Genomic DNA, 57671 nt, shown 5'->3' with positions numbered 1-57671 from the left:
GGATCTGGAATCCACCGAAGGCAAGATGGTTATTCCCTCCAGCTTCAGGTCGGTCATCTGGGCCAGCCCGCCCGTTGCCCGCCAGTTCCTGAAGACCCCTAATGCATCCAAGGGCTACTACACTACCAGCTTCCCGGGTCCCAACGGCACAGGTGGCACCCTCTCCGACTTCATCTACGGCGGCCTGCACCGTTTCGTACGCAGCCTGGGCTACCAGAGCTGCTCCAACACCGGTCATCAGACCGAAATCTTCAATGTGAACGGCGCCGGCGTCATGGTTGGCGGTGAAGAATCATCCCGCCAGCAGAACTACGGCCTGACCCCGGAATTCGGCCCAGCTCAGTATCCGACCACCTTTGTTACTGATCTGGAGTTGGCGCCAACCAATCCGATCGACGCTGGCATGTGGAAATTCTGCCAGACCTGCGGCTTCTGCGCCATCAATTGCCCCGCCGGCTGTATCGAAACGGCCAAGGGCAGCAACGTCGCGACATACGAACCGCCAAACTTCGAGGGCAAAGCCCGCACCTTCCACAACCTCGGACCCAAGATGCTGTGGAACAACTATGTCCGCTGCCAGGAGTATCGCTCCGAGGCTTCCGGCTGCAGCCAGTGCTGGGGTTATTGCACCTTCTCCATCGATAGCGCCGCCATGGTCCACGCTCTGGTCAAGCAGACCATATCGCAGACCTCTCTTTTCAACAGTTTCTTTGCCACCATGGGCGAGAAATTTGGTTACGGCGCCATGGACAACCCGGAAGACTGGTGGGATATGAACCTCCCGGTCATGGGTATCGACACCGCCGGTACGGCGACAAAAGGCCGGTAATCAACACAAAAAACAGGAGAAATATAAATGACAATCTATCAGGCTCCTTACTGGTTTCTAATCGCTGCCATCCTTGTCGGATTGATGGCTGTCCTTGGGATTTTCCTGCGCTCCAAAGGTATGGTCACCAAGTGGTATGACTGGGCGATCATCAGCGTCGGCTTGCTGATGGGCATGTTCGCCCTTCAGAACTACTTCGGATCGATCTCGGAATTTGAGAATCAGGCTGCCACCATGTTCCTCACCTTCATGGGCATCCCGGCTCTTATTATTCTGGCTATTGCGGGCGCGCTGATCATGCGCCGCAAGGCAAAAGCTGCGGTTTAGTTTAAATGGTTGAGGTGGAGGGAACAATCCCTCCACCTCAACCCAGGTTCACGGCACCAGTCGCAAATGTCGAGGAATAAAATGAAATACTACGCCACCGGCAAACAGATAGTATATCCCGAGGACTACAATACCAAGGTCATGTTCCTGCGCAAAAGCGAGGAATGGATCAGGCAGAAGCAATCCGAAGGCATCCTGGAAAGCGCCTACAGCTTCGCTGCCGGCGGCGGTTTCTTGATCTTCAACGTGTCATCCCACGAAGAACTCATTAAAAACCTGATCGATTTCCCGATGTACTGCCTCTCCGAGTTCAAGGTAGAACCCCTGGTCACCTTCGAAGATAACGCGGAACTCATCATCGGTGAGTTCAAAAAGCTCGGGGTTTACCATGACGGATCGGCCCTGACCCGTGTTTACCACATCGCCTACACCCCGGAACTCAAGGAGATTTGCCTCTTCTTCTGGGGCTGCAACATCGAATGCCGCGGCTGTTACTGCAAGCGCCGCATCTACTCCCCGATGCTTCCCGACTTTTTAGGCGCTCACCGGGAAGATCCTACCGGTATCGCTCCGGTACCTGAGAAATTCCTGACTATCGATGAACTCATGGCAATCCTCGATAAATACGAATTCACCTCGGTCGTCTTGGAAGGGCAGGAAGCAGGCCTCGATCCTGAATTTGCCACCATCACCCGTTTGCTCCACGAACGGTATCATTCCAAGAATTTACTTCTCTCTAACGGACTGCAGCTGCCTGACCTGAGCCATGTGGACCGGGTGGAGATCGGCATCAAGGCTGTTTCCGATCATTTGAACATCGATTACACCGGGGTTTCCAACACCCTCATCCTTGAGAACCTGGATAAACTCGTGGCCGCTGGCAAAGACACCTTCGTCGAATCGGTCTATATTCCCGGCTACATCGATATCGACGAAATCGAGCGGATCGCCGAACATGTCGCTTCTGTCAAAAATGACATGCTCTTCGTCATCCTGCCTTACTTTAAGGCTGGTGATAACCCGTGGCGGCGTCCTACTACCGCCGAAATGGAATGCGCCGCTGAAGCCGCCAGGAAACACCTCAGCAGGGTCTTCTTCTTCAGGGGAGACGAGGAACTCAAATACAAAGTCACGAGTGCCTTCCCCGTCGGTCTTGGCGAGATCCAGGGGAATGTCTCCCCACCTGTCCTGGCCGCAAAGGAACCGGATAAAATCGCTGCCTAGATGGAGAAATTCTGAGATGTTTGTTATCGCATTGATTCTTTCGATCGCTTCCTTGATAGGTGCCGTTTTATTCTTGGTTATCGACCGGGCAGCCGAAAGGTGGTCAGTAGCTGTGCCCCCATGGACGGATGCCATCTCGAATACTGAACCCCGGTTCGAGGGTGGTTCACTTCGGAATGTCTGAACCAGTGACTCAAATGAAGACCAATATTTACCATATCACCTACACACCGGAGCAGAAAGACGTCTGTGTCCACTTCTGGGGCTGCAACTTCAAATGCAAAGGCTGCTATTGTACCCGCCAGGTATTCAGCCCCATGTTGGATTTCAGTAAAATACTCTCCACCGCTCCCGCCTCTTTCGCAAAACCGCCGACACGTTTTCTGACCCTTGAAGAAGTTGAGAAGGTGTTGGATGAGCTCGATTTCCATTCCGTTGTGATCGAAGGCCAGGAAGCAGGGCTCGATCCTGCCTACCCCGAATTTACGCGGTTATGTCATAACAAGTATGGCGCCCGGGTGACTCTGGTTACCAATGCCCGCGTTTTGCCCGACCTGTCTTTCACCGATACCCTTGAGGTCGGGCTCAAAGCGCTCGATGAAAAACTTCATCTCGATTACACGGGCGTATCGAACACAGAGACGCTTAGAAATTTCGAGCTTCTGGTAGCTTCAGGGAAAAGACTGGTGGTCGACTCGGTTCTTATCCCCGGGTACATCGGCGCCGCCGAGATCGGGCGCATCGCCAGCTATGTCGCTAGCCATGACCACAACATCCCCTTCATTCTCCTACCCTACTTCCCCTCTGGCGACAATCCATGGCACAGGCCTGCCCCGGAGGAAATGGATGAGGCAGCCTCGATAGCGAAAATCAGCCTCTCCCGGGTTTTCCATTTCCGTGGAGATGAGACCCTCAAGTACCCCATCTATAACGTGTTCCCTACGGAAGCCTGCCCCGGAAACGGCATTGATGCCGTTAAATGGCTTACCCGGGTTTCCGGTTTGAACCGTCGCCCGGATTCCGTTCTCGATGAAATTTTTTCTCAGGAGGTTTTGGTCTAATGAGAATCTTGCTGGTGACTGCCCCCAACCCCAATTATTCGGCTTACTACGCCAAGGCTTATACCAACTTGCCCAAAGGGCTTCTATATATCGCTTCATATCTGGAGCAGAACGGCCATGAGGTCAAGATCTACGACGGTTTCGTGGACGATCGGAAGCCCGAGGATTTCATAGATTGGAAACCTCAGCTTGTCGGCTTTTCCGTGATCACCGGCCCCAATCTCGAAGGAGCCATCCTGCAATCCAAGCGCTTCCGCGAACTTCTACCGGAGGTTCCCATCGCGTGGGGTAACGTGCACGTCAGCGTCCTGCCGAAACAGACCCTCTCTGAGCCCTATGTCGACTACGCGGTCATAGGCGCTGGTGAGCATACTATGCTGGAGCTTGCCAATCACCTTGAAAAAGGTGAACGCCGTCTCGAGGACATCAAAGGCCTTGCCTTTAAACGGAACGGTGAGATGATCATCAACGAGCCGCGTCCTTTCGTTCATGACCTGGAAGCCATGCCTGACCCGGCCTGGCATTTGGTGCCGGTTAAAAAATACTCCCTGATCGGTATCAACACTTCCCGCGGCTGCGCCCACCACTGTGCCTTCTGCTACAACAAGTCTTACAACAAAGGCTATTACGCTTTTCTTTCAGCTGAGCGTATTGTCTCCCAGATCGAATTCCTCAGGAAGACTTACGATGCGAAATATATCCGCTTCGACGAGGATAATTTCACCTTTAATCGCAAGCGCCTTCGGGATTTCTGCAATCTCCTCATAGAGCGGAAGATCAAGATTTCATGGAACTGCGACTCAAGGGCTGATCTATCCGAAGCCGACGTGGCCTTAATGGCTAAAGCAGGTTGCGTCGCAATCGGTTTGGGACTTGAAAGCGGCAGCCAGAGGGGTCTTGACTTCATGCAAAAAGACATCACCGTGCCAGAGATGGAACGCACTTTCTGGAGCCTGGTCAAGCACCATATCCGCACCTCGGTCTATATCATCTACGGCTATCCCACCGAGACCGTCGATGATTTCCAAGCCACCCACGAAATGCTGAAAAGGCTGGACAATCCCTATTACATGTACAACCGTTTTGTACCGTTCCCCGGCAGCGCCCTCTATGACTATTGTGTCAGGGAAGGTCTCATTACCCCTCCAGAGAGGTTGGAAGATTGGCCGGAGTACCTCATCGAGTATGCCAACAAGATCAACCTTTCCAGCGTTCCGACGGAAATGATGACCGAGGCCGCTGCTAACTGGCGGGCTACTTACGCCGCCCAACGCGTGAAGTTCACATTAAAACATAACCCCGCGTATTTCCTCACTGCCTTTAAAAACCCCGTCAAATTCGCGCGGGAGGTGGGTGAGCTGATCAAATTCCACGGTCAAGTCAACAAGTTTTACAAGACCGTTCAACAGAAACTCCTGGGATTTGCCGGATCTAAGGACTCTCACCTGCCTGTCGGCATCTCTCCCAAACCCAGGATCTCATAGGCGTAATGCACATCGGTAGAGGCGGCCACATGGGTCTCCCGCCACTTAGACGCCTTCACGATTTTGGCGCCCAAAAGGAAAGGGCGTCCCGGTTTATCGGGACGCCCTCGTTCGCCGGACGTTGGAACTAGTGTACAGAGCAGGAGATGCAGGGGTCGTAGGCGCGGACCAGCATCTCCAGGGTGTGCCGGATCTCGTCCACCGGCTTGTCGAGGATGGTCGGCGCCAGTTCGTCGAAGTCCTTCTGGATGGACAGGTGGTTCTGGCCGGTGGGGATGATGCAGTTGGCGGAGACGATCTCCCCGGCGTCGTTGTAGGTGTAGTCGTGGATCAGCATGCCGCGCGGCGCCTCCACAATGCCCACTCCCCGCCCCGCCCGGGGTTTGACCTTGACCTCCTCCTGGTGGAGACCGCGAGCCAGCAGTTTATCGATAATGTTGATGGCATCCTCGATGCAGTGTACCGTCTCGACCGTCTGGGCGACGGAAATGAAAAAGGGATTGTGGATCGGCGCTTTCATGCCCAGCGAGGCGGCGGCCTTTTTCGCCCGTGGCAGTAGCTGCTCCGAGTTCAGGTTGAATCGGGACAGCGCGCCAACCATGTAGGAATCGCGGGCGTGCTTGGTGTACTTGGCTGAAGACTGCGGCACGCAGAATTCATTGGTAATTTTCTGGTAATCTTCGAGCGGGTACACCCCGCCGTCGGAAGAAGCGATCTTGCCGGTGATGAAAGCGTATTCCTTGGAGTCCTTGAGAGCGATATATTCGGTGGGACGGTTAAAATTGGGGATCATCGGCGCCAGGGATTTGACCACCGCCACCATGGTCTCGGCGTCGTCGAGAGCCGAAACCAGGCGCTCACGGACAGCTTTCAAGGCGTCGACGTCTGGCAGCTTGCTCCACCCGCCGACGATGGGGGTAATGGGATGGGTCTTGCGGCCGGCGAGTATTTCAGCCAGATTGTATGCCAGCTTCTTCATCCGGACGGCCATCACAATGACATCGCCGTGAGTGGCTACCAGCGGAATAACCGAATCGGCGCCCAGAAAATCCGGGGCGATCAGGAAAAGCACGTGAAGTACATGGCTTTCCAGCAGTTCCGCGTCATAGAGCAGCTTGCGGAGGAGCCAGGCTTGTTCGGTCAACTTGATGCCGAAGGCGGCCTCGGTCGCCTGTAGGGACGCTGTGGTGTGAGCTATGGAACAGATACCGCAGATGCGGGAGGAAATGGTGGAAACATCGTCAAAATTGCGCCCTTTGAGCATCCACTCGAAGAACCGGGGCGATTCGGTGACCTCCCACAGGACCCTGTCGAGCTTGCCGTCGGTAGCCTCCAGATGGATGTTACCATGGCCCTCGACGCGGGTGAGCTGGTTGACCTTGATCTTTACTTCTGGCACTGTGATACCTCCGAATAGGAGTTGTAAATCTTGAACCGTTCCAAAATCTGGTCCAGCGTCAGGCCGTAACGAGCCAGGACGTCCTTAGCCGAATCGGTGTTGGGATTCTCCACCAGGCCCCGGCAGCCCCAGCAGAAACGTCCGGCGCCGACACACATGGCGTCGCAGCCGCCTCTGGTCACCGGGCCGATGCATGTGCCGCCGCGCTGAAAAACGCAGACATTGCCGGAGACGCGGCATTCGGTGCAGACAGGGTAGTTGGGCAGGTCCGGCCGCTTGCCCAGGAGGAGAGCTTTGACCACCTTGACGAACTCGGCAGTTGTTGGTGGGCAACCCCTGATGTAGTAGTCTACTGGCACAACAGCATTTACCGGCCGGGCCGGGATCGTGTTATAGAAAGAGGCGCACTCGCCGTAAACGCCCTTTAGCAGTTCATCGGAGGAATAAGCGTTCTTGAGGCAGTTGACGCCGCCGGTGCAGGCGCAGGCGCCCAGGGCGACAAGCACCTTGGCCTGGTTGCGGATAGCCTGGAGGCGGGGTATCTCGGACTCTTTTGTGATCGATCCTTCGATGAAGGCGATGTCGTAATCATCGGAGCGGTCGGTCTTGACCTCGCGGAAATTGACGATGTCGACGGCGCCGAGCAGGCCCAAAACCTCGCCGACATCCAGGTTCAGGGCGTCCAGCTGGCAGCCCTCGCAGGAGGTGAAGTCGAAAAATGCCACTTTTGGTTTCATCTAGATGGCCTCCCTTAGCGTGCGTAACCGGGTCAGGCTGAATACCGGCCCTTCCTGGCAGACGTAGACTCCATTGATCTGGCAGTTGCCGCACTTGCCGACGCCGCACTTCATCTTGCGCTCAAGCGACAGGATGATGTTGTCATCGGCCAGGTCGCGCTTCTTAAGTTCGTTGGTGACGAAGCGGTACATGATCGGCGGGCCGACCACCACGGCTACCGTCTTCCGGGGATCGAACTGTACCTTCGGGATCAGGGTGGTGATGACGCCGACGTTACCCGTCCAGGTATCGTCGCCCTTATCTACCGTCTCCATGAAGGTGACATCAGGGGCTTTCGCCCATTGAGCCATCTCCTCCGAGAAGACTCGCTCGGAAGGAGAGCGGGAACCGAACAGAAGGTTGATGTGGCCGTATGATTCGCGGCGGTCCAGAACATACTCGATAAGCGACCTAAGCGGGAAGACGCCGATACCGCCGGCAATGAGCAGCAGGTCTTTTCCTTCCATCTGCTCCAGCGGGAAACCGTTGCCGAACGGACCGCGGATACCTACCGGAGATCCTACCTCAAGATTATGCAGGGCGCCGGTGACATTACCGACATTCCTGACAGCGACTTCAAAGGTGTGGTCGCGGGTCGGCGATGAGGTGAGAGAGATTGGCGATTCGCCAATGCCGAAAACATAGACCTCGACGAATTGGCCAGGTCGGTGGCCAAGTTTGTGACCGTCTTTGAGCTTGAACTCGAAGAGTTTCTCACGTGCGCCGAGCTGGGTAATCCTGGTAATGCTGGCCATATGAGGCAGATACAGTTCAGGCTGAGGCCGGGTGTTGGTTATGGTACGCCGGGCCTTATCTTTGGCTTTTTCCGAGGCGGCAATAGCGTTATAAGCTTCGAGGGGCGAAGCGATCTCAGCCAGGCAGGTGACGGTGCAGCGGCCGCAGCCGACACAGCCGAACTTGCCGTAGCGGTCGAGCATGTACTTGCCCTTGTGGTACATCCGGTGACGGAACCGCGACAGTTTATCGCCGCGGAAGTTGGCGCCGGCAGCCACCTTGCTGAAGTCCACCAGCATGCAGCCGTCGGGCTTCCTGACGCGCTCGCCGTCGACCATGTTCAGGCTGACGTCGTCCTGTACGTCAAAGCAAAAGCAGGTGGGGCAGACCATGATGCAGGAACCGCAGTTGAGACAGGCCTCGCTCCGCGACTTCCAGTAAGGATTGTCGTAATTGGTATCCAGAAGATGCGGGATCTTTTCCCGCGGCATGTCCAGGAATAGACGGTACTTTGATAAGGCTTCCTCGCGGACTTGTTTTTGCCGGGCGGTCTCGGCAACTGTCGGTTCCCGGACCTGGGCATATCGGGCCAGGATTTGTGCTCCGGCTTCGGAACCTACGGTGATCATATAGGATGAATTGCCGATATCGGTCAGCAGCAGATCAAAGCCTGAGTCAGCCGTGTAAGTGCCCATGCTGGGGGCGAAGGACGTCGTCAGCGGTGTGAGCACGTCAACACCGATAATAAGGGTGTTCTGTCGGCGGGCGGTGTAATTGGGATCGGGGTTATTGCCCATGAAAACTTCGTCGAGTAGATTGATAGCGTTGATATCATCTGGGTGAACGCCGATCAGGACACGGGGTGTGCTATCGGTCACCGGGGTGATCTCCGGGTTGTCGCCGCGTTTGTAGCGCAGGATGGTTTCGCAGGCTGGGATGAAAAACGCCGTCGGTGGATTTACCGTAACATCGTAATCAAGGGCAAGCTCATCGAAGTTCTTGATCTTGTCAAAGGAAAACTTGCCCTGTTTGGCCTTGACGCCGATAGTCTCGCGCTCCCTGATCAAGTTGTTGACCAGGTTTTTCAGACTTTCGGTGGAGATCACAAAAGTCGCTTGTGAGGTGATCTTCGCCGGCGTCGTTTTTGCCTTTATCTGAACCGACACCGTCTTTTGCTTTGAACCGGACTTGATGGTGTCCTTGACCAGTTTTTCCAGTTCCTCCGGGGAAAAAGGCTTTACCAGGTAGTCGGCGGCTCCCTGTTTCAAAGCTTCGGTTGCTGATTCGACCGACGGATGGTCGGTGGTGACAATGGCCTGCATCCAGGGCCGCTTGACCTTGACCTCTTTCAGCACGCCAAGCCCGTGTTTGCCGGGCAGCCTCATGTCCAGGAGCATGATGCTGAAGTCCTGGTTATCGATGAGATTCAGGGCTTCTTCGCCTGTAGTCGCCGTAGTGACACGGAAACCGGCGCCCTTAAGCCAGGCCGCTGTGTCCCGGGATTTGGGGTCGCTGTCGACGATAAGTACTGAGTTTTCCGCCATGAACTACCCCCTATTTCGCCTATCCAATTTGAGTTGAACCGGATGGGTCGCCCGTTAAAAATCGACAAACTGGTTGAGTATATCATAAGTATTAGTACTTGGCTAGTACCGGCTCGGCTTTATTTATTGGGGTTAACTGATATATTTTCGAACGGAGCGGTCATTGGAGGTGACTTGAACGGCAGAGTTGCCTGTTCTTTGCCCCACCACAAACGCTGTGCTATATTCTATCATCATTTTATGATCTCCAAACCTGAAATCATTCCCCACGGAAGCATCACCTCGGCCGCTGGATTTTCCGCCGGGGCAGTGGCAGCCGGCATCAAAAAGGCCGCCGGGGCGCTTGACCTTGCGGTGATTGTGTCTGGCAAGCCATGTTCGGCCGCTGCTGTCTTCACTCAGAACCGTTTCAAAGCCGCGCCGGTGTTAGTCTCACAGATGCATCTTGCCGATACCGATAAAATTCAGGCGATAATCGTAAACGCCGGCTGCGCCAATGCCGGCACGGGGAAGACAGGCCTTGAAAATGCGCGAGCCATGACCGAGTTGGCGGGCTCAAGGTTAGGCATTGAATCAAAGAGTGTGCTTGTTGCCAGCACCGGCGTCATCGGGGTTCGATTACCTCTTGGTAAAATCGGGCCCGGTTTGAACCACCTCAAGCTAGACGCCGCTTATGGGCATGATTTTGCCCGCGCCATCATGACCACGGACACCGTGCCCAAAGAAATCGCGGTCAGGTCATTGGAACACGGATTCACTGTCGGCGGCTGCGCCAAAGGCGCAGGTATGATTCATCCGGACATGGCCACCCTGCTGGCTTTCATCACCACCGATGCCAGAATTGACTCCGCCCTTCTCGCCAGACTACTGAAACGTGTCGTGAACAAATCCTTCAACGTGATCTCGGTTGACGGCGATACTTCGACAAACGATTCTGTCTTCGTCCTGGCCAATGGCGCGGCGACTCAACAGATCATAGAAGGCACCGCCTCCTTCCGGGCTTTAGCCGAAGCGCTGGAATACGTTTGCATCCATCTTGCCAAATCGGTTGCTCGCGATGGCGAAGGCGCCACCAAGCTGATTGAACTGACAGTTACCGGCGCGGCGACCCCCTCGGATGCTCGAAAAGTTGCCAGAACAATCTTGTCTTCACCACTAGTTAAGACCGCCGTCCATGGCGCCGACCCCAACTGGGGCCGGATTGTTGCGGCTGCCGGGCGGAGCGGAGCCAAATTCGATCTTGATAAAGCAGATCTTTGGATCGGCGATGTCGAGGTTTTGAAACAAGGCACGCCACTGGAGATTGACAAGATACGTGCGTCAGACCAATTCAAAGAGAAAGAAGTATTTATACATCTCGATCTCGGGTTGGGCAAATCCCGGATCACCGGCTGGGGCTGTGACATGAGCGCCGAGTATGTCCACATTAACGCCGACTACACTACCTAACGGATAATTTATGAACAAGATCATCGTCATCAAACTTGGTGGATCGGTTTTAGGCAGCCGAGATACCTCCCTTGAGGACGTTGCCCGACTTAAAAACGAGGGCTATTTTCCGGTTGTCGTTCATGGCGGGGCTGCCACGGTCAATGCCTGGCTCAAACGGCTGAACATCGCGCCCTGCGTAGTCCAGGGTGAGCGGGTGACCGATAAAGAGACCCTTGAGGTAGTCGCCGCTGTCCTTGCCGGTCTGGTAAACAAGGAAACTACGGCGATGCTGTCGGACTTGGGGGTCAAAGCCATCGGTTTATCCGGCATTGACGCAGGACTCATCACCGGCTCTCCTCGCGGAGCTGAATGGGGCTTCATGGGTGACGTCAAAAAAGTGGATCCCTCGATCCTGACAACATTACTGGAAAACGGACTTGTTCCGGTGGTTTCCCCGGTTTCTCTAAATGGCTCAGGGGATCCGGTTCGCTTGCTCAATATCAATGGCGACCCTGTGGCCGGGGAACTGGCGGCTTCTCTCAAGGCTGACCGGTTGATATTCCTCACCGACGTCTCCGGCGTCAAGGGTGCAACAGGCAACTTCATTAAATCCGCGAACGTTCGAGACGCCGAGGAGTTCATCGCTTCGGGAGTCGCCACCGGCGGAATGGTCCCCAAGATCCGGGCTGCGGTACGCGCGGCGTCCGTTGGGACCCTGACCAGCATCATCGATGGTAGAGAGCCTCACATCATATATAATGAAGTCACCCGAGGTGGATTTGGCACCTCGATCGGCGCGTAGGCGAGAGGAATCTTATGGCTGACTGGATGGAACTCGAGAAGGAATATTTCATGCGGACGGTGGAACGCGCCCCGCTGACGATCGTTAAGGGCCAGGGCAGTTACGTCTGGGATGAATCCGGTAAAAGGTACCTTGATTTCGTGGCTGGTTGGGCAGTCAATTCACTCGGCCACTGTCATCCTGCTGTGGTCGAGGCGGTTCGTCATCAAGCCGGTGAACTCATACAGACCTCCAACCACTACTACACCATCCCCCAGCTTCAATTGGCTGAACTTCTCGTTAAAAATAGCTCTCTAGATAAAATCTTCCTCTGCAACTCCGGCGCTGAGGCCACCGAAGGCGCGGTCAAGCTAGCCAGAAGATATGGGAAGCTGCATTTGAACGGCGCCTATGAGGTGATCACGGCCACGGGTTCGTTCCACGGCCGGACGCTGGCGATGGTCTCGGCCTCGGGGCAGCTCAAGTATCAAACACCCTACACCCCTCTGCCCTCTGGATTTATAAATGTAGAATACAACAACATCGAGGCAATAAAAAAAGCTACGACAAGCACGGTTTGCGCCGTCATGCTGGAACCCGTTCAGGGCGAGGGCGGTGTCAATGTACCGTCGCCTGACTACCTGAAGGAAGTTCGCCGCTGGTGCGATGAAAAAGGCATCATTCTCATTTTGGATGAAATCCAAACAGGCATCGGACGGACCGGGGAACTCTTCGCCCACCAATCATTCGGTATCGAGCCTGACATCATGTCCCTTGCCAAGGGGCTCGGCGGTGGTTTACCCATCGGGGCTATCATGGCCAAGGATAAATTCTCGGTTTTCACCTACGGCGAACATGGTTCCACCTTCGGCGGCAATCCCGTCACTTGCGCGGCGGCTTTCGCGACCATGAAATTCATCATCGAAAACGATATCCCCAGGAATGCCTTCGATATGGGCATTCGGCTCATCCAGCGCCTCGAACGGCTTTCATCGAAGCACACCGGGCTTATCACCGATATCCGCGGCAAAGGTTTGCTGATGGCGGTCCAATTTTCAGGAGATTTTGCCAAGACTCTTGCCCAGAAGTGCCTCGAAGCAGGCCTCCTCGTAAACGACGTGAAACCCAATGCCCTGCGGTTGATGCCTGCTCTTAATATCACCGCCGATGAAATCGACGAGGCTGTCGAGCTTCTTGACCAGGCAATCACCAGTTTGGATGCCAACCGTTAAGATAGTGACTGCATGATCATTGCCATCATCGTTTTCTTCGCACTGGGGCTGATCGTAGTTTTCAGTTGGCAAATGCCGGATCCCGGCAAGATGCGCCATGCCTATACCGCCGTTCCCCTTCCTCCTGCCATTATTTCTCAGGTACCGGGTGCCGTCCGGGACGACGCTTTGGAAATGGCGAAGTCCCTTCACCCCAGGGATAAGACAAAGAGGATCAAGCTTGCCGCCGACTTGCTGGCAACATACGAAGCGCTCAAAAATACCGACATCTTCGTTTTGTTCAATTCAGGAGGTTACGGCTGGACCGCGCTGGATAAAGCATCCGGGTATGCCACGATTGTCAACGCCATCGAGGATGAATTTATCACCAGACATTGTAGGGTTTTGGTGCTCAATTACCAGCGAGCTTATCGCAGCTTACGCGGCTACATCAGCGAGATTCTTAATGCCGGCGCCAAGTCGGTTTCCAAGCCCAAAGAATTAGCGTTGAGGCTCAAATTCTTGTGGCACCATCTGCCCAATCTCAAAGTATTGATGTGCGCCGAAAGCAATGGGACGGTGATGTCCAACCAGGTGATGAAGATGCTACCTGGGGAAGAGCGGCTCTTTTCTATCGAGTTCGGTCCGCCGTTCTGGTACCACGATCAGGTCAGTGATCGGGTACTCAATATGCGCTCAAACGGTGTTGTGCCCGATGCTTTCAGTTATGGACATTGGGGCCGGGCGTTCAAAGCCAACTGGGATGCCCTTCGCGGTAAAAGTCCCGCCTCGCCGGGCAATGTCCTTCTTTACATCGGTGCGCCTGGTCATGACTACAACTGGCAGGACTATCCCCTAATTCGGGAAAACGTGCTGGCATTTTTAAACCGGCACTTCGGCCGTTGCTAATCCGATTCTAGCGTCCTCGTTCCAGTTGGGCGGCTCCTGCCAGCGAACAGGCGATTATCAAGCCTATCAGCAGTAATGCGATCATCTCTTTCCAGTCTTATAAATTTTGACAGACAATCGACCAGTCTTAAATAGGAATTTCGTACTTGCTGTTATGGTAATCCGGAATATTGCTGATACTATGAATTTTTAATAAGGTTTTTATCTTAGATTTTTCTGAAACCGTTTTTACGTCGCTGACCACGATTCGGTCATTGGCATCAAGTCCCCGCTTTGTAGCATAATAAGCGTTACTCTCGATTGTTAGAAAGGTCGTCTATGACTGAAAAAGTAGTTCTGGCATATTCCGGCGGCTTGGACACCTCGGCGGCTATACCGTGGCTCAAAGAGCACTATGGTATGGACGTCATCGCATTGACCATCGACGTCGGTAACGAGCGTGACTTCACCCAAATCCGTGACAAAGCGCTTAGAGTCGGCGCTGTCAAGGCTGTGGTCATAGACGCCCGCAAGGAGTTTATCGAGGATTATGTCTGGAAAACACTGGCCGCAGGGGCTATTTATGAAAACGAATATCCCTTGGCCACCGCCATCGGCCGGCCGCTGATCGCCAAATTACTCGTCGATGTCGCGTTGGCTGAGGGCGCCACCGCCATCGCCCATGGCTGTACCGGCAAAGGTAACGACCAGGTTCGATTCGACGTAGCCACCGCCGCCCTAGCCCCCCACCTCAAGGTCATCGCCCCGGCCCGCGAGTGGGGCATGACCCGGCTCCAGACCATCGAATACGCCAAAAAGTTCAACATTCCCCTGCCGGTTACCGCCAAAAATCCCTACTCGGTCGATGAGAACCTCTGGGGCAGATCTTGCGAATGCGGCATTCTTGAGGATCCATGGGTGGAACCCCCGGTTGATGCCTTCGCCTGGACTCGAGAGGTAAAAGATACTCCTGAGAAGCCGGCTTACGTGACTATCGGTTTCAAACAGGGTATTCCGGTAACCTTAAACAATCGGCGCATGGACGGCGTAACACTGGTCTCGACACTGAATGAGATCGCCGGAGCCCATGGCATCGGCCGTATCGATCACATTGAAAACCGTCTCGTTGGCATCAAGTCCCGCGAGACGTACGAAGCCCCGGCCGCGGTTGTCCTGCTCAAGGCGCATGACGCTCTTGAAACGATGACCCTGGCCAAAGACCAGGCGCGCTTCAAAGCTAAAGTTGCCCAGGAATACGCCGACCTTGTTTACAACGGCTTGTGGTTCTCTGCTCACAAGTCAGATCTCGATGCCTATATTCAGAACACCCAGAAATACGTCACCGGCACCGTTCGTTTGAAACTGGAGAGAGGTTGCTTCCGCGTCGTCGGCCGCAAATCTCCCTATTCCCTTTACAGCCATGGTCTGGCAACCTACGAGACCGGTGACACCTTCGATGCCACAGCCGCCGTAGGTTTCATAAAGCTCTGGGGCCTGCCGGTGCGTACCCAGGCCAGGGCGCAGACGTTGAAAAAATAGTAAAGGATAAAACGGAATTCAACGATTTTAGGACGATTGCCTCCGGTTGAAAATCATTGTCTTGGGCACTTGTTTCTTGGGTATAGTTATTGGGGGAAATCATGAGCCACGTTAGAAGCCGATTCGATAAACCCGCCGATGAAATGGTGATCAAGTACACCACATCCCTCCCGTTTGACAAGCGCCTTTATCATGAGGACGTTCGGGGTTCGATTGCCCACGCCCGGATGCTCGCCAAACAGGGAATAATTCCACCCTCGGATGCCCTCGAAATCATGAGAGGGCTGCTTGAAATTGAAATTGACATCAATGATGGCAAATTTGAGTTCAAACCTGAGATGGAAGACATCCACATGGCCATTGAGGCAAGGCTTAAGGAAAAGATAGGAGAGGCAGCGGGACGACTGCACACGGCCCGGAGCCGCAACGACCAGGTTGCCACCGACTTACGGCTCTACATGAAAGATGTCATCATTTGGACGCTTGAATCTGTCAGGTCTTTACAGGCTGCCTTCCTTGGACTGGCTGAAAAGAATCTCGATGTCATCGTGCCCGGATATACACATCTCCAACCCGCGCAACCTGTTCTGCTGGCGCATCATTTTTTGGCCTATTTCGAGATGCTGCAGAGGGATAAGGAACGTTTCTCCGACTGCCTGAATCGCACCGACGTGTTACCCCTGGGCAGCGGGGCTTTGGCGGGAGTCGCCTATAACATTGATCGCGCCTTCGTAGCCAGAGAGCTTGGTTTCTCGTCGGTGAGCCGGAACAGCCTGGACGCTGTGTCTGATCGAGACTTCGTTGTCGAATACCTCTCCACCGCCTCCGTAACAATGATGCACCTTTCGAGACTATCCGAGGAAATGGTCATCTGGAGCGGGGCAGAATTTGGTTTCATCGAAATCGATGACGCGTACGCTACCGGTTCATCGATAATGCCCCAAAAGAAAAATCCTGATGTCGCTGAACTGTGCCGCGGCAAGACCGGCCGCGTTTATGGCCACCTTATTGGGCTTCTGACTACCCTCAAGGGATTGCCCCTGGCTTACAACAGGGACCTTCAGGAAGACAAGGAAGCCATCTTCGACGCTACGGATACCTTGTTGATGTCTCTGAAGGTGGTCGGCGGCATGGTCGAGACCATCAAAATCAGGCCTGAGAGAATGCTGAGCTCGGTTGACCGGAGCTACCTGCTGGCCACCGACCTAGCAGATTACCTCGTGAAGAAAGGTGAGACCTTCAGAAACGCCCACGGCATCGTCGGGCGTTTGGTGAGCCATTCTATCAAGGAAGGCAAGACCTTCTCCGAATTACCGCTGGATGAATACCTTCGCTTTTCCCCGTTGTTCGACCAGGATGTGTTCAAGATCAGTGCAATGACCTCGATCGATTCCAGGAACAATCCGGGCGGAACGGCGCGAACCCGGGTAGAAGAGGCGCTGGCGGAAGCCAAAACCCTGTTGGCAGGGTCGTAAGTCCGCGTCGATTCGGCCACCGAACAAAAAGAACCACCGCCAATTCAGGCGGTGGTTCTTTAATTTTTCGATTGAGTTTTGAGTTGTGTACCCGGGGACTAGGCTGCCGCCATCTTGGACAGGGTGCGCAGGCAGCGGGTGCACAGTGACAACCGGGTGGACTTACCGTTCAAAAGGACGCGGGCCGGATGGCAGTTGGGTTCGGAACGCCGGTTGGTGCGCCGTTTTGAATGGGAAACGTTATGACCGAACATCGGTGTCTTGCCGCAATAATCGCATTTCATATCCGGGGTTATGGACTCCTTTGACTATTCATTTGGCGATAATATACAATGCCGTCCGATAAATATATCACACCCGCAATGCGGGTGACAACTTGTCAAACGTTCAGCGCCATCAACGGCGCCTCTAGAGGTGTAAGGTATGTCAGCCCAAGCGATCATGACCGGACAGGAAATGCGCGATATGCTGGCCGCCGCTGCTGCCTGGCTTGAAAAAAGCGCATCCGATATCGACGCTTTAAATGTTTTCCCCGTGCCCGATGGCGATTGCGGCACCAATATGTTGCTCACCCTCCGCTCGGCGGTCGACGAGACTTCCCGGGTCACGGCGGATAACGTCGGAGAAGTTTCGGCTGCTGTCGCCAAGGGCGCCCTCATGGGCGCCAGGGGCAATTCGGGGGTCATTTCCTCGCAGATATGGCGCGGGGTCGCTACTGTATTTGAGGGCAAGGAAACGGTCACAGCGGCCGACTGGGCGGAAGCCCTTACCAAAGCGGTTGAAACCGCCTACAAAGGTTTGTCCAATCCGGTTGAAGGGACTATCCTGACAGTTCTGACCGACGTGGCTGGCGCCGCAAGGTCATCAGCCGAAAACGACGATTCCATCGTTAAACTGATTGAATCGGCGATGAACGCTGCATCCGAATCAGTCGCCCGGACACCCAAACTGCTGCCTGCCCTGCGCGATGCCGGGGTGGTGGACGCCGGTGGTCAGGGTCTGTATACCGAACTCGAGGGCATGCTCCATTATCTTCGCGGCGAAACTGAGCAGATGCAGTTCAAAAAGTCTCGCGTCATCGCCAGTTCATTGCCTTTGGCGGCCAAACCGGTGTCCCGGCTTTCGCCCACCGATGAAGATCCATTCGGTTACTGTACCGAGTTTCTGTTGAAGGGTGAAAACCTGGACCTGAATAAGATACGGACCCAGCTGAAACGCAAGGGTCAGTCTCTGATCGTCGTCGGCGATCCCAGCACCATCAGGGTCCACATCCATGCCCTGGCCCCCGGCCGGGTGCTGAATTACGTCACTAAAATGGGCACGGTACACAAAGTCAGCATTCGTAACATGGATGAACAGCACGAAGATTTCCTGGCGCTGCAGAAAGACCGGCAGCCGACGGTGGAAATCGCCATCGTCGCGATCGTCGCCGGCGACGGATTCGCCGACGTTTTCGCCTCCCTAGGCGCTTCCGGTATCGTAGCCGGCGGGCAGACGATGAACCCATCCACCAAAGACATCTTGCAGGCCGTCGAAGCCGCGGCCTCCGAAAAGGTGATCATCCTGCCCAACAACAAGAATATTGTCCCCGCCGCAGAGCAGGTCAAACAGTTGACCCATAAAACTATTGCCGTCATCCCGACGGAAACTCTGCCTCAGGGAGTGGCTTCCCTGCTAGCCTTCGATTACGAAGCGGATTTTGATTCCAATGTCCAGAGGATGAACGAAGCCAAAGCGAGTGTCCGCACCGTTGAGATTACCCACGCCGTGCGCGACACCAAGATCAACGGGCTTGTGATCAAGAAAGGTCAGGCCATTGGCCTTTTGGATGGTCACCTGGCTGCAGTGGACGAGGCTTCCGACAAGGTGCTGGCTGACCTTTTGGCGAAGACCGATCTTTCCAAAATCGAGGTCATGACCCTTTATTTCGGTGCCGGTACCGCCGAAACGAGCGCGAGGGCGATGGCTGAAAGCCTGATGACGAAATATCCCAGCAAGCAGGTGGAAGTGGTTAGTGGCGGGCAACCTCATTATGACTATGTTGTGTCACTAGAATAACAATTCCTGTTCGGAGGCTAGCCGTATGACAGTCAAAATCGTCACCGATTCCACTTCCGACCTCACGCCCGCGCTGGCCCGGCAATTCGATATAAGTGTGGTCCCTCTTACCGTATCCTTCGGACGCGAATCCTTCCTCGATAGGGTCGAAATATCCACCGATGAGTTCTACCGGCGGCTTACCACCGAAGAGGCTTTTCCTCAAACAACCCAACCCTCACCCAACGCGTTTGCCAGTGTCTATAAGAAACTCTGTGCCAATACCAAAGAAATCCTGGTCCTTACCATTTCCAAGAAGCTCTCTGGAACCTATGATTCCGCGCTTTCTGCCGTTCAGATGGTCAAAGGGGATTGTAAAATAGAGGTCGTTAATTCGGAATCGGCGGCCGGAGCCCTTGGTTTGCTGGCAATTTGGGCATCCAAGCAGGCAGCCTCAGGGATGTCGCTCCCAGACCTCAAAAAGGCAGTTGAAGGCAGGATCGGCGAGACAAAGCCTGTCATGGCTTTCGATACCCTCAAGTATCTGGCTCGCGGGGGCCGCATCGGCAAAGCAAAGGGACTGCTTGGTGTGCTGCTGTCGGTGAAGCCGGTACTCACGCTCAAAGATGGGGAAGTTTCCCCGTTGACCCAGGTTCGCACCATGAAAGCGGGGATGGACGTGCTCTATAATTTCGCGGCCTCTCACAAGCAGATCGATGAAATGGCCGTCGAATACGCCACTACTCCGGACATCGCCGATGCCCTCATCGATAGGCTTGACAGTCTCTATCCGAAAGAAAAAATCTACCGTACTACCGTCAGCCCGGTGCTGGGCGCCTATACCGGCCCAAGTGTTATTTGCGTTTCGGTAATCGGCAAAACTTAACCGTCGCCAAATCAGATCCGTCCTCGGTGTCACCAGGCCATTTATCGGCCGTTCGTGCTTTGCCGTGTTTTTTCCGCTATAATGTAGGTCAAATGTCCTTACCAACAGAAAGACTTCGTTCTGTAATTGCATTGGAAAAGAAAAAAGGCTGCCAGAACACCGCAGTTATCGGAGGTTTGGACAAGTTTCTGGCCAAATGGGCGGTTGAAGCAGCTTCAACCATCAACGACAGGTCAGTCCTTGAACGTTTTAGGAAACTTCTTTCCAGATTTGAATATGCCGCAATGCCGGTCGAAAAACGGTCTGCTGCGCTCGACGGGTTGACTGCCCTGGCGGAAGCTGTCGAGGGCACACCAAACAACATTGCGTTAAATAAAAACCAAAACCAATCGGAAGCCCCTGTAGTAGCGGAGCCGCCCGCCGCCTACCGGAAAAAAGTGACGCAGTCGAAGGCTCCGGCAGCCTCTCCCGCTTCCCTGTCCCTACCCGTGACTGCCCTGAAAGGCATAAGCGAAGCTACTGCCGTCAAATTCAAAAAGCTCGGCATCGCCACTGTCAATGACCTCCTTTATCATTTTCCCGCCAGGCATGTCGATTATTCCCAGACGGCGAAAATATCCTCTCTGTTGCCGGGACCCGATCAGACTATCGTAGCCAATATCTGGGAGGTGCGGCTGACCACGCCCGGCGGCAGGCGCTCCACGGAGGCCATCCTCGGTGACGAAACGGGTAATATCCGGGCGTTGTGGTTCAATAATCCCTACCTTGTGAAGCAACTCCGCAACGGCGACCGAGTGGTCATCAGCGGCCGGGTCAGTGATTGGAAGGGCAGGCTGGTCTTCGAGTCGCCAGAATGGGAAAAACTCGAGGAAAAGGAGTTGGTCCATACCGGGCGGTTAGTACCGGTCTACCCTCTGACGGCTGGCTTGTTCCCTCGCGCTGTCCGGAAACTGATGAAAGAGGTGGTAGATGGGTTTTCAGGATCTTTGTCGGATTATCTCCCTTCCGACATTAGACAACATCGAGGCCTGATCGGTCTTTCTTCTGCTGTCTCTCAGGCGCATTTCCCGGATGACGAACTCTCAAAAAATGCCGCGCGGGTGCGCCTCGCCTTCGATGAACTCTTCTTTCTGCAATTGGGCGTATTAGCCCGGAAACGCGCCTGGCAGCATTCACAGCCGGCTTTAGCCATACCCACCGATAATACATTGCTAAACCGGTTTCTTAAATCGCTGGCTTTTACCCTCACCGGCGCTCAGCAGAAGTCGCTCAATGAGATCCTGTCAGACCTTAAACGCACAGAGGCCATGAGCCGCCTTCTTCAGGGTGAAGTCGGTTCCGGTAAGACGGTAGTGGCTGCCGGCGCTATCCTGATGGCCATTTCCGCCGGATTCCAGGCGGCAATCATGGCCCCAACCGAGATACTGGCAGAGCAGCACTTCCGGTCATTAACCCGAATGCTCGATCTCCTGGCGACCGAAAAGCAGGCAGTAGATGGCATCACAAGCTATCTCGGAATATTGCCTGACCGCCCCTTTTCCGTGGCTCTCCTCATCGGTGATGCCAAGGAATCGGGAAAAACCGCGATTCGAGGCAGAATAAAAACAGGTGAGGTCGACCTGGTAATAGGCACTCACGCTCTGATCCAGAAGGACGTAAAATTCAAGAAATTAGGGCTAGCGGTGATCGACGAGCAGCATCGGTTCGGCGTCGAGCAGCGCCTGAGCCTCCGGCAGAAAGGTACCAATCCACACATCCTCGTCATGACTGCGACGCCGATACCCCGCACCCTCGCCCTGACTCTATACGGCGACCTCGATCTCTCGGTTATCAATGAATTGCCGCCCGGCCGCCAAACCATAAAAACCCGGTGGCTGAAACCGGAACAGCGCTCCAGCGCTTATGCCTTCATCAGAAAACAGGTAGACCTGAAACAGCAGGCTTTCATCATCTGCCCGCTCGTCGAGGAATCCGAAGCCGTACAGGCGAGGGCGGCGACTGCCGAGTACGAAAACCTGAAACAAGACGTTTTTCCAGAATTCCGGCTAGGCCTTTTGCACGGACGTATGTCAGCTACCGAAAAGGACTCCGTTATGGGGGCTTTCGGCACTGGCAAACTGGATATCCTGGTTTCGACGCCTGTTATCGAGGTCGGCATCGACGTACCCAATGCCACCGTGATGCTCATCGAGTCCGCCGACCGTTTCGGTCTTTCCCAATTGCACCAGTTCCGCGGGCGCGTCGGCCGGGGTACAGAACAGAGCTACTGCATGCTCCTGGCTGAAAACCCGTCTGAGGTTGCCAACGCCCGGTTAGCCGTCATCGAAAAGACCCAGGATGGATTTGTCCTGGCTGAAGAAGATCTCAAACTCCGCGGTCCCGGAGAGTTCTTCGGCACGCGCCAATCGGGTCTTCCCGACCTTAAAATGGCCAAACTCTCGGACGTCCCTATCCTCGAAATGGCTCGGGAAGAGGCAACGAAGCTCTTCCAGCAAGATCCGGGGTTGAAAAAACCCGAACACCGAGCCTTGTACGATGAATTGATCCACATATGGCCCCAAACCGGGGAATGGAGCTGAACGAGAGCAAATCATCCTCGCAGTTCCATCTGCCATCCCTACGCCCTATAATAAACCGAGGAGCATCTAATTATCTTGTCTAGAAACCGCATTATCATCGCGCTGTTGATTGTCGCCGCGCTCGTCTTCAGCGGCTTTCTCTGGTGGAATTACATTGGACGCCGTACCGTTCCCCCACCTTCAGCCTCAATAGCCGAGAACCTGGACATTCCCTGGGAAATGGTCTTTTTACCCGATAAAAGCATATTGCTAACGGAACGTCCCGGCACGGTAAGGTTCATTGACTCGAACCGCAATCTCCAGAATCAGCCAATTTTCACCATAACCGACGTCGCCGCGATAGGCGAAGGCGGCCTGCTCGGCGCGACGTTGCACCCCCAATTTGCGATCAACGGCTGGGTCTATTTCTATTACACCTACCAATCGGGCACCGGGCTGGCTAACAGGGTTGTGCGTTATACCCTCCACGGGACGACCTTCAGTGATCGAACCGTTATTATCGAGGGCATCCCGGGCGGCAACATCCACGACGGCGGGCGTATTAAATTCGGACCTGATGGTCTGCTCTATATCTGTGTAGGTGAAACCGGCAATGAAAATTTAGCCCAGGATCTCAATTCCCTTGCCGGGAAAATCCTTCGTCTCACTGACGACGGCACCATCCCGGCATCCAATCCGTTCCCCGATTCGGCCATCTACTCTTACGGCCACCGGAATCCGGAAGGGCTGGTTTGGGATGACCAGGGACGGCTTTGGGAGACCGAACACGGCGCCAGCGCGCAGGATGAGATTAATCTCATCGAGCCCGGAAAGAATTACGGTTGGCCGGTGATCAGGGGAGACCAGACCGCCCCCGGCATGACCAGCCCGGTTCTTGCCAGCGGTAATGTAACCTGGGCTCCTTCTGGGCTGACGATCGTAGCCGGATCAATATATTTTGCCGGACTGGAGAGCCAAAGCCTGTTTAAGTACGATATCTCAACAGGCAAGCTCACCAGATATCTGAACGGAAGCTTCGGCAGGCTAAGAGACGTCGTGGCGGGACCCGATGACCTGCTATATATCCTGACCAACAATCGAGATGGCCGGGGTATTCCCCTGACCGGTGATGACCGGGTTATCAGGATCGATCGTACCGGTCTGGTTGAATCAACCTGACATTTCCGGTATTTAGCAGTTGACATTGTCTTGAGCGAGCTGTGTTATAATCGTTTCCTATTCAAAACGAAAACCTGGAGTTAGCCAATTGAACGGAATATTAGCGGTTAAGAATTCGATTATTTCTCTCATATCTGAAGCGGTCGCCCAAGCCCAGCAAACGGGTAAATTACCTGCTGTTTCGGTTCCTGCCATCCTTATAGAACACCCCCAGAACCAGCAGCACGGCGACTACGCATCCGGCCTGCCCTTAAAAATGGCACGCGCCACGGGTATGAGACCCATAGATATCGCCGGGATTATCGCCGGTTTTATCCCTGCTATCCCCGAGATCAAATCGGTCACTGTCGCCCCCCCCGGTTTCCTCAACTTCACCCTTTCCGACGCCTGGATTACCGAACAGGTTGAAGCGGTCATCGCCTCCGGTGAATGCTATGGCAACATCGACCATGGCAAGGGCAAAAAGGTCCAGATCGAGTACGTTTCGGCCAACCCCACCGGCCCCATCCATGTCGGTCATGGGCGAGGCGCCGTACTGGGCAGCAGCCTTGCGCTGGAGCTTAAAGCCGCCGGGTTCGACGTCCAGCAGGAATATTATGTAAACGACGCCGGCAACCAGGTCATGTCCTTCAAACGTTCGCTTTATACCCGTTACCTTCAGCAGTTGGGCATCGACGCCGAAATGCCCGCTGAAGGTTATTTCGGGCACTACATGATCGACCTGGCGCGGGATATCTTGCAGGAAGAAGGTGACCGCTTCCACGAAATGCCCGCCGACGACGCCATCGAGCAACTGGGCATCGTCGGACTCAGGAAAATGCTTGATCTGATCCGCACGGATCTCAACCGGCTCGGCGTCACCTTCGACCGCTGGTTCTCGGAACAAAGTCTCTATGACAGCGGAGAATTTGCCGGAGTCCTCGAAATGCTCAAGAAGGCCGGCTACGTCGCCGAAAAAGAGGGCGCCGTCTGGTTCACCTCTACCGCCCTCGGCGAGAGCAAGGACAACGTCATCATCCGGACTGACGGCACTCCCACCTATTTCGCCTCGGATATTGCTTACCATTATGATAAATTCGTCCGGCGCGGCTTCGACCTCGGCATCAATATCTGGGGCGCCGACCACCAGGGGCACGTCTCCCGTATGAAGGCTGTGCTCCAGGCTCTGGGCATCGATCCCGCCCGCCTCCACGTCATCATCTCCCAACTGGTGACCTTGCGCCGCGGCGAGGAGCTTGTCAGGCTTTCCAAGCGCACCGGCGAGATCATCACCCTCTCCGAGGTCCTCGACGAGGTCGGTTCGGACGCCTGCCGCTTCAATTTCCTCGGCCGCAGTGCCGACTCGCAGATGGATTTCGACCTTGAGTTAGCTAAGAAACAGTCTTCCGAAAACCCGGTTTATTATGTCCAGTACGCCCATGCCCGGATCTGTTCCATCATCGGTCTTGCCCGGGACAGAGAGATCGATTACACTGACGGCGACGTCACCAAGCTGGTCGAACCCGCTGAACTGGAACTGCTCCGCAAGATGCTGCTCCTGCCTGAAGTCATCGCCCAGGTGGCAGACACTTTCGAGCCCCACCACCTCGCCTATTACGCCCAGGTGCTGGCCAACGCCTTCCACCTGTTCTACAAAGACTGCCGTGTCGTCTCGGCCGATCTTTGCCTGTCCAAGGCCCGCTTAAAGCTGGCTGTGGCCGCCCGCACCGTCCTCGCCCGTACCCTGCACCTCATGGGCATGTCCGCCCCGGAGTGCATGTAGGCTTCTTCGTGGTCGGGGTTGTGCGAAAACAATTGAAACAATTCCCCTGTGCGGCGGCGAACCTGTTGAGTCCGGTTCGATTCGTTTTTTGAATTTTCGGGGAAAAACGTTTTTCCGAAACGAAACGTTCAAAATCAAAGAAACGATTGTCGGAGGCGGCGAAACGATTCCTCTTGACGAAGATGGAATCGCGACCTAAGGACATGTGTACTATTTTCTTCACGGTGGTATTATAGCACTAGTGTTCCTTCGGGTGTCAAGCGTTTCGTGACGTTTTTGGTGGGTTTGGGAAATATATTTGTGCCAACTCGATATCTCTAAAAATAAAAAGATCCGTTCGCCCTGAGCTTGTCGAAGGGTAAAGCGATTTCTGCCAGGCACCGTCCATTCATGATTTCCTTCGGCTTCGCTCAGGACAGGCTAGGCTCACCACGAACGGACTCTGAAGGATTGGCGGTTTCGCTACGCTACACCCCTCGACCACTTGAACAACCCCTCCCCTCCCCCTATAATAGCGCCGTTCGTTGAACTATCGCTCAATAATCTTCTTAATGAGGAGTCACCGTGGAATACTTCTTGAATGAGCTTCAAACGACCGTCCGCGATCTGGCCCGGGGCATCGCCGAGGAAAAGGTCCTGCCGGTCCGCGCCGAACTTGATGAAAAAGAGCAGTTCCCATGGGAGATCGTCAAGGAGATCGCCGCCTCCGGCCTTTACGGCATCGCCATCCCCGAGGAATACGGCGGCATCGGCGGCGGCTCGTTCGAGTTAGTATTAGCCGCCGAGCAGTTCGCCCGCGTATGCGGCGGCGTCGCCGTGACCTATGCGGCCAACTTCCTGGGCTCCGACATCCTCATCGATAACGGGTCGCCCGAGCAAAAAGTCCGCTTCCTGCCGGACATCGCCTCCGGTGAAAAGCTTTGCGCCTTCGCCATCACCGAAGAAACCGCCGGTTCCGACGCCGCCGCCCTCAAAACCACCGCTGTCAGGACTGACGACGGCTACCTCATCAACGGCAGCAAGCGCTTCATCACCAACGGCGGCGACGCCACCATCTACACCATCATCGCCCGCACCGAACCCGGCAAAGGCGCCCGCGGCCTGTCCGCCTTCATCGTGGAGAAGGACACCCCCGGATTCACCTTCGGCCGCAAGGAAAAGAAGATGGGCATCCGGGCGTCTTCGACCCGAGAACTTCTCTTCGACGACTGCCTGATCCCCAAAGAAAACCTCATCGGCAAGGAAGGCATGGGCTTCTTTTATGCCATGAAACTTTTCGAGAAATCCCGCCCCGGCATCGGCGCTCAGGCGGTCGGTATCGCTCAGGGAGCCTTTGAAGCCGCCATGGAGCACGCTGAGAACCGCGTACAATTCGGCGAAGCCATCATCACCTTCCAGGCCGTCCAGCACATGCTGGCAAACATGGCCATGGATATCGAGGCCGCCCGCTGCATGGTCTACAACGCCGCCCGCACTGTTGATTCCGGCCTCCAGAAGAGCGCCAACATGGAATCCGCCATGAGCAAGGTTTACGCCTCTGACGTCGCCATGCGGGTCACCACTGACGCCGTGCAGATCATGGGCGGTGTCGGCTATATGCGGGACTACCCGGTTGAGAAATTCATGCGCGACGCCAAGATCACCCAGCTCTACGAAGGCACCAACCAGATCCTGCGTAACATCATCGCCAATGAACTCAAGAAACGCTACTAAAGTTTTTTTGTAATCTGAATACCCAAAACCCCCGTTCGCCCTGAGCCTGTCGAAGGGTGAACATGGTTCGACGTGAATAATTTGTTAAGTACCCGTTCGCCCTGAGCCTGTCGAAGGGTGAGCGATTTCTGGCCGGGCACAGTCCGTTCATGGATTTCCTTCGGCTTAGCTCAGGACAGGCTTAAGCTCACCACGAACGGACTTATATTTTTGGGATATAATTCAACCATGGCTCGAACCACCTGCCCTGGCTGCGGTCTTGAACTCGAATCCCCCGAAACGGGACTCGACGAACGGTTCAACGCCTCGTACGCCTGTCGCCACCTTTGCGATGAGCTTTCCTGCTTCACGTTGAATCAAGCGGACGCCGAATTTACTCACCAACTGACTGTGGACGCCTATTGCGCCCAGCACGCGGGTCCGAACGTTAAACCCATTTCGATTGCTTTCTCACTTATCGGACTTTACCTGGTTTGTGAACGCGGCTACACCGGCCGGCAGGTCCAGCTTGCCCACATGGCGCTCGCCAAGCAATCAAAACAATGGCCCCGCTTCAACCCCCCGCCCATGACCGGAACGATGACCGTTTTGGATGTTTTGACTGGCATCAATGGCGAGAATTATCGAAAGCGCATTCGCGATTGGGCGTGGTCGGTTTGGAAGGCGTGGAAAGACTTTCACCTGCCTGTTGCCGAGCTCGCAAATCGATATTAAAAATCGCCTGACGATACTTCCATTATCAGTGCCAATCGGGTAGCAAAAAAATCGTTGTTTTCAGCGGTTTCTCGGGATACAATTGTCAACAAGCTTTGACCCTCCATAGTTATCACCTGCGGAGGCATAATGAGTGTTTTAACCGGGCGTCAGATCAGGGAACTGGTATTCTCCGGCCAAACTCTTATTGATCCCTTCGATGACTGCCTTGTCGAACCGGCTACCTGCGACTTAAGGTTGTTTCACAAAGTCCTCGCCAGCCCGGTGGGAGAGACTCAAACGGGTAAAGTTGTCGATCTTCGCGATTTTCCCGATGGTTACAAAGTTCTTCCCGGTCAAATGATAGCTGTTCTTTCTTTGGAAAGAATCAACCTGCCGTTGAATATTGTAGGCAGATTCGGCATCAGGTCTTCACTCGCGAGGAAAGGTTTCAATGCCTTTGGCGGACTTCAGCTCGATCCGGGATTTCGCGGCAGATTGATGATGAATCTGGTTAACGTAGGTCCGAGTCCCGTTCCTATCTTTAATGAGTACCGGGCGTTTTCAGTCGAATTCAGTAAACTGGACGAAGAAGTGGAACAGGGATATTGTGGCCCTTTTCAGGACCAGGACGATTTTCCCGCCGACCAGTATAACTACATTCTTTCAGCGGGAACGTAACACGATCTTCTATCCCTCACCCCTCCCACCTCCATGTTAAAATACTTCGATGGCACTGAATAGCACCAACGCCCTGCTTCACCCCGCTGCCTCCCCACGCTATGTTAAAATAGTCCCAATGACCACCCCATTCGTTGAAGAGCAGGTGCGGCAGTTGCCGGATGCTCCCGGCGTGTACATCTACAAGGATGAAAAAGGCCGAATCATCTATGTCGGCAAGGCGGTCAACCTCAAAAATCGCGTTCGCAGCTACTTCCGCAACTCTGAAAAACTCGACGAGAAGACCCGCCTCCTAGTCGCCGACATCCGCGACCTGGAATATTTTGTCGTTCCTTCGGAGCAGGACGCCCTCATCCTGGAGCTGAACCTCATCAAGCGGCATCGCCCCCACTACAACATCATGCTCAAGGACGACAAGGGCCTGCCCTACCTCCACATCACCCCCGGCGATTGGCCCAAGCTGGAAGTCACCCGGCGCTACGTCGAGGGCAACGGCCGCTATTTCGGTCCCTTTACCGACGCCCGCAGCGTTCACGGCGTCCTCGACCTGCTCCGGCGCATCTTCCCCTTCCGTTCCTGCACCCAGGACTTGAAAAAGGTCAAGCGCCCCTGCCTGGAATACGACATGCACCGGTGCCCCTCCCCCTGCACTGGCAAGATCCTGGCGGCGGAATACCAGAAAAACATCGACCAGGCTGTCCTCTTGCTTGAAGGCAAGCTCGACCGGGTCTCCCGCCAGCTCAAGGCGGACATGACCGCCGCCGCCGGCAAGATGGACTTCGAGCTTGCCGCCGCCCTGCGCGACCGGATCAGGGACATCGACACTGTTATCGGCGCCCAGCGCATCGCCACCCGGGTCAAGGGTGAGCTGGATGCGGTGGCCTACGTCCAGGCCGGCGACGAGAGTTTCGTCATGGTCTTCTTCGTCCGGGGCGGCAAGCTCATCGGCCGGGAGCATTTCATTCTCAAAGGCACCCAGGATCAGCCGCCTTCGCAGGTGCTCGCCAGCTTCGTCGGCCAGTTCTACAGCGGCGCGGCTCACCTGCCGCCGCTGATCCTTTTGCAGCATGAACCCGACGATAAAGACGTGCTTGAAGGCTGGCTGTCGTCGAAGCGAGGCACCAAGGTCGAGATTTCCGTCCCCCGCCGCGGGCCGCGGGTGGAACTCATGGCGACGGTGGCCGACAACGCCAAAAAAGGCCTCGACCAGTACAAACTGAAGCGTATGCTCACTGGCGCCGAGGACTCGAAAGCCGCCCTTGAGGATTTGGCCAGAGTCCTCGACCTGAAAGAGGCTCCCCACCGCATCGAGGGCTACGATATCTCCAATATCCAGGGCAAAATGGCGGTGGGTTCAATGGTGGTGTTCACCGGCGGCAGGCCGGACTCTAAAAAATACCGCCGTTTCCGCATCAAGACCGTTGAAGGCGCCGATGATTTTGCCATGATGAAAGAGGTCGTCGGCCGCCGTTTCGCCCGTGCTAAGGGTGAATCCGAGGAAAAGTGGGCCAGCCTACCAGACCTGGTGCTCATAGACGGCGGCAAAGGCCAGCTTTCAGCCGCGGTCGAAGCCCTGAAGGAAAAGGATGCTTCAAACACTCCCATCCTCGGACTGGCCAAGGAGCGCGAGGAGATCTTCCTCCCCGGCAAATCCCAACCGATCGTCCTCGAGGAGCGCTCACCCGCGCGCCGCCTTCTCCAAAGAGTGCGCGACGAGGCCCACCGGTTCGCCCTGGGCTACCACACCAACATCAGGGAGAAAAAGTCGGTCGGCTCCAAACTCGACGCGATCCCCGGCATCGGACCGGCGAAGAGGCGAGCTTTAATAAAACGTTTTGCCTCGGTTCCGGGAGTCCGCGCCGCCTCCGTCGAAGAAATCGCCGAAGTCAAAGGCATCACCCCCCAACTCGCCCGCCTCATCAAAGAAAGCTTGTAAAACTGTCTTTGCGAGAACTGCCTGACGGCAGTTCGTGGCAATCGTCCCCGAATAGTACATCAACCCAATCTCCTCGCCCGCTGACACAGCCTGTCCTGAGCCTGTCGAAGGAGGAGAGGACTAAGGTGAGGGAGGCACCCAAGCTCCCATAAAAAACCAAGCTTATTACCCCATCGTCGTTGCGAGGAGCCTGGCGACGAAGCAATCTGCGGTTGGTGTATTATGGTGGACTATCCCCTCCACCTTGTCCGCTTCCTTCAAGACAGCCTATAATCTCCTTGTCATTCTGAGCTTAGCGAAGAATCTCAATCACATACAAAGGATGACCTACCGAACACTATGATTTGGTTAATGATCTTCCTCGTCTTCGACCTCACCATCGCTATCCTTATGGCATTATTGATAGGCCGAGGTTCCAAAACGTGGAACGAATCCCGCCGAATTGAGATCGAGAAACTGAACGCCGATGCCCAACCCATTGATAAAATCTTCGATGCCTCAGCCATCACCAACCTCCCCGCCCCCGTCCGCCGCTACCTCACGAAATCGATCAAACCAGGCACGCCTTTCGTAATTAAACTTCACCTGAAACAGACCGGACAGATGCGCTTCAACCAGCGCTGGATCAAAATCGAAGGCGACCAGTATTATTCGGTCAGTCCCCCAGCTTTTAACTGGCTCGCCCGTATGAAACTCGGTCCCGCCTGGATTGCCGCCCGCGATCGTTACTCCAACGGCAAAGGCAATATGCTGATCAGCATCCTATCCACCTTCCCACTCTTCGATGTACGCGGGCCGGAAATAGATAATGCCTCTCTCCTGCGATACCTTTCGGAACTGCCCTGGCTGCCGACCGCCTTTCTCTCCGGCAATATCACCTGGAAGGAAATCGACGATCGAAATGCCGCGGCTACTTTCACCGATAACGGCGTAACCGCCTCCGGAATCTTTCACTTCAACGACGATGACGAGGTCGTCGCCTTCATCTCTTCCGGCAGGTTCCGCAACGACACCGGTAAGATGACCCCCTGGTCAGGAACGTGGTCGAACTATCGCGAATTCAACGGCTTCCGCATCCCCACCGAAGGCAACGCCGTCTGGAACGCCCCGGAGGGTGATTTTGAATACATCAGGCTGAAAGTCGAAACGGCAGAGTACAAGTAACTGTCTTCTGCCAAATTCCGCATCCTGCCATTATCGCGAGGGCTTAAGCGGGACTTTCTCCATACACCCCCGCCGGCCCCAGGTATTCCGGCAACTTGCCCCTCAAATTCTTCCTCGCCTCATAACACATGTGGCAAGCATCGACATGCCCCGCCGCTAACTCCAGCCCGTACCGAGCCGCCAACTCCGCCGGTCCGCCTTCGATAAGCGGTCCTGCGACCGGGTGAGCCTTGCCTTTGTAATTCTTGACCAGTTCCGCCAGCGGTGTCTTCCAGATATTGCCCATGAGCAACCCCTGGCACAGGTGGACGTTGCCGAAGGAATCGAGGTGCACCCTCGACGGGTTGGCCAGATCCTCATCAGGGCATTCCCTGAATTTCTTCGAATCCGTTCTCGGCAAATCCCCTATCACGCACTCTGCCGCCCTCCCCCTAAACCTCACCCCGCCCCCGATTATTGGCTCGCCCTTCTTCCTGCCCTTCGTTTCGACGGTTACCGAAGGCTTTTCGATGCACATGGTGTAAGCCGAAAGTCCCAGCTTGTCCGCCACGGCCATCGCCGCCTCCGCCGGGCTCTGTTTGCCTACCGGCGTGTGAAAAGAATCATGGGAAAGCGCCAGTTCGCCAAGACCGAGGTCGATCAGCGGTTTCAGCCACAGTTCCGCCGACTCCGGGTCCGTCGCCCAATAGGCGTTCGACACGATCCCGGACTTAAGCCGGTTTTCTTTGGCCAGCCTCAACCCTTCGAGCAGCAACGGATAATAAAGGAACGGCTCGCCACCCTCGAAATAAACGTTGTCGATGGATTTAACCCCGGCGATCTGGGCAAAGGCCGCCCGCAGTTGGGCAACGGTAAATGTTCCCTCGGCATCGGGACTGCCGAACAAAAAGCAGTGCTCGCATGCGGAGCTGCAGCGATAGGTTAATAGGAAATGTATTCCGGTAAGCATAGCTATATTTTAGCTCAGGTCGCCGTGAAATCCTCAAACGCCAACCCGCTGCCGTCGATGATGCTTTTCATTGTCCCTGTAGGCAGGTCACGCCCCATGTGATACGGCACGATAACTTGCCTGCACTCCTTGAAGATAACGCAGGAACGCCACTTCTGGTGGCTGCCTCGCTGACCGATCAGCAGAAATCCGTGGTGCTCAAGAATCCGGACCACGTTTTCAGCCGTCCGGTGGGGAACATGGGAGGTCAATCCAAATTTACCTCCACCTCGCATACTTTACCCGTGCACTCATTGCTGATTTCCGATGGCTCGAGATATAGCTTGATCGCCTCGGTGGCATTGGAGATCGCTTCCTCTTCGGTCAGCCCGAAGCTGTTGCAGCCCGGCAATTCCGGGCAATAAGCGGAGTAATCACTTGTCTGAGGGTCTTTCTCGACGATTATCCGAAATTTCATTGTGACCTCCATTTCGTTCCATTTTCCTCTCCCCCGAGTGGGAGAGGAACTAAAGGAGAGGGGATCAGCATCGTCGCCAAATCTTTAATGATGTCACCTGCCCAGGATTAATTTATCTATCGCCGCCGCCACCCCCGACTCCTCCACCGGGAGGGTGACATGGTCGGCGATTGCTTTAAGTTCGTCCCGCCAGTTACCCATGGCGATCTTCAATCCGGCTTTTTCGAGGAGCGGAATATCATTGGTGCCGTCCCCGATCGCCATCACTTTATCCAGGCTGATATTGAAATGCCCCGCCAGTTTTTCGAGGGCTGAACCTTTGGAAACTCTCGGATCGACCACGTTTACGAAACGGACATCCGGGTAAGCCGGCGTTCGGGCGATCGAGCCCCGCAAATTACCCTGGAAGTGCTCCATAAAAAGCCGGTGCTTGGCTTCCTCTTCATTGTTATGCACCATCAACTCGCACTTGATGATGGTTTCCTTGCCCGCGACGTCATCGAAATTGGCCAGCGTGCTGTGCAGGCCGAAAAACTCGCGGTGTATCTTGTCCGCCCAGGTGATCTCTTCGACGAAATATCGATCGATGGCATACAACTCGAGGTAAATACTGTTCTGCCGGGCGAAGTCGACCGCTTCCCGCAGCGTTTCAGGGTTGACAGGTTGCGAGAAAATCGTATCCTTGTTACTCAGATCGTAGACTAGAGCCCCGTCGAAAAAAATGTGGACTCCGTCCAGCCCAAGCTCGGCGATGTATCTGCGGCAGGCGTCGACAACCCTCCCGGTCGAAAGAGCGACTTTGATGCCCCTGCCCCGGGCTTCGGCGATGGCTATTTTATCGGCGTTCGAGATATTGCCCCGGCTGTCGATGATGGTCCCGTCCATATCGATGACGAGAAGTTCATAAAATTTTTCAAACTCAACATCCCCAGTCATTCTGACTTCCATTCGTCTTTGCGAGGACTGCCTATATTCCCCTTTCCTCTCCCTGATGGGAGAGGAAGTGAAGGAGAGGGTGAAAAGCCTCCATATCCGAGTTTGCCACCCCATCTGTCTTTGCGAGACCCGTGATTTTATCGGGGTCGTGGCAATCGTCCCCGAATAGTACACCAATCTCTGTCATTCTGAGCGCAGCGAAGAATCTCAATGCCGCCTCACCACTGACCAATTAATTATGCGACGGTTTCTCCCCATCCCACAACATTACTACCCCCGCCCTTGACAAATGAACAATGGTTCTATTATAATATTAGAACACCTGAGTTAGAACACTTTTTGAATCTCCTCGCCCGCCACGAAGCCTGGCCTGAGCTTGTCGAAGGAGGAGAGGACTAAAGCCTGCACTGAGCGAAGCGAATGTGGTGAGGGCTGGAAAAAATGATGGCCAGGTTGAAAATGAAAAGGAAATATTTTTGGATCGTTTTCCGCAAAGGTCAAAATTTGAACGCAGAAATGAGTCGTTCCAGTCGTTTTTGCATCTATAAAAGCATCTAACAAATATTGAAGGTTGATGATGAAGCTGCTGTGCGTTCTCCTGCCCCATTTTCCCCTGAAGTGCGAGATAATTAAAAAACCGGAACTGGCCGGCCGCCCCGCCGCGGTCACCTACTCCGTCGGCTCTCAGAAACTGCTGCTGGACTTCTCCTCCGATCTTAACGGCCTCGAGCGTGACATGCCCCTCCAGCAAGCCCTCTCCCGCCACGGCGAAATGGAACTCCTCCACGCCGACATGGCGCACTACTGGAGCGTCTTCAACGGTGTGCTGGACGCCCTGGAGAAGGTCAGCCCTCTCGTCGAGGGCAGTACCCTCGGCGATATCTACATCGGCTGCGACGGCCTCGAGATGCTCTACCCCACCGACAATGACCTTGTCGCCGCCGTGCGCAAGGTTCTGCCCGACGGCTTCGAGGCCCGCCTGGGCATCGCCGGGGGCAAGTTCCCCTCTTATCTTGCTGCCCTCGACAGCAAATCGGATGGCTACAAGACAATTCAAGGCGATGCCGCCGCCTACTTCAAAGACCTTTCCTGCGATCTGCTGCCGGTATCGCTCAAAAGCAAGATGCGGCTCCATGACTTCGGTCTGCACACCCTCGGCAAGGTCGCCGAACTGCCTATCCACAAGCTGGAGGCACAGTTCGGCCCCGAGGGCCGGCGCATCGGCGAGCTCGCCGCCGGCTCCGATGACACCCTACTCTACCCGAGGTTGTCTGAGGAACTCATCGAGGAAAGCACATCTCTGCCCTCGGCCACCGAGTCGCTGGACATCATGCTCATGGCCATCGAATCGCTGCTTTCCCGCGCTTTCGCCCGCTTCGGCCACCGCGGCGCCGGCATCCGCTGCGTCGAGCTATGGAGCCACACCAGCCTGTCCGAGCATTGGCAGAAGGCGGTCCACTTCAAAGAACCGGCGATGAATATCAAAACAGCCCTGACGCGCATTCGCCAGGTCATGGAATACTGTCCCCAGCCCGGCCCGGTGGAAGAGCTTGGCATGAAGATCACCCGCATCGGCCGCCCGGACGGCCGCCAGAGCAGCATCTTCACCGAGGTCAGGTCTGGTGAGAAACTGGCCGGCGATATCAAGCAACTGGAACTCAAACTGGGCGCGCCGCAATTATTCAAGATCAAAGAGGTCGAACCATGGTCGCGGATACCGGAAAGACGCTTCACGCTGATACCCTTAAACCGGTAAACCTGCCGGAACCCATCGCTGTCGATGAAGACTCTGCCGGAGGGCCGAGGGTGGTGACATTGGGGCGTAAGCTCCCTGTCGCCGTCATCGATGACGTCTGGCGCATCGACGATGAATGGTGGCGCGCAAGGGCGCTTTCACGCATGTACTACGCCGTCATCCTCGTTAATGGTCGGCGGCTGACCATCTTCAAAGACCTCGTCGATGGCAAATGGTACCACCAAACCTATTGAAAATCCGAAATTCGAATATCGAAGCACGAAACAATATCAAATGACCAAAATACTCAATATTGAAGCTGGATTTTTTGCTTTGTGCTTTGAATTTGTTTTGGATTTCGTGCTTCGGATTTAGGCAATGAACTACGCTGAACTTCATTGTCATAGCTACTACTCTTTCCACGACGGCGCTTCCTCCCTGGAGGAACTGCTTACCCGGTCGAAGGAACTTGGCTACACCGCGCTGGCCGTCACCGACCACGACAACCTCTGCGGGGCGATGCGCTATGCCCATCTTTCGAAATCTCTTGAGTTCCCCGGCATCATTGGCGCAGAGATCACCATTAAGGGCGGCTACCACCTGACCTTCCTCGCCGAGAACCGCGCGGGCTACCGCAACCTCTGCCGCCTCATCACCGCTGCCCATGAGGCCCCCGACCGGCTCAATCCCGAACTGCCGCCGGAGATCATCGGCGAGCATACGGCAGGACTGATTTGTTTATCCGGTTGCCCCAAAGGTGAACTCCCGCAACTTGTCGAAGCGGGAAAGCTCGACGAAGCGAGGCAGCTTATCAGGCAGTATCTTAGCTGGTTCGGCAGCGATAACTACTTTGTCGAGCTTCAGAGCAACCTGGTCTATGGCGACCGCGCCCGCAACAAGACGCTGGTTGCCCTCGCCCGCGAGTGCGGCGCCCAGCTTGTCGCTACAGGCAACGTCCACTACCATGTCCGAGAGCGCCACCGCCTGCAGGACTGCCTGGCCGCCGTAAAAGCCTGCCAGAGCCTGGAGGCAAGCCACCGTGAGCGGCGGCCCAACTCCGAGTTCTACCTGCGTCCTGTTTCAGAGATCGAAGCCATTTTCGACTTTTGCCCCGATGCGGTATCCAACACCGTGAAGATCGCTGAGCGCTGCCGCTTCGACCTGACGCAGGACTCCGGCTATACCTTCCCGGACTACCCGGTGCCTGATGGCTTTACCCAGGATAGTTTCCTGGAAAAACTGTGCCTCGATGCAGCAGTACGTCGCTACGGCTCTATTACCCCCAAGGTTAAGTCCCGCCTCGATGAGGAGTTCCACCTGATAAGGAAGCACAAGCTAGCCGGCTTCCTCCTCCTCTACCGCGATGTCATTACTCTCGGTCGAGAGGCTATGATCGACCAGGGGCTGTCCGACCCGTCGCTAACCCTTGAGGAGAACCCTCCAGGCCGCGGCCGCGGTTCATCTGTGGCCCTTCTCATCGGCTATCTCATCGGCCTTTCGCACATCGATCCACTTCAATACAACCTGTCGCTGGAACGGTTCCTGCCTGAAGATGCCATGGGCTGTGTGCCGGACATCGACCTGGATTTCCCGCGCTCCATCCGGGAAGACCTTATCCTGCGAACGCACGGCAAGTGGGGCTGGCGCAATGCCGCCCTGGCCGGAACCATTGCCACCTACCAGATCAAGGGAGCCGTCCGCGACCTCGGCAAGGCTTTGGGGCTGCCGCTGGAGGAGGTCGACCAGCTTTCCAAGCACGTCGACTGGGGCAGCGCCTGGAGGCTTGGGGCCCAGATGGAAAAGAACCCCCACTTCCGGGACAAGATAGATTCTCCGGTCTGGCGTGACCTCATCGAACTGGCCGCCGAACTGGACGGCTTCCCGAAGTACATGGGGCAGCACCCCGGCGGCATGATAATCTCCACCGACCCTCTGACAGATATCGTGCCGGTGCAGCGCGGCGCCATCGACGGCCGCTACGTCTGCCAGTGGGACAAGGACAGCATCGATGATGCAGGATTCGTTAAGATCGACTTCCTGGCCCTCGGCGCCCTGTCCCAGATGCAGGAAGCGGTCGAACTTATCAAAAAACGCACCGGGCAGCGCATCGACATGTCCCGCATCGACTTCGAAGACCAGAAGGTCTATGACATGCTCGGCAAAGGCGATACCATCGGCATCTTTCAGGTGGAATCCGCCGCCCAGATGCAGACGATCACTCGATTGCGACCTCGAAATCTTCTGGACATGGCCCACGAGGTGGCGGCTGTCCGGCCGGGCGTCGGCGTCAACGGCGGCGTGCAGGATTACCTGGCACGTCGCAGCGGCAAAAAACCGGTGGTCTATGACCATCCGCTTGAAACTAAAGCATTGGGACGCACTCTCGGCATCATCCTTTTCCAGGACCAGGTCAACCAGCTGGCCATCGACATTGCCGGTTTCTCCCCCCTCGCCGCCGACCAGCTAAGGCGCGCCTTCGGCCGCCACCATAATGAGGCTTTGCTTGATAACTATCATCAGAAATTCATGGCAGGCGCTGCCGCCCGGGGTGTCGGTGAAGCCGCCGCAGAGGCCATCTGGGAAAAGTTCAACGGGCAGTACATGTTCCCGGAGTCACACGCCTTTGCCTTCGGCGTCACCGCCTACCAGGCATCGTGGCTGAAGCTCTATTACCCGCTGGAATTCTTCGTCGCCATATTTAACCAGCAGCCCATGGGCTTCTACAACCTTGAAACACTCAAGGAGGATGCCCGGCGCCACGGCGTGACCGTGCTCAACCCGGATATCAACCGCAGTTCTTCTGTCAGCGTCATCGAGGGTAACGCATTGCGGCTGGGTTTTCTCCACGTCGGCGGGCTTGGGGGTGCCTCTGCCGATGCCATCCTCGAAAGCAGGAAATCAGGGCCTTTCATCAACATCGGCGATTTCCTGGAAAGAAGCGGCGTGCTTGAAGAGACGGCTTTAGCTCTGGCAGCAGCCGGTGCCTTCGATTCTATTGAACCAAATCGCCGCCAGGTCAAGTGGGAGATCGGCCTGCGCTACCGGCCGGTCAATTCGCAGCTTTTCCTGCCGCTGCCTGTTAAGCAGGATATGGCCAAACTCTCGTCTTTGACATCGTGGGAAAAGATGCAGGAAGAATACAACGTCCTCGGGCTGTTCCCAGCCGGGCATATCATGGCCAGCTTGCGGCCCCGTTTCAGCCGCTGGGTGAGCTCCAGCAAGGATATCGAGCACCTTAGCGATGGCGATGAAGTGACCACCGCCGGCATGGTCATCCGCCGCCAGAGGCCTCGCGGCAAAGTGGTCTTCATCACCCTTGAAGATGAATTCGGCCACGTGCCTCTCATGGTCTTCCCCCAGGTCTATGGCCGCCAGGAGCACAAGTTCAAATCTCCTTTCCTGGTGGTCAAAGGCAGGCTGTCGCGCCGGGAAGGCACCCATAACGTGGTGGTAAACGAGGTCAGGCCCTTCTCAGCTTTGGAAAAGGCTCCTTCATCCAAGGACTGGCATTAATTCTTGCCTAGAGTGTTAGAATTTGAACATGGCAGAATACCGCATCGGTACTTCAGGTTGGAGCTATCCCAGGGGCGAGGGGACCTGGAACGGTTACTTCTACCCGCCCGGGACTAAAAATGAACTCGGCTATTACAGCCAGTTCTTTAATTGCGTCGAAATCAATTCGTCGTTTTATTCCCCGATCAACCCCACCTGGGCGGAAAGCTGGGTCAGAAAAACCCCGGACGATTTCGTTTTTACCGCAAAGTTATGGCAGAAATTCACCCACCCGAAGATGTTCGAGGCCGCAACCGGCGAAGCAGCGGCAATCTCCAGAGACGATGTCGATTTATACCTAAAAGGGATCGAGCCACTTTGGCAATCCGGCAAGTTGGGTGCAATACTGGCACAATTTCCGCCCAGTTTCGAGAATGACAAATCCGGACGTCAAACGCTCGAAGCTGTTTTGGATACTTTTGGCGAGTATCCAATCGCTATAGAATTGCGGCACAAGAGCTGGAGCGACGATCCCGCAACCGCAACTCTTCTGGCACATTTCAATGCCGCCTGGGTTCAGATCGATGAACCGAAATTTAGTTTTTCTATCTCCCGCGAACTGCCGGTCACCTCCACTAGCCTGGCCTATTTCCGATTCCATGGCCGTAACGCCGAGGATTGGTGGACTGGCAATAATGAGACGCGCTACCGCTATCTTTACGCTCCCAACGAGATCGAGGAGCTTTCAGAGAGGGTAAGGGCATCGTCAGCATCTGTTCAAAAGATCCTGGTATTTTTCAATAACCACTGGAAGGCTTACGCGCCCAGGAATGCCGGAGATCTTATAAAGTCACTGGGGTTGTCTTTTCAGGGCATCCCGACATTGAATTTGGCGGAAGATTGAGAAACAGATTCAAGCTATTCGCATGATTCTGATGGTACTTACGTTCATCTGAATTAGGACTTATTGGTGATTCAAATTTCCACCCCTCCAGTCTAATAATACCTATGTAATATTGTACAAATGGAGGCAATCCGTAATAACTATGTTTAAACATACCCGCCTATCGAAATCATTTGTTGAAGTAATTGGGTGCATATGCTTGTTTGTTCTTCTAAGTATCTCAGGTGTAGCGTGTGCAGGATCCCCTGGCGCCCCGGGAGAGGCCGGTCCTCAGGGACCAAAGGGCGATACCGGAGCCACCGGCCCTCAGGGACCCGCCGGAGGTTCGTTGAACCTTACCGATATCGCTCTGCAACGCTGGTGGCAAGCGAATCAATCAGGCATCTCATATTCGGTCGGTACTTCTCCCACCTCGGCATGTTTCGACGGAGCGAACGTCTGGGTTGCCAATTCCGTCGCAGGGACGCTGACTAAATTCAGAGCAAATGATGGACTTAACTTAGGAAATTACGGCGTCGGTGCCGCACCGGTAGCAATGTGTTTTGACGGAGCCAACATCTGGGTCGTCCATGGTAGTAATAATGTGAGCAAAATCGCCGCGAGCAATGGCGCCATCCTCGGCACTTTCACCGTAGGCACGAATCCTTCAGGCGTTTGTTTCGATGGAGCCAATATCTGGGTATCGAACGCGGGAAGTAACAGTGTAACCAAAATCAAAGCCAACACCGGAACCGTCCTGGGTACATACAATGTTGGTACCAATCCCAAAGCTATTTGTTTTGACGGGAACAACATATGGGTTGCCAACGATGGAAGCAATAACGTAAGTAGACTCAGGGCAAACGATGGCACTACGCTCGGTACGTTCAACGTGGGTACCAATCCACGTTCAATCTGCTTCGATGGGACTAATCTCTGGCTCGGGAACTATGGAAGTAACAATGTTTCCAAAGTCCGGGCAAGTGACGGGACCGTGGTTGGTACATACTCCAGTGGCACCCCAACTGCGGTGTGCTTCGATGGTTACAACATTTGGGTTGCTAACGACGTCAATAATAATATAAGCCAGCTCAGTGTCAGTGATGGCGGGACTGTCGGCACTTATAATGTCGGTACCAATCCCAGATCGATATGTTTTGACGGCGCCAATATCTGGGTTGTGAACTTCGGCAGCAACAATATCAGTAAGATTTAGCTGCTTCCAGGACCCTGGGGAACCGAGCCAATGGAATAAATCGTCGGGAAAGATGTCACATACTTCCCAAGACTGGCAAACTCGTCCCCGATTACCCCTCGCAGAAATTCGACGGCGGCATCGGCAGCCTCGGATAGTGCGGGTGACAATTCAAAACTCCAGTCCATCGTCTCCGGCGGGGTCGCCAGGACAAATACTTCTGGCTCACAGCCAATAATAGCTGCTATCTGGATGAGTTCTAATACGCCGACCTGGTGGAAGGAGACTACCTTTTTGCCGGGCTCAATCGAAGTACCCCCCGGTTTGAATAGAAACAAATCTCCTGGGGGCTTTTCAAGCGCGATTATGTCGACAATAATTAGCCGGGTGACCCCTTCTAGATGCCCTAACAGGTCAAACCCCCCTACCCCGCCCTCCATGATACGAACATCGGTTGGTAATTGAGTTTTAGCTAAGCGTCGGGCTACGTGAACGCCGAACCCTTCGTCACCAGCTGCTATGTTACCGGCTCCAAGAATCAGAGTAGTTTTCTTTATATCAGTTTCCAATGATGGTTTCCTTTCAGCGCCACAATAATGCATCATTAAATTCTTTGCAACTTGTGGATCGTTGATGAGTCCAGTTGCCACCCATGCCTTGTTTACCTATACTACTCTCGATATCACGAATTAGGAGTCTTCAATGGATTTTGGAATGGGCAATCGTCTTTCTCGCATCTTCCAAGAAGACGGGCGTACAGTCATGCTGGCAGTCGATCACGGCTATTTCCAGGGTCCGACCACCGGCCTTTCCGATTTTGGTGCTTGCATTCCGCCACTCGTCAGCGAAGCGGATTGTGTGTTCATCACTCGCGGGATGCTACGGAGTTGCATCAGCCCCTCCATCGATGCTTCGATCTGTTTGCGTGTCTCCGGCGGCACCAGCATTCTCGGCGAGCTCTCTCGCGAAGAGGTCACGGTTTCCGTCGAAGAGGCACTGAGGCTTAACGCCTCAGCCGTCGGCATGTCGATCTTCGTCGGCGCGCCCGACGAAAACCTGACCATCGCAGCCCTGGGAAAACTGGTGAACGAGGCCGAGCGGTACGGTTTGCCGGTCATGGCGGTCACGGCGGTGGGCAAGGACATGGGACGCGATGCCCGCTACCTGGGGCTTGCCTGCCGTATCGCCGCGGAGACCGGGGCGCGGATTGTCAAAACATATTATTGCGAAGATTTCCAGAAGGTGGTTGCCGGCTGCCCGGTGCCTATTGTGATTGCCGGCGGCAAGAAGATGCCGGAAATGGAAGCCTTGCAGATGACGGAGAACGCCCTCAAGGCGGGGGCGGCGGGGGTGGATATGGGCCGCAACATCTTCCAATCGACCAATCCGGCCGGGATGATCAAGGCTGTTAAGGCTATCGTGCACGAAGGATTGACAGCGGAGGAAGCGTTCAGGATTTTCGAACAGTAGGTTGGGATTTTGGAGATAACATCAGGCAATCATTCTGATTATTGCCCTTAGTAATATAATTCATCATTTCTGACATCGTATTTTCATTGAGGTATGGTTTATGATCCGATTCGATGTTCTAGATGAGGGTAATAACATATGCCTAAGAATACTGAAAGCAAGTTGCAATATTACATTAATTTAGCCGAACATGGGACTGAATTTGATATCGATTTGATCATGAAAGATTTGGATTCTAACACGACTATTATTGATTCTAAATTCATTGATTATGCCTTGAGCTTGGTAAAATCAGCAAAGGGAATTGAAGTCATCGGTGAGTATCTCTTCAAAGGAACTCAAATCCAAAGAAATTATTGCACATTGTTTTTTAACAGACGGGACGATTGGCCCATTGTAAAAAAAGCATTCATGATGGGTTTAATAGATGAAATTCAAGCATTTTCTAAATAGAAACTTGATTGTTAGAAGTCTTCTTCGTAGCAAACGTAATCATGGGAAGGCTAAGTTCCCGATAAAATGAAAGTCGCAGTTTACTACTCCAATAGTGATATCCGTATCGAAGAGCGGCCGGTGCCGGAAATCGGCCCGGGCGAAATACTCGTTAAGATGAAAGCCTGCGGCATCTGTGGCACCGACGTAATGGAGTGGTACCGCAAGCCAAAAGCGCCCCGTGTCCTCGGCCACGAGATGGCCGGTGAGATCGTCAAAATCGGAGACCGAGTTACCGGTTACAGCCTCGGCGATCGCGTTTTCGTCTCTCACCACGTCCCCTGCTTCGACTGCCACTATTGCCGCAACGGCCGGGAGAGCGCCTGCGAGACATTGCATACTGGAAATTACGACCCGGGAGGGTTCGCTGAATACCTCCGCATTCCCGAAATAAACGTGAGATACGGCACCTTCCGACTACCCAATCAGGTGAATTTTGAAGAGGCGGCGATGATCGAGCCGCTGGCCTGCGTTGTCTCCGGGCAGAAACGGCTCAATCTCCGCAAAGGGCAAACCGTTTTGATCATCGGTTCCGGTATTTCAGGATTATGTCATGTACTCCTGGCTAAAGCTGCAGGGGCCCGAGTTATAGCCACCGACATCAATGATTTCCGCCTGAAGAAAGCCGCTGAACTGGGGGCTGATGTCACCATCCATGCCGCGGTCTACTCGTCCGAGGAACTCAGGAAAGTGAACGAAGGACATTTGGCCGAGACGGTCATCGTCTGCGCCGGCGCCGACAAAGCTGTGTCCGACGCCATCGCCTCGGTTGATAAACGAGGAACGATCCTCTTCTTCGCCGTACCGCAGAAGCCGCTGGAATTGCCTTCTGTACGTTTCTGGCGGGAAGAGATCTCTGTGCTATTTTCCTACGGCGCGGCTACGGACGAAATCAAGGAATCCCTCGAGCTGATGGCAACCAACCGATTCGACGCGAAAAAGATGATCAGCCATCGTGTGCCTCTATCAAAGATCGTCGATGGGTTTGGGCTGGTGGCGGGGGCGGGGGAGTCGCTTAAAGTAGTAATCGTTCCGGACTGACGATTCGATTTCAAGCAGCCTAATGGTTGTTTGACTTATCTCGTGTCAAAGGCTACCCTTGTTTTAAAAGTGATCTTGTGCCGGTGGATCATATATGAACATACTCTTGGTTTACCCCCGCTACCCCGAGACTTTCTGGAGTTTCCGCCACGCCCTCAAATTCATCAGCAAACGGGCGTCATTCCCCCCTCTTGGTCTTTTGACCATTGCCTCGATGCTACCCAAAGAATGGGACTTGCGCCTGGCAGATCTTAACGTCAATTCCCTTAAAGCAAAGGATCTTGAATGGGCTGACGCCATTTATATTTCTGCCATGGCCATCCAGCGTAAGTCCGCCACAGAGATAATCGAAAAAGCCCGGGCAGCCGGCAAAATGGTGGTCGCCGGCGGGCCGTATTTCACAACCGAGTACGATCGCATCCAGGGAGTGGACCACTTCGTCCTGGATGAAGCTGAACTCACTCTGCCTTTGTTTCTCGCCGACCTCGCAGCCGGAACACCCCAACCCATCTATCGCTCAGCGGACAAACCCGATATCACCAAAACCCCGATACCAATGTGGAGACTTCTCGATAAATCCGCGTATTCCTCGATGTCATTGCAGTATTCTCGCGGCTGTCCCTTCAATTGCGAGTTCTGCGATATTGTCGTGCTGTTCGGCCGTAAACCCCGGGTGAAAACAGCTGATCAGGTAGTTCTCGAATTGCAGTCTCTGTACGATACCGGATGGCGGGCTGGCGTTTTCTTCGTGGATGACAACCTTATCGGAAATAAACGCCACCTGAAGGCCGAGGTACTCCCGGCAATCACCCGCTGGCAGGAGAAGCACAAATTCCCGTTCAGCCTCTCGACGGAAGTTTCCATCAACCTGGCTGATGATGACGAGTTGATGAAAGCCATGGCGGATGCCGGTTTTTTCCAGGTTTTCGTCGGCGTCGAGACTCCTAATCCGGAAAGCCTGGCTGAGTGCGACAAAGGCCAGAATGAAAACCGCGACATGGTCGCGGCGGTCAGGAAAATCCAATCCGCGGGTCTCCAGGTCCAGGGCGGCTTCATCGTCGGATTTGATTCGGACCCGCCCTCGATTTTCAAATCGCAGATAGCTTTTATTCAGAATAGCGGTATAGTCACCGCCATGGTAGGTCTCCTCAACGCGCCTAGAGGTACGAGGTTATTCCAACGCCTCAAGAAGGAAAACCGGATGCTGGAGGATTTTGGCGGGGATAACACTGACTCTACGCTCAATTTCGAACCCAAGATGCCGCGGAAAACCCTCATTGAGGGATACCGGCACCTGCTGGAAACCATCTACTCTCCCAAGCAATACTATGAGCGGACCAAATTATTCCTTCGCAATTACAACCCGCGGATTCGGGGCCGCCTCCCGCGTTTTGAATTTCACCACATCGCGGCGTTCTTCCGTTCATTGTGGAAGCTTGGGATTGTCGAAAAGGGACGTATCTATTATTGGAAACTCCTGGCGTTCAGCCTGTTCAGGAGACCCAAGGTGTTCCCGCTGGCAGTGACGCTCTCCATCACAGGTTATCATCTGCGGAAGATCACCGAAAAGATATTGAAAACGCCGATCTCGGGGGGATCGGGCAGCGGGAGCGCCTGATCTGCACAGGGTATCCAGCCTCGTTCCTTGCCTCTGGTAAAACCTTCAACTATACTTTGCCTATCTTGAATTAAGGTGATTACCGTGGACCCCATTGTTGAACTGGAAATGCAGTGCCGCCGCGCCAAACTGGCTAGCCGGAAACTGGCTTACACGGGAACCGCGGCCAAGAATTCGGCGCTGGAACATATCGCCGATGATCTCCTCTCCCAAAAAGAGGTCATTCTGGAAGCGAATGCCATTGACCAGTTGGACGCCAGGAAAATCGGCATGGCTCCGGCAATGCTGGACCGCCTGGCGCTCACTCCCCACAGTGTCGACCTGATCGCCGCCGACGTGCGGAGCGTTGCCGGACTGCCTGACCCGGTTGGCGAGATTTTCGACATGAGGACTTTGCCCAACGGCTTGACGCTGGGCAAAAAGCGGGTTCCGCTCGGGGTGATCGCGGCGATCTACGAATCCCGCCCCAATGTCACGATCGATATCACGGCATTGTGCCTGAAAGCCGGCAATGCCGTAATCCTTCGGGGCGGCAAGGAAACCATCAACTCCAACAGAGCCCTTGTAAAAATTATCGTCGGCGCTCTTGAGCGCGCGGGTTTAGACCCGAATGTCGTCCAATTCATCGATAACACCGATCGCTCACTGGTGCCGCACCTGTTGAAAATGAATGACCAGGTAGACCTGGTCATCCCCCGCGGCGGGACCGGCTTGATAAAGTTCGTCAAAGAAAATTCCAGCATCCCGGTGGTTGCCGGGGGCGCCGGAGTCTGCCACACCTTCGTCGATGCCTCTGCCAGGGTTGATCGGGCAACGGCGATCGTGTACAACGCCAAGGTGCAAAAGCCATCGGCCTGCAACGCCCTGGATACAATCCTGGTGCATAAAGATATTGCCGCCCGGTATCTCCCTGAAGCCGCCGCTGAATTAGCCGGATCCGGCGTCGAATTGCGTTGTGACCCGAGATCCCTGGCAATACTTGGTTCGCTGCCGGGATTGAAACTGGTGCCCGCCGTCGATGCCGATTGGGGAAAGGAATACCTGGCGCTTATTGCCGCGATCAAGATTGTCGATTCCTTGGACGAGGCTTTGGATCACATCGCCGCTTATGGTGACGGGCATTCGGAAGCCATTATTACCGAGGATTACACCAACGCCCAGCGTTTTATGAACGAAGTGGACGCCGCCGCGGTCTATGTCAACACTTCGACCAGGTTCACCGATGGCGCCCAATTCGGCTTAGGCGCCGAAGTCGGTATTTCGACGCAAAAAATGCACGCCCGCGGCCCGCTCGGCCTCAAGGAAATTACCAGCTACAAATGGCTGGTATACGGCTCGGGGCAAGCCCGCCCATAACATTTTTGTCACTGACTGTTTGAAAGGTTTAATCATGCCCAGACTAGACAGCCGCGCGCCCGACGAGCTACGCCCCATCAGGATTACTCCTGGATACCAGACCTATGCCGAAGGCTCGGTGCTCATCGAACAGGGCAATACCAGGGTAATCGTTTCCGTTACCATGGAGGAAAAAGTACCGCCGTTTTTAAAGAACAGCGGCACGGGCTGGGTGACGGCGGAATACGCCATGCTGCCGAGGTCGACCACAACGCGCACGCCGCGCGATTCAGCCGGCAAGATCTCGGGTCGCAGCCAGGAGATCCAGCGCCTTGTCGGGCGTTCGCTCCGTGGTGTAACCGATCTGGCGGCGCTTGGTGAACGGAGCTTTACCGTCGATTGCGACGTTCTCCAGGCTGATGCTGGCACCAGGACCGCTTCAATCACCGGCGGCTATGTCGCCTTATACCTGGCGTTCTCCAAACTGCACCGGCTGGGTATTTTCAAGAGCATGCCCCTAAGATCACAGGTCGCGGGGGTCTCGGTCAGCGTTTACAAGGGCAACATCCTTCTGGATCCTGCTTTCGATGAAGACTGCAACGCCGAATCCGACTTCAACCTGGTGATGAATTCCCGGGGTGAATTCATAGAGGTCCAGGGCACCGCAGAGAAGAAAGCTTACTCCCGGGAGACCCTGGACGCCGTTCTGGCTCTCGGAGAAAAAGGCATCAGACAGCTATTTGAAATCCAGGCTGCGACGATAAAAGGTCTTTAGCCGTTGGCGAGGTGCTCGACGGCCCACTTAAGCGCCGCCGCGACCGCTTGACCCCGGTTTTCACCGCGGTTGCCCTTGAAGATGAATTTTCTGCTCCAAACTCCTTCCGGAGTAGCCAGTCCGATGTAAAAAAGGCCGACCGGTTTTCCGGCGCTTTCGCCCCCGGGCCCGGCGATACCCGAATCTGAAAGGCAGATATCCACGCCAAGCGCCTTGCGTCCGCCTGCTGCCATCTCTTCCGCTACCTGTGGACTGACTGCGCCATATGCCAACAGGGTCTCGTATCTGACCCCGCACAGACGGATCTTCAGTTCGTTGTGATAGGTAACCAGGCCGCCTTTGAAGTATTTGGAGGCGCCAGAGACTGAAGTGAGCCGCTCGGCGATCATGCCTCCGGTGGCGGATTCCACCGTGCCGATTATCAAACCGTGGTCTTGAAGGAGCTTCGCAAGCTGGTTTTCCAAGGAAGTCATAGCCGCCTCTCGTTTCGGGTGCTTTCGGGAGTATTATACCAGAGCGGTTTTCGTTTCAGATGATGTAATATTGCCGCGGCTTCTATTTGTTTGTTATATTATGTTGGCAATTTGCGCCAAAAAATACCAAGTAATATAAGACTTGCGAACAGAACCTGATCAAGAATGCTTAAACTCCTGACTCCAAGAATCAATCTTTTTTTCATCGGCGTCTTTTTAAAATTGGGTTTTTCCACCCTCACTGGCGGACCCTATGTTGTTTCCCCGAGCAAATCGGTACTGGGCATCATCTCATGGATCCTCTGGTTCGGTGTCCTGTGGCTGGTGGCCCTTCCCAAGACCGATCTGATATTGTCCCGCTGGAATAACCATCTTAAAAAAGTAACTGTAGCAATCGTGCTACTCTTATCCTTTGCCGGGATTTCGATCGCCGGCATCTACGTTGGCTTGAAAACCAATCTGCTCAACCCTGACTCCTTCAACGAGCCAATAAAATCGGGACTTGCCTATTTCAAGACCCAGCCGCGTTACTCCGACGGCGCCGCTTTGACCCAGCAGGCGACGGAAAACTTTATCGACGGCAAAAACCCCTATGCTTCGTCGAACATCATCACCGCTATGGAAACTTATGACGGCCAAGCCAGCGATAATAACGGCCCCTTCGTCAATCTGACCCCCATCCAGGAAGGCCGCTTCTCCGAGGTTTTCCCTTATCCCAGCCAGGAAGCGTTGACGTCCCTTTGGGAACAGTCGAAGGTAAATCCGACTTCGATACCGATCGAACTTGAGTCCCGGCTTTCCTATCCCGCAGGATCATTCCTGATCTCAGTGCCTTTTATGCTTGCGGGGCTGGATAATATGCAACTAGTTGTGGGCTTGTTTTTGCTCGCTGCCATAGTTTTCGGATTGTGGCGTATCCCCGGGAAAAGCCGATTGATTTTCGCCATCGCCGCCGCGGTCAGCCTGGAATTGTGGATAACGGGTTTGATCGGTCTCGAGAAGCGATTGGTCATTTTCCCGTTTATGGTCGCCGGCTGGTTGCTAATTCCCAGGTATCCGAAACTTTCGATGCTCCTCCTGGGTGCCGGCGCCGCCGCCTATCAAACCGTCTGGTTCCTGGTGCCCTTCGCCGCGATTTACGTTTACCACGTATGGGGTTGGAAGCGAGCGGCAGCGGGTGTTGCCCTTGCGGCAGCGGTGTTTGCGGCGTTAAACTTGCCTTTCATTGTTGCCGACCCTGTGCTATGGTTCCGGTCGGTTATGGCCCCGGTATTCGATCCGCTTTATCCCCTTGGGGTCGGATTGGTCAGCCTGACTGAAACTGGTATTGTTAATATCGAATCGTCTGCCGTATTTACTCTACTGGAGTTGGCAGCTTTAGGCGGTGGCCTGTGGTGGTACTATAAAAACGGACCGAAATATCCTTCAACCGGGCTGCTGCTCGCCATCCTTCCGGTATTTTTTGCCTGGCGCAGCCTCAATTCCTATTTTTTCTATTTTGACATCATTCTGCTGGCCGCCGTATTGATCGAATACCATTCCCGCGACCTTTCCAGGCCGGCGGCGATCAAAGTAATTACGTGAGCCGGACCCTGGTAGACATCCACGTCCAGCCGGGAGCGCGCAAGACCGAGGTCGTCGGGCTGTTCGGTGAAGCGGTCAAGATCAAGATAGCGGCAACCCCCGAACGGGGACTGGCCAACGAAGCGCTTGTTGAGTTTATCGCGGAACGCCTCGGCATTCCCAGAGGTGCGGTCAAACTGGTCAGGGGCCGGACCGGCCGTCATAAAACTGTCGCGGTTGAAGGAATGACCGAATCCGAAGCCCGCCACAGATTGCTGGATATCGGCTAGGTAGGTTCCTCGTCCGGGCACTGGCTGTTTTTAAGCGGCAGGGCCACGGTGAATGTCGCCCCCTTACCGTAGTCGCTGGAGACGCTTATCCGGCCGCCGTGCTCCAGGACAATACCGTGGCAAATCGAAAGGCCCAAACCCGTGCCCCCGCTCTCCGTCCTGGTGGTGAAAAACGGATCGAACAACTTATCCAGATTTTCGCCTTTGATGCCCGGACCGTTGTCGGCGATGGTGACCACGATCTGACCTTCAAGTAAACCAGTCGTTACCGTCAACCGGTCACCCTTTTTGGCATTGGTCATCGCCTGCTCGGCATTGACAATAAGGTTAACGAATACCTGTTCCATCTGATAAAAATCAGCCATAAAACAGGGCAGATCCGCCAGATGGGTCAACACCTGGATATTCTGCTGGCGCAGTTCGTACTCCCTCAGAGCCAGAGATTCCCTGATGATCTTATTGATGTCTACCGGCTCCTTGGAAGGCTGTCGGCGCCGGGCGAAGGTCAGCAGGTTTTGGACCACCCTCGCCGCCCTGGTCGCTTCGCCATGGATGCGTTTCAGGTCCGCTGCGGTTTTCTCATCGGTTGCTTTTCTGATCAGGCGCTCGGAATATCCGATTATGCCGGTAAGCGGGTTATTGATCTCATGCGCCACTCCTGCGGCCAGTTCTCCAATGGAAGCTAGCCTGGCGGACACGTTGAGTTCCGACTGAAGCTGGAGTTCGCGTTTCTCCGCCTGTTGCCTGGCGGAAGTGTCCCTGGCAAAAGCCCAATAATAGTTCTTGTCGTTGAGCAGGATATAATTAATGAGTACTTCAACCGGAATGACCTGCCCATCCTGGCGTCGATATTCCGACTGCCAGATCATCGAACCGGATTGCTTCAGGTCTTTAAGCAGGCGGAGCCATTCTCGCCGGGAACGGCTGGCGTCTATGTCAGAAACATTGTGAGACATCAGTTGCCCCAGGTTGTAACCCAGCATGCGGCAAGCCGCGCCGTTGGCGTACAGAATAGCCCCCTCTTCGCTGAGCCAGAGGATTGATTCCGGGGCGTTTTCGACGGCGAAGCGTGTCAGCCTCCCCATCTCCTGGGCGGTCTTCAGGTGAGTGACGTCAATGCAGGAAAGAAGCGAAAGGTCGGTGCCCGGGAACATGGCGACGGTGATTTCGATCTCGTGGCTGCCGCCGTTCTGGTCGATCAGTTTGAATTCGTAATGTTCCGGAGCGGTACCGGGATGGCTGCGCCGCAGCCGGTGATAGTCCTGGGCTTTCTTGCGGTCGGCTTCGGCGACAAACTCGAACCAGGAATGTTTACCCTCAATCTCGGGGACGGGCAGATCAACGAGCCTGGACATGGCTTCGTTCGCCAACACCATGATTCCGGCGTCGTTCAGCACAGCCGCCGCGGTGCCCGAACGTTCGAACATTGTCCGGAAGGTGTTGGCCGCATCGCCGAGCAGCCTCTGCTCCACGACCTCGCGAATGGTTATACCCCGGCGCTCCGCCTCACGGCCCGGCATGGATGCTTTCTCCGGGCTTACCGTATCGGAAACCAGTAAAAATCACGGCGGTCGTCCTAGCTTCGGCCAATACGTATAAAGCTCTTCACGGCGTTCAGGACGTCGGCCTCTCCAAAAGGCTTGTTCATCACCCCGAACGGCCCCTGGGCCAACGCGGCGGCCATGGATTCGCTGTCAGGGAAACCGGTGATGATAGTAACCGGCAGGTCGGGATCGATGGTGCGGATTTTTCTCAGTACATCCGCGCCGCTCATGCCCGGCATCTTCAGATCAAGAAAAACCAGCGCGAAATCCTTGGCCTTGATGTATTCAAGCGCTTCGGCACCGCTGCCAGCGGTGATCACCCTATGGCCGGCGTCTTCGAGAATGTCGCGGAAAAGGTCCCGTATCGTCTGGTCGTCGTCGACAACCAGGATATTGGCTTTGGCGCCGACCGCGGTTGATTTCAACCACTCGTCGATAGACGCTTTATCGAATCGCCAGCTGTGGCTAACCTTGAGAGCTGGAATCGATCCCTGTTGTAAGAGTCTATAAACCGTCTTCTGGGTCACTCTAAGATAATCCGCGACTTCCCTGACAGTAAGTAATTCCGGCATACAATCTCCTCGAGCCCTGGCGCCTTCCTGACGGAGGGGCGGCGTTCAGTATACTATTGTGGACATTTGTAGTCAAGAAAAGTGGCGGTTTTAGTACCTGTTCCTTTTGGCAAATCCGGGATCAAGATATCCGGCGGAGTTATGCTGGCGAATAGCGGATAACCCAGGCCTTTTCGAGCGTGATCAGCCCGCCGGTCATTAGTTTTTCGACTTCCGGAAGCACGTCGTCGAGATGTTCCTGTGAATCAATCACTTCAACGATTACCGGCAGGTCCTGGGAAAGTTGTAACAAGTGTGCCGAATGGATTCGGCTATGCGCCCCAAATCCGGCAATGCCCCGGAGGACCGTCGCCCCGGCAAGACCCCTTCTTCTGAAAAGCTCAAGCAGAGCCATATGAAGCGGCTTGCCGTCTGTGATATCCGACTCGCCGATGAAAATACGCATCAATACCTGCTCGCCCTCGATGATGTGCATCAACTTCCTCCGGCTAACATCCGCCCGGTGAAAATCCCCGCCACCACCGCAGCGATTCCCAGGGCAAGGCTGGTCATAATATTAAGCGCGACAGATCCCCACGCGCCATCCTGGATGAGTTGGACCGTTTCATAGGTGAAGGTTGAAAATGTGGTGAAGGCGCCGAGGAAGCCGATGGCAACAGCGGTACGCAGGTGCGGCGGGATGAGGTCGGTGCTCATCCCTAGTTGCATCAAAAGACCCAGCAAAAAGCTGCCGATAACGTTGACCGCCAGGGTGCCGTACGGGAAACTCTGACCAAACGCCGAATAAACCGCGCCTGACAGGGCGAAGCGGCATACCGATCCCAGCGCCCCCGCCCCAGCGATAAGAATTACCAATTTCATCGCAATATCTTAGTCAATTTCAAAGCGTCGCACAAAAACAAAGAGCCCCGGACGGGGCTCTTTGAACTCAATACTGGAAAATTTAGTAAGCGCTCTTGGACTTAGCGAAACAATCGCTGCAATAAACCGGCCGGCCGTTTCGAGGTTCGAACGGTACCTGGGTCTCTTTACCGCAGGCGGCGCAAACGGCAGGGAACATCTGGCGGGGACCGCCTGAATTACCGGCGCCGGAACCGCCGCGGGTCTGTTTGCGGGATTGTCGGCAGGTCGGGCATCGCTTGGGCTCGTTGGTGAAGCCCTTGGAAGCGAAGAACTCCTGCTCAGAAGCGCTGAACGTAAAATCAGTGCCGCAGTCTGCGCATTGGATGGTTTTGTCTTGGGCCATGGATGACTTTTGCTCCTTTTTTTTATATACTTTGGTTTACGGTTTGGTCATCCGGACCGTGGGACAAACCGCCTTGGCTTGGATACCAACTTTCAACCGCACTAGAGTATGCCACTACGCCAGTTGCGCTGTCAACAGTAAAATCAGGTTTATTTATTCGTGAATATTCAACCGCCCCGGAAAGTCAAGGTAGTACCGTACTGTAACGAGTGGCCACTGCTTTTCAAGGTCGAGGCGGATGCGCTCAGATCAGCCTTTGGGGATCTGATTGTGGAAATCCATCACGTTGGTTCCACCTCGATTCCCGGAGCCGCTGCCAAACCGGTCATCGACATCATCACCGTGGTCACCGACATCGGCCGGGTTGATGCCGTTAACGACAGGTTAGCCGCCATCGGCTATTCCGCCAAAGGCGAATATGGGATCTCAGGCCGGCGGTTTTTTATCAAAGAGACCGATGGCGAACGGAGCCATCACCTGCATGTCTTCCAGCAAGGAAATCCGGAGATCAGCCGCCATCTGGCATTCCGGGATTACCTGATTGCCCATCCGAGCCGACTGGAGGAATATTGCCGCTTGAAATCCAAGCTGGCATCTACTTTCCCCGAAAACATGGAAGCCTATGTTATGGGCAAAGATAGTTTTATCAAGGAAATCGACCGAAAAGCGGCAACCTGGCGCTCCGGTATGCCCCGCGCTATTCTTCTCCTCGGCCCCACCGGAGCGGGCAAAACTCCGCTCGGCGAGCTCTTGGAAAGACAAGGCCTTGGCGGTAATAAATGCTTCCATTTCGATTTCGGCGCACAGCTTCGCCGCTATGCCGCCGCCCCTACCGGGCTGCTGTCCGGCACCGAGATGGAAATCATCAGGACCTCCCTCCGCACCGGTGCCTTGCTCACCGACGGGGAGTTTCCCATCGCCGAAAAGTTGCTGGGTGCCTTCATCGAGGATAAAGGAATTTCCGGCGGCGTCCTGACTGTCATGAACGGATTGCCTCGCCATGCCGGCCAGGCCGCCGCTCTGGCAAAGACGGTAAACATGACAGCTATCGTCGTTCTTGAGTGTGCGCCGGGAACGGTGATCGAGCGCATCCGCACCGACGCCGGCGGCGACCGCGGCGGGCGGCGTGACGACAGCATTGAGGAAGTCACAAAAAAACTGGCCATCTTCGCCGAGAAAACGTTGCCGCTGGTCAAATACTATGAAGGGCGTGGGGTGCCGGTCATTCACATTGGGGTCGAAGCTTGTTCATCGGCGAATGACAGCCGTGATGAACTCTCCCGTCAGCTCCCGCGAGTTTTAAGCTAACTCCATCAATTGTTGTTGCAGCGCTTCGACCAATCTTCCCGGCTCATCGGCGGCTAGGTAAACGGTGCGCACCGGAAATGCCTTCTGGTTCCAGTTGTCCGTGGTGCTGCAATCTATTATCTCGAACCTGAAAAGAGCCAGCTCAATCAGGGACAAAACGGCAACAACTATTTGATAAAATCAATCTTTCATTGTCCGAATCATAAATGATGCAATATCCTGGGGTAATTCAGCTGAACGAGCACTGCTTGCCCCATTTTCACTCGAGGACTACAATAGTCCGATAGAATTAAAAGGAGAAAATAATGGCGGATCCCCGTATCCAGAAACTGGCTGAACTCGTTGTCAATTATTCCACCAAGATCAAACCGGGCAATAAGGTCGTAATTAACGCGCCTTCAGCCGCCCAGCCCCTGACCCGGGCGATTTACCTCGAGGTCGTGAAAGCCGGAGGCTTTCCCCTCGTCCTGCCCCGGGGCGATTTTGAAGACATCCTGTACCGCTTCGGTACCGATGAGCAGATTCAATATGTCCATCAGCCCCAGCGTTACATCGCCGAAGAATACGATGCCAGGTTTGCCATCCTTGCCGACGATAACACCAAGAAACTATCGAACGTCGCACCGGAAAAAATGGTTCTGTTCGACCGCGGCAGGTCCGGCCTCATGAAAACGATGATGAAGCGTTCCGGGGCCGGCGAATTCAACTGGGTGGTGGTGCCGTTCCCGACGGCGGCTATGGCCCAGGATGCCGAGATGAGCCTGGAAGAATACGAGGACTTCGTTTTCGGCGCCTGCATGCCTGACGCGGACGATCCGATAGGCTATTGGCTAAAACAGAGCGACCGTCTTCAAAAGGTAGTGGATTGGTTGAAAGGGCGGCGGGAGGTGCATGTCACCGCCCCCGGCACCGACCTCAAGTTATCGATCAAAGGCCGCAAGTTCGTAAAATGCGACGGTCAGTACAATATGCCTGACGGCGAGGTCTTTACCGGACCTGTCGAGGATTCTGCCAACGGGCACGTTTATTTTTCCTATCCCGCCATCGAAAGCGGCCGTGAGGTCACCGGCGTCAGGCTGTGGTTTGAAAACGGCAAGGTGGTGAAGGCCACCGCGGAGAAAAATGAGGAATTTCTGTTGAAGACTCTCGATACCGACGAGGGCGCCAGGCGGCTGGGCGAATTTGCCATCGGCACAAATGAAGGCATCACTAAATTCACCGGCGAAATCCTCTTCGACGAGAAGATCGGCGGCAGCTTCCATATGGCCCTGGGTGCCGGTTACCCTGAGACCGGTTCGGTCAACGAATCCGCCATCCACTGGGACATGGTCTGCGATCTGCGCCAGGGCGGCGAAATCCGGGTCGACGGGGATCTGTTGTACAAGGACGGTAAGTTCGTTATCGATTTCTAGTCAAAAAGAACCCCCCGGACACCATCCGGGGGGTTCTTTTCTAAACTTGACTCGCCGCTCTATACCGGGGGCAATCCACCAGGTGGTCGTTTACGATGCCCACCGCTTGAAGGTGGGAATATACGATCGTCGATCCCACAAACTTGAAGCCCCTTTTCTTCAGATCCTGGCTGATCCTATCGGACAGTTCGGTCGTGGCTGGAATTTCGGATAAGGACCTTCGATCGGGAGCAATTGGTTTTCCTTCGACAAATCCCCAGATGTAGTTATCGAATGAGCCAAATTCTTTCTGTACCTCGAGGAATCTTTTGGCATTGTTGATCGCGGCTTCGATCTTGAGCCTGTTTCTAACTATGCCTTTATCGTTGAGCAGTTCGTTTACCTTCTGCTGATCGAACTTCGCCACTTTCGACGGATCGAACCCGGCAAAAGCTTTCCTGAAAGCCTCCCGCTTCCTGAGGATAGTCATCCAAGACAGTCCGGCCTGGAACGCTTCGAGGATCATGAACTCGAAGTGTTTCCGGTCGTCATGGTTGGGCACACCCCACTCCTCGTCGTGATATTTGGCCAGGAGTTCATCGCCCGTTTCCGCCCAGCCGCAACGTTCCATCAGTCTTTACCCCGCTTATCTCTATTAGCCGTCATCCACTCCGTAGCGTAATCCACCAATACCCTGACAGGCATCAGCCGGGCTGTGGCCAAACCAACCTGGCCGATCCTCACGGTTCCGGCACAAGCCTTCTCGAAATCAGCGCCGATAAGCTTAAAATCTTCCGAATCGTCCCCGAAGTCTTCGAGGACTTTCCAAACTCTCTTGCCATTCTCAACTACAGGCGCCCCACCGGTTTCGATCCGCTTTCCGGGATATTTCGCCCGATATTCCGCCAGGTGAAGCGAGGTGTTGTTGCCATAACCGCAGCCTAAAAGCAAAACATAGCCGCCCAGAGCGTATAATTTACCCAGCGGGCTATGATCGCCAAGCGCGTACTCCAATGAATGGTCGCTGGTAATCTCTGATGCCAAGGGGCCTCTTGCGGCAAAAGACACCTGCGGATGATCGCTCCGGAAGATGCCCCTTTGCTTTCTGAAAGTCTCGGCGATAACACCCATGCCCCGTGTCGGCGTCAGATCGGGATCGAAAGCCGGCATCTGGTCGCGGATGATTTGCCACCAGGTTTCAGGCACTGGTGGGTGCTGCCAAAAAGCGGGATCGGATAATTCCCCGGAATGAGCCGGCATCACCAGCGTGCCAGTCTCTCCGAGAACTGCTTCAAGCGCCCTGATAACAGCCACCGCCCCGCCGCAGACCCACCCCAGCGCCGACAAGGATGAATGGACCAGCAGCGTCATTCCCGCTGCCACTCCCAGCGCTTTCAGATCGCGATCGAGGCTTTCGATCGTAGCCGGGACTGGCGTTTCCCGGATGACATCTTCTTCGGACACCTCAGTATCTCTTCGACCAGCGTTGCTCGATTTCATCCAGTTGAGCGTCGGTCATGCCGAAATGGTGGGCTATCTCATGGCGTACGGTTTTTTCGACCTGGTCGATTATTTCCTCTTCGGTTTTGCAG

At 54.9% G+C, this 57671-nt stretch carries 55 protein-coding genes (2 of these 55 running past the window's edge); 36 read left to right on the top strand and 19 right to left on the bottom strand.

Annotated elements, in window-relative coordinates; all coding sequences use genetic code 11:
- From Dform_RS03025 to Dform_RS03005, 5 genes are all read left to right on the top strand, one after another.
- On the top strand, positions 1-829 hold the 3' portion of the coding sequence (locus Dform_RS03025; RefSeq protein ID WP_076003705.1) for a reductive dehalogenase. Its footprint begins 716 nt before the window's first position; only the last 829 of its 1545 coding nucleotides appear in the window; its start codon lies beyond the left edge, outside the window; its stop codon occupies positions 827-829.
- A gap of 27 nt (positions 830-856) precedes the next feature.
- Positions 857-1156, top strand: coding sequence for a hypothetical protein (locus tag Dform_RS03020; protein WP_076003704.1), 300 nt, complete (start codon positions 857-859; stop codon positions 1154-1156).
- Between the two features lie 81 nt (positions 1157-1237).
- The gene (locus tag Dform_RS03015; protein WP_076003703.1) at positions 1238-2380 is read left to right on the top strand and encodes a radical SAM protein; all 1143 of its coding nucleotides are present in this window, start codon (positions 1238-1240) and stop codon (positions 2378-2380) included.
- A 197-nt stretch (positions 2381-2577) separates the two neighbouring features.
- A complete protein-coding gene (locus Dform_RS03010; protein ID WP_076003702.1) occupies positions 2578-3441 on the top strand; it encodes a radical SAM protein in 864 nt (287 codons plus the stop codon).
- A complete protein-coding gene (locus Dform_RS03005) occupies positions 3441-4925 on the top strand; it encodes a B12-binding domain-containing radical SAM protein (RefSeq protein WP_076003701.1) in 1485 nt (494 codons plus the stop codon). The genes Dform_RS03010 and Dform_RS03005 overlap by 1 nt, the downstream gene beginning before the upstream one ends.
- 127 nt (positions 4926-5052) lie before the next feature.
- Here the strand turns inward: Dform_RS03005 and Dform_RS03000 are convergent, their stop codons facing one another.
- Genes Dform_RS03000 through Dform_RS10995 form a run of 3 tightly spaced genes read right to left on the bottom strand, consistent with a single transcriptional unit; the run spans position 5053 to position 9380 of the window.
- The gene (locus Dform_RS03000; protein WP_076003700.1) at positions 5053-6324 is read right to left on the bottom strand and encodes a Ni/Fe hydrogenase subunit alpha; all 1272 of its coding nucleotides are present in this window, start codon (positions 6322-6324) and stop codon (positions 5053-5055) included.
- Positions 6312-7061: an NADH-quinone oxidoreductase subunit B family protein gene (locus tag Dform_RS02995; RefSeq protein WP_076003699.1), complete on the bottom strand. Its 750-nt coding sequence runs from the start codon at positions 7059-7061 to the stop codon at positions 6312-6314. Before Dform_RS02995 ends, Dform_RS03000 begins: the two co-directional genes overlap by 13 nt.
- Complete coding sequence (locus tag Dform_RS10995) at positions 7062-9380, bottom strand: 4Fe-4S dicluster domain-containing protein (protein WP_083635326.1); 2319 nt, start codon at positions 9378-9380, stop codon at positions 7062-7064. It abuts the gene before it with no gap.
- A gap of 174 nt (positions 9381-9554) precedes the next feature.
- Between Dform_RS10995 and argJ the strand changes: the two genes are divergently transcribed.
- The 6 genes from argJ (at position 9555) to argH (ending at position 16705) form a co-directional block, all read left to right on the top strand.
- Entirely contained in the window at positions 9555-10829 is a 1275-nt protein-coding gene (gene argJ / locus Dform_RS02975) for a bifunctional glutamate N-acetyltransferase/amino-acid acetyltransferase ArgJ (protein WP_335583012.1), read from the top strand.
- Positions 10830-10839: 10 nt separating this feature from the next.
- Entirely contained in the window at positions 10840-11613 is a 774-nt protein-coding gene (gene argB, locus Dform_RS02970) for an acetylglutamate kinase (RefSeq protein WP_076003697.1), read from the top strand.
- Between the two features lie 14 nt (positions 11614-11627).
- Positions 11628-12824: an aspartate aminotransferase family protein gene (locus Dform_RS02965; protein WP_076003696.1), complete on the top strand. Its 1197-nt coding sequence runs from the start codon at positions 11628-11630 to the stop codon at positions 12822-12824.
- Positions 12825-12836: 12 nt separating this feature from the next.
- Positions 12837-13712 carry a hypothetical protein gene (locus Dform_RS02960; protein ID WP_076003695.1) on the top strand — a complete coding sequence of 292 codons (876 nt, stop codon included), beginning with the start codon at positions 12837-12839 and terminating at the stop codon, positions 13710-13712.
- A gap of 318 nt (positions 13713-14030) precedes the next feature.
- Entirely contained in the window at positions 14031-15230 is a 1200-nt protein-coding gene (locus Dform_RS02955; RefSeq protein WP_076003694.1) for an argininosuccinate synthase, read from the top strand.
- Between the two features lie 101 nt (positions 15231-15331).
- A complete protein-coding gene (argH, locus tag Dform_RS02950; RefSeq protein WP_076003693.1) occupies positions 15332-16705 on the top strand; it encodes an argininosuccinate lyase in 1374 nt (457 codons plus the stop codon).
- Between the two features lie 98 nt (positions 16706-16803).
- Here argH and rpmB read toward each other — a convergent pair whose 3' ends face one another.
- Positions 16804-16989 (bottom strand): 50S ribosomal protein L28, encoded by a 186-nt coding sequence (rpmB, locus tag Dform_RS02945; protein ID WP_076003692.1) that lies wholly within the window; start codon positions 16987-16989, stop codon positions 16804-16806.
- A gap of 139 nt (positions 16990-17128) precedes the next feature.
- On the opposite strand from rpmB, the gene Dform_RS02940 reads away from it, so the two are divergent.
- From Dform_RS02940 to Dform_RS02895, 10 genes are all read left to right on the top strand, one after another.
- Positions 17129-18763, top strand: a complete 1635-nt coding sequence (locus tag Dform_RS02940) for a DAK2 domain-containing protein (RefSeq protein ID WP_076003691.1) — start codon at positions 17129-17131, stop codon at positions 18761-18763.
- Positions 18764-18788: 25 nt separating this feature from the next.
- Entirely contained in the window at positions 18789-19628 is an 840-nt protein-coding gene (locus Dform_RS02935; protein ID WP_076003690.1) for a DegV family protein, read from the top strand.
- 92 nt (positions 19629-19720) lie between these two features.
- Complete coding sequence (gene recG / locus Dform_RS02930; protein ID WP_076003689.1) at positions 19721-22207, top strand: ATP-dependent DNA helicase RecG; 2487 nt, start codon at positions 19721-19723, stop codon at positions 22205-22207.
- Between the two features lie 75 nt (positions 22208-22282).
- A complete protein-coding gene (locus tag Dform_RS02925) occupies positions 22283-23365 on the top strand; it encodes a PQQ-dependent sugar dehydrogenase (RefSeq protein WP_225973721.1) in 1083 nt (360 codons plus the stop codon).
- Between the two features lie 88 nt (positions 23366-23453).
- Entirely contained in the window at positions 23454-25127 is a 1674-nt protein-coding gene (gene argS, locus Dform_RS02920; protein WP_076003687.1) for an arginine--tRNA ligase, read from the top strand.
- A gap of 564 nt (positions 25128-25691) precedes the next feature.
- Positions 25692-26840 carry an acyl-CoA dehydrogenase family protein gene (locus Dform_RS02915; RefSeq protein WP_076003686.1) on the top strand — a complete coding sequence of 383 codons (1149 nt, stop codon included), beginning with the start codon at positions 25692-25694 and terminating at the stop codon, positions 26838-26840.
- 228 nt (positions 26841-27068) lie between these two features.
- On the top strand, positions 27069-27554 hold the full coding sequence (locus tag Dform_RS02910; protein ID WP_076005043.1) for a DUF5946 family protein: 486 nt from the start codon (positions 27069-27071) through the stop codon (positions 27552-27554).
- Positions 27555-27683: 129 nt separating this feature from the next.
- Positions 27684-28214 (top strand): dCTP deaminase, encoded by a 531-nt coding sequence (locus tag Dform_RS02905; protein WP_076003685.1) that lies wholly within the window; start codon positions 27684-27686, stop codon positions 28212-28214.
- Between the two features lie 49 nt (positions 28215-28263).
- Positions 28264-30150, top strand: coding sequence for an excinuclease ABC subunit UvrC (gene uvrC, locus Dform_RS02900; protein WP_225973720.1), 1887 nt, complete (start codon positions 28264-28266; stop codon positions 30148-30150).
- 339 nt (positions 30151-30489) lie between these two features.
- On the top strand, positions 30490-31314 hold the full coding sequence (locus Dform_RS02895) for a DUF6544 family protein (protein ID WP_145925520.1): 825 nt from the start codon (positions 30490-30492) through the stop codon (positions 31312-31314).
- A 43-nt stretch (positions 31315-31357) separates the two neighbouring features.
- On the opposite strand, the gene Dform_RS02890 is transcribed toward Dform_RS02895, so the two are convergent.
- The 4 genes from Dform_RS02890 to Dform_RS02875 all read right to left on the bottom strand — a co-directional run bounded on the left by Dform_RS02890 (position 31358) and on the right by Dform_RS02875 (position 33656).
- Positions 31358-32263, bottom strand: coding sequence for a radical SAM protein (locus Dform_RS02890; RefSeq protein WP_076003682.1), 906 nt, complete (start codon positions 32261-32263; stop codon positions 31358-31360).
- Between the two features lie 14 nt (positions 32264-32277).
- Positions 32278-32514 (bottom strand): type II toxin-antitoxin system HicA family toxin, encoded by a 237-nt coding sequence (locus tag Dform_RS02885; RefSeq protein WP_225973719.1) that lies wholly within the window; start codon positions 32512-32514, stop codon positions 32278-32280.
- Positions 32511-32720 (bottom strand): type II toxin-antitoxin system HicB family antitoxin, encoded by a 210-nt coding sequence (locus Dform_RS02880; RefSeq protein ID WP_076003681.1) that lies wholly within the window; start codon positions 32718-32720, stop codon positions 32511-32513. The genes Dform_RS02885 and Dform_RS02880 overlap by 4 nt, the downstream gene beginning before the upstream one ends.
- Before the next feature lie 93 nt (positions 32721-32813).
- Positions 32814-33656: a Cof-type HAD-IIB family hydrolase gene (locus tag Dform_RS02875; protein ID WP_076005041.1), complete on the bottom strand. Its 843-nt coding sequence runs from the start codon at positions 33654-33656 to the stop codon at positions 32814-32816.
- A 574-nt stretch (positions 33657-34230) separates the two neighbouring features.
- Between Dform_RS02875 and Dform_RS02865 the strand changes: the two genes are divergently transcribed.
- From Dform_RS02865 to Dform_RS02845, 5 genes are all read left to right on the top strand, one after another.
- Positions 34231-35412 carry a DNA polymerase Y family protein gene (locus tag Dform_RS02865; protein WP_076003679.1) on the top strand — a complete coding sequence of 394 codons (1182 nt, stop codon included), beginning with the start codon at positions 34231-34233 and terminating at the stop codon, positions 35410-35412.
- A complete protein-coding gene (locus Dform_RS02860) occupies positions 35361-35645 on the top strand; it encodes a hypothetical protein (RefSeq protein WP_076003678.1) in 285 nt (94 codons plus the stop codon). Before Dform_RS02865 ends, Dform_RS02860 begins: the two co-directional genes overlap by 52 nt.
- Positions 35646-35769: 124 nt before the next feature.
- Positions 35770-38904: a DNA polymerase III subunit alpha gene (locus tag Dform_RS02855; RefSeq protein ID WP_076003677.1), complete on the top strand. Its 3135-nt coding sequence runs from the start codon at positions 35770-35772 to the stop codon at positions 38902-38904.
- A gap of 28 nt (positions 38905-38932) precedes the next feature.
- A complete protein-coding gene (locus Dform_RS02850; RefSeq protein WP_076003676.1) occupies positions 38933-39787 on the top strand; it encodes a DUF72 domain-containing protein in 855 nt (284 codons plus the stop codon).
- Between the two features lie 328 nt (positions 39788-40115).
- A complete protein-coding gene (locus Dform_RS02845) occupies positions 40116-40982 on the top strand; it encodes a Vgb family protein (protein WP_076003675.1) in 867 nt (288 codons plus the stop codon).
- Here Dform_RS02845 and Dform_RS02840 read toward each other — a convergent pair.
- A complete protein-coding gene (locus tag Dform_RS02840; RefSeq protein WP_083635323.1) occupies positions 40979-41611 on the bottom strand; it encodes a hydrogenase maturation protease in 633 nt (210 codons plus the stop codon). The two genes, Dform_RS02845 and Dform_RS02840, sit on opposite strands and share 4 nt — an antisense overlap.
- A 52-nt stretch (positions 41612-41663) precedes the next feature.
- Between Dform_RS02840 and lsrF the strand changes: the two genes are divergently transcribed.
- The 6 genes from lsrF to rph all read left to right on the top strand — a co-directional run bounded on the left by lsrF (position 41664) and on the right by rph (position 47692).
- Complete coding sequence (gene lsrF, locus Dform_RS02835; protein WP_076003673.1) at positions 41664-42431, top strand: 3-hydroxy-5-phosphonooxypentane-2,4-dione thiolase; 768 nt, start codon at positions 41664-41666, stop codon at positions 42429-42431.
- Positions 42432-42569: 138 nt separating this feature from the next.
- Positions 42570-42884 carry a hypothetical protein gene (locus Dform_RS02830; protein ID WP_076003672.1) on the top strand — a complete coding sequence of 105 codons (315 nt, stop codon included), beginning with the start codon at positions 42570-42572 and terminating at the stop codon, positions 42882-42884.
- Between the two features lie 66 nt (positions 42885-42950).
- Positions 42951-43964 carry a zinc-dependent dehydrogenase gene (locus Dform_RS02825; protein ID WP_076003671.1) on the top strand — a complete coding sequence of 338 codons (1014 nt, stop codon included), beginning with the start codon at positions 42951-42953 and terminating at the stop codon, positions 43962-43964.
- Between the two features lie 94 nt (positions 43965-44058).
- A complete protein-coding gene (locus Dform_RS02820) occupies positions 44059-45582 on the top strand; it encodes a B12-binding domain-containing radical SAM protein (protein WP_076003670.1) in 1524 nt (507 codons plus the stop codon).
- A gap of 93 nt (positions 45583-45675) precedes the next feature.
- Positions 45676-46938: a glutamate-5-semialdehyde dehydrogenase gene (locus tag Dform_RS02815; protein WP_076005040.1), complete on the top strand. Its 1263-nt coding sequence runs from the start codon at positions 45676-45678 to the stop codon at positions 46936-46938.
- Positions 46939-46972: 34 nt separating this feature from the next.
- Entirely contained in the window at positions 46973-47692 is a 720-nt protein-coding gene (rph, locus tag Dform_RS02810) for a ribonuclease PH (protein WP_076003669.1), read from the top strand.
- On the opposite strand, the gene Dform_RS02805 is transcribed toward rph, so the two are convergent.
- A complete protein-coding gene (locus Dform_RS02805) occupies positions 47689-48165 on the bottom strand; it encodes a CinA family protein (protein WP_076003668.1) in 477 nt (158 codons plus the stop codon). The two genes, rph and Dform_RS02805, sit on opposite strands and share 4 nt — an antisense overlap.
- A gap of 165 nt (positions 48166-48330) precedes the next feature.
- Here Dform_RS02805 and Dform_RS02800 point away from each other — a divergent pair, with 165 nt between their 5' ends.
- Positions 48331-49749: a hypothetical protein gene (locus Dform_RS02800; RefSeq protein ID WP_076003667.1), complete on the top strand. Its 1419-nt coding sequence runs from the start codon at positions 48331-48333 to the stop codon at positions 49747-49749.
- Positions 49746-50018, top strand: coding sequence for a DUF167 domain-containing protein (locus Dform_RS02795; protein WP_076003666.1), 273 nt, complete (start codon positions 49746-49748; stop codon positions 50016-50018). Before Dform_RS02800 ends, Dform_RS02795 begins: the two co-directional genes overlap by 4 nt.
- Here Dform_RS02795 and Dform_RS02790 read toward each other — a convergent pair.
- The 5 genes from Dform_RS02790 to Dform_RS02770 all read right to left on the bottom strand — a co-directional run bounded on the left by Dform_RS02790 (position 50015) and on the right by Dform_RS02770 (position 53380).
- Positions 50015-51538 carry a PAS domain-containing sensor histidine kinase gene (locus Dform_RS02790; RefSeq protein ID WP_076003665.1) on the bottom strand — a complete coding sequence of 508 codons (1524 nt, stop codon included), beginning with the start codon at positions 51536-51538 and terminating at the stop codon, positions 50015-50017. The two genes, Dform_RS02795 and Dform_RS02790, sit on opposite strands and share 4 nt — an antisense overlap.
- Before the next feature lie 56 nt (positions 51539-51594).
- Entirely contained in the window at positions 51595-52134 is a 540-nt protein-coding gene (locus tag Dform_RS02785; protein WP_076003664.1) for a response regulator, read from the bottom strand.
- A 139-nt stretch (positions 52135-52273) separates the two neighbouring features.
- Entirely contained in the window at positions 52274-52609 is a 336-nt protein-coding gene (locus tag Dform_RS02780; RefSeq protein ID WP_076003663.1) for a DUF190 domain-containing protein, read from the bottom strand.
- Positions 52609-52995 (bottom strand): fluoride efflux transporter CrcB, encoded by a 387-nt coding sequence (gene crcB, locus Dform_RS02775; protein ID WP_076003662.1) that lies wholly within the window; start codon positions 52993-52995, stop codon positions 52609-52611. Before crcB ends, Dform_RS02780 begins: the two co-directional genes overlap by 1 nt.
- Positions 52996-53077: 82 nt before the next feature.
- On the bottom strand, positions 53078-53380 hold the full coding sequence (locus Dform_RS02770) for a zinc-ribbon domain containing protein (RefSeq protein ID WP_076003661.1): 303 nt from the start codon (positions 53378-53380) through the stop codon (positions 53078-53080).
- A gap of 159 nt (positions 53381-53539) precedes the next feature.
- On the opposite strand from Dform_RS02770, the gene Dform_RS11730 reads away from it, so the two are divergent.
- Positions 53540-54688, top strand: coding sequence for a nucleoside monophosphate kinase (locus Dform_RS11730; protein ID WP_076003660.1), 1149 nt, complete (start codon positions 53540-53542; stop codon positions 54686-54688).
- Here Dform_RS11730 and Dform_RS11345 read toward each other — a convergent pair.
- On the bottom strand, positions 54680-54844 hold the full coding sequence (locus Dform_RS11345; protein WP_158513456.1) for a hypothetical protein: 165 nt from the start codon (positions 54842-54844) through the stop codon (positions 54680-54682). The two genes, Dform_RS11730 and Dform_RS11345, sit on opposite strands and share 9 nt — an antisense overlap.
- Positions 54845-54993: 149 nt before the next feature.
- Between Dform_RS11345 and Dform_RS02760 the strand changes: the two genes are divergently transcribed.
- Positions 54994-56100, top strand: a complete 1107-nt coding sequence (locus Dform_RS02760; RefSeq protein ID WP_076003659.1) for an aminopeptidase — start codon at positions 54994-54996, stop codon at positions 56098-56100.
- A 40-nt stretch (positions 56101-56140) separates the two neighbouring features.
- On the opposite strand, the gene Dform_RS02755 is transcribed toward Dform_RS02760, so the two are convergent.
- The 3 genes in view from Dform_RS02755 to Dform_RS02745 are tightly spaced (at most 1 nt apart) and all read right to left on the bottom strand, a layout consistent with a single transcriptional unit that may run on beyond the window.
- A complete protein-coding gene (locus tag Dform_RS02755; RefSeq protein WP_076003658.1) occupies positions 56141-56710 on the bottom strand; it encodes a DNA-3-methyladenine glycosylase I in 570 nt (189 codons plus the stop codon).
- Positions 56710-57543 carry an AAC(3) family N-acetyltransferase gene (locus Dform_RS02750; protein WP_076003657.1) on the bottom strand — a complete coding sequence of 278 codons (834 nt, stop codon included), beginning with the start codon at positions 57541-57543 and terminating at the stop codon, positions 56710-56712. The genes Dform_RS02755 and Dform_RS02750 overlap by 1 nt, the downstream gene beginning before the upstream one ends.
- 1 nt (position 57544) lies before the next feature.
- Positions 57545-57671 carry the end of a metallopeptidase family protein gene (locus Dform_RS02745; protein ID WP_076003656.1) on the bottom strand. The gene runs 248 nt beyond the window's last position, so the window shows 127 of its 375 coding nt (coding positions 249-375); its start codon lies beyond the right edge, outside the window; the stop codon is at positions 57545-57547.

Origin of the sequence: Dehalogenimonas formicexedens, assembly GCF_001953175.1 — a bacterium.
Taxonomy (GTDB): domain Bacteria; phylum Chloroflexota; class Dehalococcoidia; order Dehalococcoidales; family Dehalococcoidaceae; genus Dehalogenimonas; species Dehalogenimonas formicexedens.
The sequence above is the reverse complement of the archived record's forward strand: the minus strand, read 5'-3'. Positions and strand labels throughout refer to the sequence as shown.

Coding starts and splice junctions, on each gene's coding strand:
- Dform_RS03020 (WP_076003704.1), top strand. CDS start 857: ATGACAATCTATCAGGCTCCTTACTGGTTTCTAATCGCTGCCATCCTT.
- Dform_RS03015 (WP_076003703.1), top strand. CDS start 1,238: ATGAAATACTACGCCACCGGCAAACAGATAGTATATCCCGAGGACTAC.
- Dform_RS03010 (WP_076003702.1), top strand. CDS start 2,578: ATGAAGACCAATATTTACCATATCACCTACACACCGGAGCAGAAAGAC.
- Dform_RS03005 (WP_076003701.1), top strand. CDS start 3,441: ATGAGAATCTTGCTGGTGACTGCCCCCAACCCCAATTATTCGGCTTAC.
- Dform_RS02995 (WP_076003699.1), bottom strand. CDS start 7,061: ATGAAACCAAAAGTGGCATTTTTCGACTTCACCTCCTGCGAGGGCTGC.
- Dform_RS10995 (WP_083635326.1), bottom strand. CDS start 9,380: ATGGCGGAAAACTCAGTACTTATCGTCGACAGCGACCCCAAATCCCGG.
- argB (WP_076003697.1), top strand. CDS start 10,840: ATGAACAAGATCATCGTCATCAAACTTGGTGGATCGGTTTTAGGCAGC.
- Dform_RS02965 (WP_076003696.1), top strand. CDS start 11,628: ATGGCTGACTGGATGGAACTCGAGAAGGAATATTTCATGCGGACGGTG.
- Dform_RS02960 (WP_076003695.1), top strand. CDS start 12,837: ATGATCATTGCCATCATCGTTTTCTTCGCACTGGGGCTGATCGTAGTT.
- Dform_RS02955 (WP_076003694.1), top strand. CDS start 14,031: ATGACTGAAAAAGTAGTTCTGGCATATTCCGGCGGCTTGGACACCTCG.
- argH (WP_076003693.1), top strand. CDS start 15,332: ATGAGCCACGTTAGAAGCCGATTCGATAAACCCGCCGATGAAATGGTG.
- rpmB (WP_076003692.1), bottom strand. CDS start 16,989: ATGAAATGCGATTATTGCGGCAAGACACCGATGTTCGGTCATAACGTT.
- Dform_RS02940 (WP_076003691.1), top strand. CDS start 17,129: ATGTCAGCCCAAGCGATCATGACCGGACAGGAAATGCGCGATATGCTG.
- Dform_RS02935 (WP_076003690.1), top strand. CDS start 18,789: ATGACAGTCAAAATCGTCACCGATTCCACTTCCGACCTCACGCCCGCG.
- recG (WP_076003689.1), top strand. CDS start 19,721: ATGTCCTTACCAACAGAAAGACTTCGTTCTGTAATTGCATTGGAAAAG.
- Dform_RS02910 (WP_076005043.1), top strand. CDS start 27,069: ATGGCTCGAACCACCTGCCCTGGCTGCGGTCTTGAACTCGAATCCCCC.
- Dform_RS02905 (WP_076003685.1), top strand. CDS start 27,684: ATGAGTGTTTTAACCGGGCGTCAGATCAGGGAACTGGTATTCTCCGGC.
- uvrC (WP_225973720.1), top strand. CDS start 28,264: ATGGCACTGAATAGCACCAACGCCCTGCTTCACCCCGCTGCCTCCCCA.
- Dform_RS02895 (WP_145925520.1), top strand. CDS start 30,490: ATGATTTGGTTAATGATCTTCCTCGTCTTCGACCTCACCATCGCTATC.
- Dform_RS02890 (WP_076003682.1), bottom strand. CDS start 32,263: ATGCTTACCGGAATACATTTCCTATTAACCTATCGCTGCAGCTCCGCA.
- Dform_RS02880 (WP_076003681.1), bottom strand. CDS start 32,720: ATGAAATTTCGGATAATCGTCGAGAAAGACCCTCAGACAAGTGATTAC.
- Dform_RS02875 (WP_076005041.1), bottom strand. CDS start 33,656: ATGACTGGGGATGTTGAGTTTGAAAAATTTTATGAACTTCTCGTCATC.
- Dform_RS02865 (WP_076003679.1), top strand. CDS start 34,231: ATGATGAAGCTGCTGTGCGTTCTCCTGCCCCATTTTCCCCTGAAGTGC.
- Dform_RS02860 (WP_076003678.1), top strand. CDS start 35,361: ATGGTCGCGGATACCGGAAAGACGCTTCACGCTGATACCCTTAAACCG.
- Dform_RS02855 (WP_076003677.1), top strand. CDS start 35,770: ATGAACTACGCTGAACTTCATTGTCATAGCTACTACTCTTTCCACGAC.
- Dform_RS02850 (WP_076003676.1), top strand. CDS start 38,933: ATGGCAGAATACCGCATCGGTACTTCAGGTTGGAGCTATCCCAGGGGC.
- lsrF (WP_076003673.1), top strand. CDS start 41,664: ATGGATTTTGGAATGGGCAATCGTCTTTCTCGCATCTTCCAAGAAGAC.
- Dform_RS02830 (WP_076003672.1), top strand. CDS start 42,570: ATGCCTAAGAATACTGAAAGCAAGTTGCAATATTACATTAATTTAGCC.
- Dform_RS02825 (WP_076003671.1), top strand. CDS start 42,951: ATGAAAGTCGCAGTTTACTACTCCAATAGTGATATCCGTATCGAAGAG.
- Dform_RS02820 (WP_076003670.1), top strand. CDS start 44,059: ATGAACATACTCTTGGTTTACCCCCGCTACCCCGAGACTTTCTGGAGT.
- rph (WP_076003669.1), top strand. CDS start 46,973: ATGCCCAGACTAGACAGCCGCGCGCCCGACGAGCTACGCCCCATCAGG.
- Dform_RS02805 (WP_076003668.1), bottom strand. CDS start 48,165: ATGACTTCCTTGGAAAACCAGCTTGCGAAGCTCCTTCAAGACCACGGT.
- Dform_RS02800 (WP_076003667.1), top strand. CDS start 48,331: ATGCTTAAACTCCTGACTCCAAGAATCAATCTTTTTTTCATCGGCGTC.
- Dform_RS02790 (WP_076003665.1), bottom strand. CDS start 51,538: ATGCCGGGCCGTGAGGCGGAGCGCCGGGGTATAACCATTCGCGAGGTC.
- Dform_RS02785 (WP_076003664.1), bottom strand. CDS start 52,134: ATGCCGGAATTACTTACTGTCAGGGAAGTCGCGGATTATCTTAGAGTG.
- Dform_RS02780 (WP_076003663.1), bottom strand. CDS start 52,609: ATGCACATCATCGAGGGCGAGCAGGTATTGATGCGTATTTTCATCGGC.
- crcB (WP_076003662.1), bottom strand. CDS start 52,995: ATGAAATTGGTAATTCTTATCGCTGGGGCGGGGGCGCTGGGATCGGTA.
- Dform_RS02770 (WP_076003661.1), bottom strand. CDS start 53,380: ATGGCCCAAGACAAAACCATCCAATGCGCAGACTGCGGCACTGATTTT.
- Dform_RS02760 (WP_076003659.1), top strand. CDS start 54,994: ATGGCGGATCCCCGTATCCAGAAACTGGCTGAACTCGTTGTCAATTAT.
- Dform_RS02755 (WP_076003658.1), bottom strand. CDS start 56,710: ATGGAACGTTGCGGCTGGGCGGAAACGGGCGATGAACTCCTGGCCAAA.